The organism is Lyngbya confervoides BDU141951, assembly GCF_000817775.3.
GTDB classification, from domain to species: Bacteria; Cyanobacteriota; Cyanobacteriia; order Thermosynechococcales; family Thermosynechococcaceae; genus Lyngbya; species Lyngbya confervoides.
The window spans coordinates 170016-227686 of sequence record NZ_JTHE03000061.1 but is presented as its reverse complement, the minus strand read 5'-3'; the positions used below and the strand labels follow the sequence as shown (position 1 = coordinate 227686).

The window sequence follows — 57671 nt, the reverse complement described above, 5'->3', positions numbered from 1 at the left end:
CGGGAACAACAGGTTTTTCACCCAAGGAGTAGACCATGGCCAGAGGCATGACATCTCGAGATATTGAGGAACTAGCGGCGGATATTGGCCGCGATGTCTACATTGACGTGGCTAAGTGGCATCTTTATCTTGCCGATGCCCATTTGCACACTGTTTTGGCTGAACAATTTGCGCCCTATCTTGAGGCTGGTGAGGTCACCGAACCGCTGCTCCAGCGGATTTTAGCGGAGCATCAGGTCGCCGTGGGTGGAGGGAAACGGCAGATCCCCCTCACCGATTTGCTGCCGGTGCAATCTCAAGTGGCCCTCATGGACATCCTAGAAGAGTACCAACAGGGTTAAGTTCTCCGTCGACCTCGCCCAGGGGAGGTTAACGGGTTCCTCGTCCCCTGTTTCATAGGGCCTATTCATCCGGTGACTCGCAAGCACATCCCCCCCTACCGTCGCGAAACACGCAAGGGCAAAGTGGTCTATGTTCCGCAGCAGGATACTCGCCCCTCTTCCCCCAGTCGGACGCTGCCATCGCGTTCGCGCCGCGGGCTGGGGATGGTCCTGCAAGGTTTCCTATACCGCTGGTTGTTTTGGGCCTTCTGGTCCGGGGTCCTTACCCTCACCCTGGGGGTGATCTGGTTTAGCTGGCAAATGCTCGTTAATCCAGATGTGCTTTTCTGGTCCAGCCAGTTTGTGCCCCTGCACCCGCGCCAGTCGGTGAACCCTCTGGACCAGCCCAGAACCTTGCCCCAAATTCTCACCCGCCTGGAGCAGACCCACCAATTTCCGGGCCAGCCCATTGCCCTGGAATCTGAATTTAGCTTTCGGCCAGGATGGGGGGCCGAGCGAACGGTGGTCATTCCCGTCTATCAGCAGGGGCCTCAGAAAAGCTGTCGGACGGCCTGTGCTCCCTTGGTGCGCCTTGACTTGTATCGCACCCTCGATTTGCCGGCCCCGATTCGGCTGCTGCAACGCCAGCGTCGCTTTCGACCCCTACAGCGGATTGGGGTGGCTGGGCCGACCGAACTCGATCTAGAGCAGCTGATTCAGCAAATTTCTCGCAGCGGTGTGGCGCAGGGGGTTGACCGATCCTTGCCCCTCACCACTGTGGTGCCCATGGAGAAGAGCGGCTGGCTGCGGTTGTCGGGGTATAAGGCCAAGGGAAATGGAACCGCGGCCTACGGACAACTGCTGTACTTTGACGCCAAGGCAGCCCAACTGGAGTTGATCTTGAACTGGATCAGTCCGGAGGGGCAGTATCCAGAGTGGAAGAATGTCACTGGCGATCGCAATCCGGAGGTGGTGCTGCGGCAATCCGTTGCCCTAGAGCCTGCCTTTGCCCTATACCAGGTCAAGCAGGCTCCTCAAGGAGGGCCTCAACTCCTTGCCGTGGATTTGAACCCCCTCGCCCTCAGCTCCCTTGATTATCGACAGGGGCTGTTGCTGGCCCGAAGTGGTCTTTGGGTCCAGGCCCAGGCAAAATTAGCCGCCGCTCAGGATCGGCTTGGATCCCACTGGCCGGCTGCGGCCCAGGCGCAGCTGGATTTTATTGGACTGCACCGCGCGGAGGCCCAGGCGCAGCTTGAGCAACGCTTTTCCAGTGCCGTAGAGCACATTCAGGCCCACCTGCTCCTGGGATCTTGGGATCAGGCCCAGACTCTGCTTTTCCAGTCTCCTGAAGAGTTTGAGGCCCTCTCCGCCCTCTTGAACTCGGACCAGGGCGAAATTAAGGATCGCATTGAGGCAGCGCTTCAGGTGGATCCAACCAACTCCGGTGCCATTGCCTGGGGGGGAATCTACCACTATGGGCGAGGGGGCAAAGCGGCGGCGCAACGCTGGCTGACAGCCCAGCAGCTTCCTCCGGCTCAGCAACAGCAGATGACAGCGCTGCTCAGTAATCTAGAGAAATTGACCCGTAGCCCTTCTGCAGCAGAGGCGTCCAGTCGCCCCCAGGATCCGCCGCCGCCGACAACTGCTGCGGATCGGGTTCCGGACTCCTCTCCGTCCCCTCCTCCGTTGGACCCCTCAATCTGACCCGATTGCTTGACAGCCCTTGCTTGGGTATTAGACACTTTCTCTTTCCCACCTTTCCCGTACAGCCCTTGCCATGCTCACCCTAAAAGGTCGCGATTTTCTCAAGTTTACGGATCTCTCCCCCGCCGCAGTGCTTGAGCTCCTGCATCTGGCCCAGCAGCTTAAGACGGGACAGATTCGGCCCCAGTGCAATCAAGTCTTGGGGCTGCTGTTTCGCAAAGCCTCCACTCGCACGCGGGTTAGCTTTACCGTTGCCATGCACCGCCTCGGTGGCCAGGTCATTGATCTCAATCCCAGTGCCACCCAGGTTGCTCGCGGGGAACCCATTGAGGATACGGCCAGGGTGCTCGATCGCTATCTAGATGTGCTTGCAATTCGGACCTTTGATCAAGGGGAGGTGGAAACCTTTGCACACTATGCCAAGATTCCGGTTATCAATGCCCTCACGGATCTGGAGCATCCCTGTCAAATTTTGGCTGATTTACTCACCGTGCAGGAAACCTTTGGCACCCTCTCTAGCCTATCGATGACCTATTTGGGTGATGGCAATAATGTCGCCAATTCCCTCCTGCTCGGTTGCGCTTCCGTGGGGATGGATATTGCCGTGGCCTGTCCTCAGGCGTATCGCCCCGACCCGCAAATTGTGGCCCAGGCCGAGGCGATCGCGGCGGGGCGGTCTCGGGTAACGGTCACGGACGACCCTCAGGCTGCAGTCCAAGGTGCCCATATTCTCTACACCGACGTGTGGGCCAGCATGGGTCAGGAAAGCCAGGCCGAGTCGCGCCTGCCGATTTTTGCGCCCTATCAGATTAATCCGTCGCTGCTCAGGCAGGCCCATGACCAGGCCATTGTGCTGCACTGTTTGCCCGCTCACCGCGAAGAGGAAATCACGGCAGAGGTGATCGAGGGACCGCAGTCACGGGTTTGGGATCAAGCTGAAAATCGTCTCCACGCCCAGCAGGCGCTGCTAGCTGCGGTCCTGGGATTGGTCCCCTAACCCTCACCAGGGAGAAGAGGGCGTGCTAAATTGAGGGCAGATTGTCCAGGGGCTGGTCTGCTTGAGTCGTGTCTACCTGGCAGTCTGCCAGCATCTTCGACGTTTCATGGCTTCACCTTCCCCCCAACCGCAGCGCACCTTTTTGGGCAACGTGTCCCAACTGATTCGCAAGCAGGTGCATCGCCGGGCTAATTTTTCTAAATTAGTGCTGCGCACCAACGCCCGCGTGCCCAAGGTTTACATTCAAGAAGGTGAGGGCATTAAGCGGGACTATCCGCTGTTAGGCGATCGCTATTTACTGGGTCGCAGTTCCTCCTCCTGCGACATTGTGATTAAAAATCCAGTGGTTAGCCAGGTCCATGCCTCGATCAGGCGTAACCCCCGTTATCCTAAAGAATTCCTTCTTAAGGACGAAAAATCCACCAACGGCATTTTTTTAAAGCAGCGTCGGATTAAGGAGCTGGAACTGCGTCATCAGGATGTGGTGACCTTTGGCCCTGCGGATTTAGAAAACGCCGTCAAAATTGAGTTTCATGACCCGCCAACCCCACTGGCGCGGCTGTTGAGAACCGGATTTTATGGGGTGACCGCCGTCTCGGCGTTGATTGGGGCTGCCATTGCCTGGGAATGGCAGAATGTGCCTGTGAATCCCTTGCCGGCCTTTCAGCAGGGGCCAGTGATTATCCTGGCTCGGGATGGAACCTCCCTCACCCCTGAGCGATCCAAGGCGCACATTGAGAATAAATCCCTGAACGACTTTTCTCCCAACGTGATCAGTGCCTTGCTCGCCTCCGAAGATAGCCGCTATTATTGGCATCCTGGTGTGGACCCCATTGGGACGGCGCGGGCGCTGATCACCAACCTGCGCGGCGGAGAAATTCGGGAAGGGGGTAGCACCGTCACCCAGCAGTTGGCCCGGAGTATTTACCGTGACTATGTGGGCACGGAGGATTCCATTGGTCGCAAGATTCGCGAAGCCGTTGTGGCGCTTAAACTGGAAACCTTTTACAGTAAGGACTTTCTGTTGCTGCAATATCTCAACAATGTCTATCTTGGCATCTATGCCAACGGTTTTGAGGATGCGGCGCAATTTTACTTTGACAAGTCAGCGCAGGATCTCACCGTCTCGGAGGCGGCCACCCTGGTGGGAATTTTGCCAGCGCCCAATAGCTTTAACCCGGTTCAAGATTATGATGCCGCCATTGAGTACCGCGATCGCGTCATTACCCGCATGGCGCAGCAGGGGCGCATTTCCCGCCAGGAAGCAGCTCGGGCTCGGCGATCGCGTCTGGAAATTAGTCCGCGAGCCAGGCAACAACTGCAGAGCACCCTGGCCCCCTATTACTACAGCTATGTGTTTACGGAGCTGGAGGATCTGCTGGGGCAAGACTTGGTCAATGAGGGGAACTTTATTGTGGAGACGGGGCTAGACCCTCGGGTGCAGCAGTTGGCGGAGGAGTCCCTGCAGCGATCGATCGCCACCGATGGTGCGGCGTTGGGCTTTTCTCAAGGGGCCGTGATTACCCTCAACTTCAAGTCGGGCGAAATTTTAGCCATGGTGGGGGGCGTTGATTTTCAGCAAAGTCAGTTTAACCGAGCCACTCAGGCCCTGAGACAGCCCGGATCCACCTTCAAGCTTTTTGCCTATGCGGCGGCGGTTAACGAGGGGATTTCTCCCGGAAAGTCTTATTCCTGCGCCCCCCTGACCTGGCAGGGATTTACCTATGACGGCTGTCGCACGGGTGCTGCCAGCTTGAACATGTTCCAGGGACTGGCCTTATCTGAAAACGTGCTGGCGCTGCGGGTTGCCCAGGATGTGGGTCTGGATTCCACCGTCGCCATGGCCAAACGCCTTGGAATTGAATCAACCCTGAACCCCGTACCGGGTTTGGTGTTGGGCCAAAGCGAAGTCACGGTTTTGGAGCTGAGCCGTGCCTATGCGGTGGTCGCCAATGGAGGGCGACAAACCCCTGCCCTGGCGATCCGGAAAGTCTTTGACGCCGGGGACTGCACCGACTTCAATCAGGTGTCCACCTGTCGCGTGGTCTTTGATCAATCTCAGGAAGCCGCAAAAAGTTTGCAGGTTCTAGATGCGGGGGTGGCGGCAACGATGACCCAGATGCTGCAAGGGGTTGTGCGAGGGGGCACCGGAGGGGGGGCCGCCATTGGTCTAGATGAGGCGGGCAAAACAGGAACCACAAATGACAGTAAGGACCTGTGGTTTGTGGGCTATGTCCCCAGCCGTAACTTGCTCACCGGAGTGTGGCTGGGCAATGATGACAATGCCGTCACGGTCGGCAGCAGCGGTCAGGCTGCGGCTCTTTGGGGAGACTTGATGCGTCGGGTGGTCAATTAGGCTGCCTGGTCTCCTGGTGCAAACAGGGACTTAATGCCCTTCACCATCCAGCCGCGTGGCACAAAGCGCGAGGCGTTCACCACCACTTGATTGACCCAGCCGCCCGTGACCACGTTGGACGGATCCTGGGTGAGTGCTTTCAAACAGACCGCCACGACTTCCTCGGCGCTGGTCACTTGTTGAGCGCTGCCTTCCAGACGTTTGGGAAAGCCCGCTACCTCCATAAAGTTAGTCTCCGTGGGGCCAGGACAAAGGGCCAGGACCTGAATCCCAGCCTCTTTGTATTCCGCCCATAGGGCTTCACTAAAATTGAGCACGAAGGCCTTGGTGGCCGCATAGACCGATAGGTAAGGCATGGGCTGAAAGGCGGCAATGGAAGCCAGATTAATAATGGTCCCCTGCCCCCTGGCCTGCATCTGGGGCAAAATGCGATGGGTCAGATCCACCAGGGCCCGAATGTTGAGATCGATCATATCGAGCTGCTTCTGACGCTCCGTTTCTCCAAAGGCTCCGTAATCCCCAAAGCCAGCATTGTTAATGAGCAGGTCTATGGCCTGACCCTGGGACTGAAGGGCTTGCTCCAGTTGGTCGAGGGACTCGGGCTTGCATAGATCTAGCCCCAGCACCTGCACCGAGATGCCATCGCGCTGCTGGAAGGTCTCGGCCATAGCCTGCATCTTGTCTGCAGATCGTGCCACGAGGATTAAGTCATTGCCTTGACGGGAGAGTTCCTGGGCGAAGGCTGCGCCAATTCCCGACGAGGCTCCTGTGATGAGTGCCGTTGCCATGGTGAAAAAGATAAACTAAGGGTGGTTCTTTGCAAATCTTAACATTTCTAATGACTGTGAACTGCCCTTCTCCGGGTTCTCCCGCCGCGACCCCGCCGACTTGGTCGATTCAGCTGCTCTACGATGGCGACTGTCCGCTGTGTCTGCGCGAGGTGCGCTTTCTGAAAAGCCGCGATCGCCGGGGTGCCATTGACTTTGTGGATATTGCCTCTCCCCACTACGATCCTCTGCTGCACCAAAACATTTCCTATCACGACGCCATGGGCCGGATTCATGCCATTCTGCCCAGCGGGGAAATTTTGAGAGACGTTGCGGTCTTTCGGCATCTGTATCAGGCAGTGGGATTAGGTTGGGTCTACGCTCTGACTCGCCTTCGAGGGGTGGAGACGCTTGCCAACTGGGTCTATGGAATTTGGGCTCGTCGCCGGCTGGCTTGGACGGGTCGCCCTGACCTGGCCGAACTGGAAGCTCAGCGGCAGTGCCAGACGGGACGCTGTTCTCCCCCAAGCGCCTAATGGTGGCAGACCTAAGAGCCCCCGTTCCTTTCCGGCCCCGTTACTTTCCGCCAAAGTTGCTATAACATTAAAAAACGTAACGTCGGAATCCCGAACCAGGACCTGAGTTACGCAGCGTTCTAAATCACCCGCCGAGCTATGCCAACAATCGAGACTAGAACCGAACCCATGGTGCTCAACATGGGGCCTCATCATCCCTCTATGCATGGCGTCCTTCGCCTGATGGTGACCCTCGATGGAGAGAATGTGGTGGACTGCCAGCCCGTCATTGGTTATTTGCATCGCGGCATGGAGAAAATTGCCGAGAATCGCTCCAATATTATGTTTGTTCCCTACGTCAGTCGTTGGGACTATGCCGCTGGTATGTTTAATGAGGCGGTGACGGTCAATGCCCCGGAGCGCCTGGCGGACATTCAGGTTCCTAAGCGGGCGAGCTATATTCGCGTGGTGATGCTAGAGCTCAATCGCATTGCCAATCATTTACTGTGGCTGGGGCCTTTTTTGGCAGATGTGGGTGCCCAAACTCCCTTCTTTTATATCTTTCGAGAACGAGAGCTGATCTACGATCTGTTTGAAGCCGTAAGCGGGATGCGGTTCATCAATAATAATTATTTCCGCATGGGAGGCGTGGCCGCGGATTTAACTTATGGCTGGGTGAGCAAGTGCCTCGACTTCTGTGATTACTTCTACGACAAGGTAGAGGAGTATGAACAGCTCATTACCAATAACCCCATCTTTCGGCGGCGCCTGCAGGGCTTGGGGACCATTAGCCGGGAAGAGGCGATCAATTGGGGGCTGTCGGGGCCCATGCTGCGAGCCTGTGGCGTTGACTGGGACCTGCGCCGGGTGGATCACTATGAGTCCTACGACGACTTTGACTGGGAGGTGGCCACTGAAACCGATGGGGACTGCCTGGCGCGCTATCTGGTTCGCATCAAGGAAATGCGCGAGTCCATTAAAATTATCCGCCAGGCCCTGGAGCATCTGCCTGGGGGGCCCTACGAAAACCTGGAGGCGCAGCGGATGCTGGAGGGCAAAAAGTCTCAGTGGAATGAGTTTGACTACCAGTATTTAGGCAAAAAGCTGCCTCCTACCTTTAAGATTCCGGAAGGGGAGCTGTATGCCAGGGTGGAAACTGGGAAAGGAGAGCTGGGAATTTATCTGATTGGGGATAACAACATCTTTCCCTGGCGCTGGAAAATCCGCGCTCCAGATTTCAACAATTTGCAGGTTCTGCCGCAGCTCTTGAAGGGAAAGAAGGTGGCTGATATTGTCGCTATCCTGGGCAGCGTAGATGTGATTATGGGGTCCGTCGATCGCTAAGTGCTTTGGCTGGCTTCGGGGGGGAGCCGAGAAAAAACCGATAGGCTGTTCAGGGCCTATCGGTTCTTAATGTTCCCCATTACACTCGACAATCGGTCGAGATAGTTGAACTATGACATCTTGAGAGGACCCACCCTAGCGCCTGGGTCACCGTCTGGGCGTGATCTTCCTCCCGTCGGCCCAAGGAAATGCGGTCAAGGGCTGTGGCCCCTATTCCCAGGTCCCAAGGACCCAAGGATGGGAGTCCCTATTTGCAATTGGTTGGCAAGAATGGGGTTGGGGCATGCGCCCGGTCTCTCTCCGGGATCTGGAGGGGGAAAGGAGATGGCGGATGATTGAGCCTCAGGATTTTTCAAAGATTTAGTTACGAGGATTGATGAAGGGATTTATCGCAGCTTATTATTGAGACATAGTTTCAAAATACTGGGATCAAAACTTGGAAACGGGTGAGAGTTTTCGCCCCTTAGGGTTCCTTTGGTTCCTAGGAATGCTGACCTAGCTATGACCGACGACTTTATTCTGCAGCTGCAAACTCTCAGGAAGTCCTATGAAAAGGCCACCACCCCGGCGGTTGATGGCGTTTCTCTGGATCTGGCACCTGGTAATATCCTGGGACTCTTGGGACCTTCGGGCTGTGGCAAAACTACCCTGTTACGCCTTATTGCGGGATTTGAGAAGCCCGAGGCTGGTCAAGTGATCTTAAATGGCCAGATTGTGGCTGCCTCCCATCGATTTGTTCCCCCTGAAAAGCGGCAGATCAGTATGGTGTTTCAGGATTTTGCCCTGTTTCCCCATCTGACTGTGGCCCAGAATGTTGGGTTTGGCCTGGTTCCTGGTCAAGGGCGGTTATGGCGATCGCGCTTGAGTCCTGTTCAACGGCAGCGGGTCAAGGAAGTGCTCCAACTGGTGCGCCTTCAGGATCTAAGCGGTCGCTACCCCCACGAGCTCTCCGGAGGACAGCAGCAGCGGGTGGCCCTAGCGCGGGCCTTAGCGCCCCGACCCAGCTTGATTTTGCTCGATGAACCCTTGAGTAATTTAGATGTTCAGGTGCGGCTGCGCCTGCGGGAGGAACTGCGGCGAATCCTCAAGGACTCTGGTTCCACGGCGGTGTTTGTCACCCATGATCAAGAGGAAGCCATGGCCTTGGCCGATGAAATTGCGGTAATGCGGTGTGGTCTGATTGAACAGCGGGGCACCCCGGAATCCATCTATCTCCATCCCCACACGCCCTTTGTGGCGGAGTTCGTCTCCCAGGTTAATTTTCTGAGGGCCAACTATGGGCAGCAGGGCTGGCAGACTGAGGTGGGCCTCTTTCGGCCCCAAATGCTAGTCGCTTCCCCCCGTCAGACCCAAGATGAAACTGGTCTCTTGATGATTCGTGAGGAGGATCTGCAGTTGAGGCCCGATCCGCAAGGAGAGGTTACCATCTGCGATCGCCAGTTTTTGGGGCGAGAATATCGCTACTGTCTCAGAACTGCCTCTGGGCAAGAACTGCATGCGCGCTGCGCCGATGATCAGCCCTGGTCCATTGGCACAACAGTCTCCGTCTCTGCGCCCCTAGCCTCTCTGCAGGTCTTCCAGGCGGAGGCCGCCGGAGCGTCCTTGCGATAGAAAATGCTAGGGGCGATCTTGCTGAAGCTCCTCGGCGTAGAGATCGGCTAAGGACTGGTGCTGGCTGCGTCGTGATTCCCGGCGATACTTTTTTTGCTCCAGCCGCGGTTCGCGCTCCTGTTTGCCATGGCGGCGGACCTTCGTTTTGGTCTGAGACTCCTCACGACCGGAGTGAAGAGAGGGATCATACTGGGCTGTAATCTCCTCAAGTAACTGGACGTAGTGATCATACCGTTCCCAACCCTTGTCAAGGACGCAGCCAGGTTCCTGGAGATGCTGGCAGTCATTAAAGTGGCAGGATTGATGATTGAGCTGGCGCTGGATTTCTGGAAAGAGTTGGGCCAGATCCCCCGGATGAATGGGTAAGTCGGGCTGGTTAAATCCGGGGGTATCTGCCAGTAAGCCCCCCTGGGGCAGGTTAAACAGCTCAGTATGGCGGGTGGTGTGACGCCCCTGGTGCCATCGCTGCGAAACCAGGCCAGTGCGTAGGTTCAGGTGCGGAATTAGGTGGTTAATAAGGCTGGATTTGCCCACGCCCGAAGGCCCAGACAGAACGGTCAGTTGCCCTTGCAGCTGTTCCTGAACTTCTCCCAGGCCCTGTTCGTTAACCAGACTCAAGGCGATGGCTCGATAGCCCCATTGCTGCAGGCGATCGCACCAGTCCCGCTGCACCGCCTCAGGAACAAGGTCCGCCTTGCTCAGCCCCACCCCAATTTGCATCCTGGTTTGCTGAGCGGTCAGGAGAAATCGCGTTAGCTGCAGGGGATCAATCTCTGGCTGGGCCAGAGAAAACACCAGGAAAATTTGGGTGGCGTTGGCCACGGGAGGACGAGCCAGCATCGTCTGACGCGTCAAGACGGCGCTAATGGCGCCTCGACCACCGGTCCAGTCGGGATCTTCCACCTGGACGCGATCGCCCACCATCACGGATTGACCTAGCTTCTTCAGCAAGGCCCGTCTTGTACACAGCAGAGAATTCGTGGATTCCAGGTCCTCTGAGCCCCAATCTAGGGGATCGTCTAGACGAACCTGGTAGAAATTGGCCTGCACCGCGGTCACCGTTCCGAGGCGGGAACAGCCATTGCTCCCCTCGCGCTTAGATCCGGGCATGGTCTTTCTGGACATGGCCCTTCACAACGTTCTCCCAGGTCGCTGCACTGTCAGGATATAAAATCCTGATTGCTCCTGGATCTCTTGAATTGGGTAGCCCTCGATCTTGAGGCTATCGGGAACCTGTTCAATGGGCTCGCCGGGGTCTAAAAGAATCCGCAGAACAGACCCTGGCGGCAACTGCTGCAGCTTTAACTTGGCGCGGATAAAATTAAGCGGGCAGGGGGTTCCCCGCAGGTCTAGAGAGTCCTCCAGTCCTGAGACCGGGTCGGTATCCTTCATCGACCGAAAAAGCCTCCCAGAAACCCTTCGCCCGTGCCATTGTTGCCCACCTTATCACCCCGCAGAGCCACGATCTTCTCCAGGAGTTCCCGCTCCTCGGTGGAAATTCTCGTGGGAATATCAACCTTCACCGTAATTAAGTGATCGCCGCGACTGACGGCGTTGCCCAAGCGCGGGACGCCCATATTCTCCAAGGTTAGGACGGTGTGGGATTGAGTGCCTGCCGGAATGGTTAGCTTTTTCTCCTTCTCCACCGTGGACACCATCACCTCAGCTCCTAAAATGGCCTGAAGATAGCTGATTTTTATCTCCGAGAGGATGTTGTTGCCTTCGCGCCGGAATTCGGCATCATCCTTCACGAACAGGTAGACGTAGAGATCGCCGGGCGGCCCTCCCTTTTGGCCTGCATTTCCCTCATTGGAAACCCGCAGGCGCGTTCCTGTATCGACCCCTGCTGGAATTGTAATTTTGAGCTTTTTGCTCACCTGCACCTGACCGCGACCACCGCAGGCATCGCACTTTTCTGAGATGGTTTGGCCTTCACCATTACAGGCGGGGCAAACGGACACCTGGGTAAAGCTGCCAAAGGGAGTTCGGGTTGCCCGGCGCACTTGCCCGGCGCCCTGGCAAGTGCCACAGGTTTGGGCTCCTTTGCCGCCTGCACCTTGACAGGAGGCACAGGATTCTAGGTGATTGATGCGAATCTGCTTCTCGCCGCCAAAAATAGCCTCTCGAAATTCCAGGCGCAGGTCATAGCGCAGATCCTCGCCGCGGGTCGGCCCGGCTCGCCGTCGCCCGGATTGCGGTCCCCCGACGCCGCCAAACCCACTGAAAAAGGTTTCAAAAATATCGGCAAAGCCGCCCATGTCCCCGAAATCTTGATAGCCTGCTCCCGCTGCAGACTTGACCCCGGCTTCTCCAAAGCGATCGTAGCGAACCCGCAACTCTGGTTCCGAGAGCACCTCGTAGGCTTCGTTGACTTCCTTAAACCTTTCCTCTGCCCCTTCATCCTGATTGACATCTGGATGATACTTTCGAGCCATTCGGCGATAGGCTCGCTTTAATTCGTCTTGATCGGCATTCCGGGAAACGCCAAGGACTTCATAGTAATCTCGGGCCATAAACCGCGAATCCAGCTAGTCAATATCACAAAAGTACACCATCGGCTCGACAAACGGAGGTGCGGAGTTCCCTAATTCGCGCTCAGGATTTAGTCCACCGTTTCGTAATCTGTCACAATCGTCTCATCCGCATCCTCTAGAAAATCATCCTGGGCGTCAGCTTTGATGGTTTCAGTCGGATCCCAGGTTCGGCCGGCGGCTTCGGGGTCCCCATCTTCTTCATTAAAGGTCAAAAATTCTGGTGGGTCTTCCGGTGCGCCCACGGGTGAGCCGTAGCTGGACAGGTCCTGAGCGGGGGTGCCATTTTTTGAGGCCCCATAGATTGATGTACTCTCGGTCGGATAGGCCCTTGAGGGGGCTGGGGAAGCCGCCGCGGGCGCAGCTTGGTAGAGGCCTGCCCCCAGAGAATAGAGGATTTGCTGCAGGGTAGCTAGGTGCTGCTTAATCCTTTCAACTGGCACCTCGGGCTCGGTCAAGAGTTGCTGGAGGGCCTGGGACTGCTGCTCAATTTGAGCGGTGAGTTGGGAATCGAGCTGGGCACCACTTTCCTTTTTAAGGCTCTGATAATTGTACAGCAGCGTATCGAGCTGGTTCCGATACTGGGCTAGCTCGTACTGCTTTTTGTCATATTCCGAGTAGAGTTGAGCTTCCTGACGCATTTTTTCTACCTCCAGGCTGCTCAACCCGCCCGTATTGGAGATCCGAATACTTTGGGCGCGTCCGGTTCCTTTATCCGTGGCAGAGACGTTCAAGATGCCGTTGGCGTCAATGTCAAAGGTGACCTCAATTTGAGGAACTCCCCGCGGGGCTGGCGGAATGCCGGTGAGTTCGAACTTGCCTAGACAGCGATTATCTCTAACCATGGCTCGTTCGCCTTGGTAAACCTGAACTTCCACGGTGGTTTGTCCATCGGTGGCCGTTGAGAAGGATTGTGATCGGCTGGTGGGCAGGGTTGTATTGCGCGGAATGATTTTTGTGAACACGCCCCCAAGGGTTTCGATGCCCATGGACAGGGAGGTGACATCTAACAGCAGTAGATCCTTGACTTCCCCGCCCAGAACACCTGCTTGAATGGCTGCACCTAGCGCCACGGCTTCGTCGGGGTTGACCGATCGGTCGGGCTTGATCCCGCCAAAGAAGGTTTGGACTGCCTGCTGCACGGCCGGGATCCGGGTGGACCCCCCCACCAAAATGATTTTATCGATATCGCTGGAGTGAAGGCCGCTATCCTTGAGGGCCTGCTCCACCGGCAGTAGGGTTGCTTTGAGTAGATCCGCCACCAGTTCTTCAAACTTGGCACGGGTCAGCTCCATTTCTAAGTGCTTGGGACCGGTTTCATCCGCTGTGATAAAGGGGAGATTGATGGAGGTGGTAATGGTAGCTGAAAGCTCGATTTTTGCCTTCTCCGCTGCCTCACGCAGCCGCTGCAGCGCCATCTTGTCGCTGGCTAAGTCAATCCCCTCCTGGTTCTGGAAAAAGGCTAGCATCCAGCGCAGGATGGCTTCGTCAAAGTCATCCCCGCCCAGATGATTGTTGCCAGAGGTGGCCTTAACCTCGAAGACGCCGTCGCCCAATTGTAAGATGGAGACATCAAAGGTGCCTCCACCCAGGTCAAAAACCAGAACGATTTGATCTTGATCTTGCTTGTCCAATCCGTAGGATAGGGATGCGGCGGTGGGTTCGTTGATAATGCGCAGAACCTCTAGCCCTGCAATGGTGCCGGCGTCCTTGGTGGCCTGACGCTGGGCATCACTAAAGTAGGCGGGAACCGTAATCACCGCTTGATTCACGGTTTCTCCCAGGTAAGTTTCCGCATCTTGCTTGAGCTTTTGCAGGATCATGGCGGAGATTTCCTGCGGCGTGTAGGATTGCTGTCTGATTTTGACATCAACGGTGCCATCTCTGCCGGTGACGCATTGATAGGCCACGCGATCGCGCTCAATCTCCGTTTCTTCCCACCGCCGTCCAATAAAGCGCTTAATGCTGAAGATGGTATTCTCTGCGTTGGTGACGGCTTGGCGCTTGGCCAGTTGTCCCACCAATCGCTCCTCAGATTTACCAAAGCCAACGACGCTGGGGGTTGTGCGCCCTCCCTCAGAGTTGGTGATGACAACGGGTTGTCCACCTTCTAATACGGCAACGCAGGAGTTGGTTGTTCCGAGGTCGATTCCGATAACCTTGCCCATAGCTTTTGCTTAAATTCAGCAACAAAAAGTAGAAATAAATAGCCCCTGAAGGAGAGTGAGCACCGTTTATTGCGGGGGGCGAGAAAACTCGGGAGAATCCCTAAAGGTCCCTAGGCCTGAGCTTCTTGGGAGCTTTCAGAGACTTCTGCGGAGTCGGCCTCATGGCTGTCTGTTTCAGTGGGGGCCGCAACCCGAACCATGGCATGACGAATCACCTGATCACCTAAAATATACCCTCGCCGCAATTCCTCAATAACGGTATCTTCCGGATATTCGCTGGTGGGCTCTCGCATGACCGCCTCGTGGAGGTTGGGATCAAACAGCTCTCCTTCGGCCCGCATGGGAGAAACCCCCAGCTTCTTTAAACAGTCCACTAGCTGTTTGTAGATGCCCTGGTAGCTTTTGTGAATATTGCTTTCCCCCTCGGTTTGCGGCTTGATTTGGGATCGTGCCCGTTCAAAGTTATCAATCACGGGCAACAGTTCAATAATGGTGTTGCACTTTGCCCGCGCCTCGAACTCGGCCTTCTCCTTGGTGGTCCGCTTGCGATAATTGTCAAAGTCTGCGGCTAGGCGCATGTACTGACCAGTGCGATCCTCTAGCTGTAGCTTGACTGACGTTAGCTCCTCGGATAATGCCGAGGGCGGCTCTGGACTCGGGGGTGTATCGACTGGGTCAACGGTCATGGCGGGCTCTTCCCCCTGAGAGGCTTCGGGGGCGACCGGATGCTCCATATCCGCAGGTGAGTGCATCGTTTCCTCCGCAGATAGCTCTGTTTCGGTGGCTAAATTGTCGATAGGGGTTGATTCCTCATTCATTCGATTCATTCATCCTTGAGTGCAGTTTCAACATTAAAGACTATATATATAGTAAAGCCATCCGTTTAGGGGGGCTTCCCTCACCTGAGGAGCCTTTTTTGAGTTGAGTCCTGTCAGTTTTGCCTCGCCTCACTCATTTTGCCCATTCCCACTCAAAAGTGGACAAGTTTCCGAGACTCCTCCAAGATTGTCAGAAAAGAAGCCCAATATGGGCAATCTTTTAGGTAAGGCAAAATGGAGACAATGGGCAGGAATGTTCGTAGCCTCTCACTCCGCTCAATGTTCCGATGGAATTATCGCTCACCCATTCAATTCACCCATTTAAAAAGTCCTTGGTGCTCAACAGACTATGACCCATTCTTCTTCTTCCCGTCGTGCTCTGATCACTCGTCAGAATTTCTCTCCGTTTGGCAACAAGCTGATTGAGACGGGGTTTCTGAATCAAGATGAGATGCGGCAGGCGACTTTGGAAAGTCGGCAAACGGGGCGATCGCTGATTGAAATTATCCAGAGAATTACTGGACGCGAGCTTTCCCCGGAGCTGATTCGGCAGTATAAGCGTCAGCAGCTCTTTGAGCTGAAGATTATCTACGGCGTTGACTCCCTGGACCCAGAGCTGCGCGAGATTTCCACCGACCAAATTGAGTCTTTAATTAATCAGCTGCTCCCGCTGGAGCTGTGTCGTCGTCACCAACTGGTGCCCATTTCCCTCCATGAGGAACGCGATCCCCCCGATATTCTGGTGGCGATGGTGGATCCGGACAACCTGCGTGCCCTGGATGACTTGGGACGGATACTCAGGCCGAAGCAGCTCTCCCTGCGCCGCATGGTGATTACCGCGGATGACTACCAAAAGCTCATTCAACCCTATCTAGATCGAGAGGCGGCCAATCAGGATAAATCGGCGGCGGCTAAGGATATTGACCTCTCTAAGGACCTGGAGGGCTTTGGTGATCTCCAGGAGCTAGAGGATGAAGATGGGGATTCGAATCTAGATGAGGCTCTGCAAGATGCCGACTCAGCTCCCATCATTAGTCTGGTGAATAAAATTCTGGCCAAGGCTCTGCAGGAAAAGGTGTCCGATATTCACATCGAGCCCCAAGACGGGGAGTTGCGCATTCGCTTTCGCAAAGATGGCGTATTGCAAGAGATTTTTGACCCGCTCCCCAAAAAAATTATCCCAGCGGTCATCTCTCGCTTTAAGATTATTGCCAACCTTGACATTGCAGAGCGACGGCTGCCCCAAGACGGACGAATCCGCCGATCCTTCCAGGGCCGAAAAATTGATTTTCGGGTCAATACCATTCCTTCGCGCTACGGCGAGAAAGTGGTTTTGCGGATTTTAGACAACAGCGTCACCGAGTTGGGGCTCGATAAGCTGATCTCTGATCCAGATTGGCTCTCGATTGTTCAGGAAATGGTGAAGCGCCCCTTTGGACTGATTTTGGTCACAGGGCCGACAGGGTCGGGTAAAACCACCACGCTTTACTCCGCCTTGAGCGAGCGTAACGACCCCGGAGTTAACATTTGTACCGCAGAAGATCCCATTGAATATACGCTGCCGGGGCTCACCCAGGTGCAGGTGATTCGGGAAAAGGGGATGGATTTTGCCTCCATTTTGCGGGCCTTTCTGCGGCAAGATCCCGACGTGATTCTGGTGGGTGAGACGCGGGATAAGGAAACCGCTAAAACTGCCATCGAAGCGGCCTTGACCGGTCACCTGGTTTTGACCACGCTTCATACCAACGATGCCGCTAGCGCCATTGCGCGTCTGTCGGAGATGGATGTTGAACCCTTCATGGTGTCTGCCTCCTTGATTGGCGTGGTGGCTCAGCGTCTGGTGCGGCGAGTGTGCACGGACTGTCGCATTCCCTATCAACCGAGTTCCGATGAACTGGCTCGCTTTGGATTGACGGTTTCTGCGGGAACCGATATCACCTTGTATCGGGCCAACACCCTAACGCCTGAGGACATGAAACATTCATCCACCTCCCAGGTGTGCCCCACCTGTAAAGGGGTGGGGTATCGCGGCCGTTGCGGGGTCTATGAAATTATGCAGATCACTGAAAACCTGCAGTCGCTGATCACAGAGGGGGCCCCGACGGAACGCATTAAGGAGGTGGCGGTGGAGGAGGGCATGCAGACCCTCTTGGCCTATAGCCTCAACCTGGTGAAGCAGGGCATGACCACCTTGGAAGAGGTTGAGCGGGTCACCTTTACCGATAGCGGCCTAGAGTCCGAACTCAAGGCCAAGCGGAAAAGTTCCTTAACCTGTCGCGTGTGTGAAGCCACTCTTCAGCAGGAGTGGCTCGAGTGCCCGTTCTGCCTGACGCCGCGGTTTGAAGAATAGAGGGCTAGCCCCACTCTCAGGCCGGGATGACAATATTAGCGTTTAAGCAAATTTTGGGAGGATAACCATGGACTACATGATTGAAGACTTGATGGAGGAAGTTGTTGAGCGGGGGGGATCAGATTTGCATCTCTCGGCGGGTTTACCGCCCTACATCCGCATTAATGGCAAGTTGACGCCAACGGATTATCCCCCCTTGAGTCCTGAGCAGTGCCAGCGCCTGATTTTTAGCATGCTCAACAATACCCAGCGTAAAACCCTGGAGCAAACCTGGGAATTGGATTGCTCCTATGGAGTGCGCGGCCTGGCGCGCTTTCGGGTGAATGTTTACAAGGACCGCGGCACCTACGCGGCGGCTTTGCGTGCCCTTAGCTCGAAGATTCCCACCATTGAGGCTCTAGGGCTGCCCAATATTGTTCGCGAAATGTCTGAAAAGCCTCGAGGACTGATTCTCGTCACGGGACCCACCGGGTCTGGGAAATCCACAACCTTGGCCTCAATGATCAATAACATCAACATGACGCGGGCCGAGCATATTCTCACCGTGGAAGATCCCATTGAATTTGTCTACGAGCCGCTGAAAAGTATCATCCACCAGCGACAGGTGGGGGAAGATACTAAGAGCTTTGCCAATGCGCTGCGCGCCGCCCTGCGAGAAGATCCAGATGTGGTCCTGGTGGGGGAGCTACGGGATTTGGAAACCATTCAGCTAGCCATCACCGCTGCCGAAACGGGGCACCTGGTATTTGGCACCCTGCACACCAGTTCGGCTGCCCAAACGGTCGATAGAATGGTGGACGTTTTTCCTCCAGAACAGCAGACTCAGGTTCGCGTTCAGCTTTCTAACTCCTTAGTGGCAGTGTTCAGCCAAACCCTGGTGCCGCGGATGAACCCCAAGCCCGGAGAGTTTGGACGGGTGCTTGCTCAGGAAATTATGGTGGTTACCCCCGCGATCGCCAACCTGATTCGGGAAGGAAAGACCTCTCAGATTTATTCCGCCATCCAAACTGGGGGCAAACTCAGTATGGTCACTCTGGAGAAGGTGCTGGCTGAGTTGTACAAAGCCGGCGCCATTTCCTTTGAATCTGCCATGTCGAAAACCTCCCGAGCTGACGAACTTCAGCGTCTGATTGGGGCTGGCCCTGTTGGGGTGGCAGCGCCTGAAAAAGCCATGAACTCGACTTATCGTCGTCGTTAAAGAGAAGCAAAATGCCCACATACGTCATTAAAGCCCGAGATGCCCAAGGGCGCTCTCGCCAGCAAAAAGTTACCGCTAGCTCTGCCCGCGAGGCTCGCACGAACCTGTCGAAACGTGGACTCCAGATCCTTGAAATCAAGGAATCTCAGGGGTTTAGCGCCGGGTCGGAAATTGATTTGAGCTTTCTCAATAAGATCACGGTGAAGGATAAGGCCCTGTTTTCCCGTCAGTTTGCTGCCCTAGTGAATGCGGGGGTTGCCTTGGTCCGGGGATTGGGCGTCATGGCTGAGCAATGCCGCAACCCCAAGTTGAAAAAAATTCTGCTGCAGATTAATACCAACGTGCAGCAGGGGATGTCCCTTTCCGATGCGATGCGTCCCCATCCCCAGGCCTTTGACCAACTGTACGTGGCGATGATTCAGGCGGGCGAGACCGGTGGGGTTCTCGATGAAGTTCTCAATCGTCTCTCCAAGCTGCTAGAAGATCAAGCGCGCTTGAGCAATCAAATTCGTTCGGCCCTAGCCTATCCTGTGATTGTGACTATCATTGCGGTCACCATCTTTTTAGGAATGGTCATTTTCCTGATTCCTGTGTTTGATGGCATCTTTAAGCAGTTGGGTGGGAGTCTGCCTCCCTTTACCCAATTGATGGTTAACCTCAGCGAGTTTTTGAGAAATCCTCTCTACGGATTCATCTCGATTGCTTTTTTTGTGGGGGCTTCAATTTTACTCGCCCAATATTACAAAACCCCCTCTGGACGTTTGAATATTGACCGATTCATGCTGAAACTCCCGCTGTTTGGAGATCTTATCCAGAAAACAGCCGTTGCTCGCTTCTGCCGCACCTTTGGCTCTCTGTCTCGCTCGGGGGTTCCCATTTTGACCTCCCTGGAAATCGTGCGAGATACCGCTGGAAATCAAGTGATTTCAAATGCGGTGAATGAGGCGCGTAAGGAAGTGCAGGGGGGCGGCATGCTCAGTTTAGCGCTTCAGAAAGAGAAGGTATTTCCGCCCCTGGCGACTCAGATGATTAATGTGGGGGAAGAGACGGGGGAAATCGATAAAATGCTCATGAAGGTGGCTGATTTCTACGAAGATGAGGTGGAACAGGCTGTTAAGGCCTTAACCAGCATCATTGAACCCCTTATGATTGTGGTCCTCGGGGGCATGGTTGGCTCAATTCTGGTGGCGATGTACCTACCCATGTTCAAGATCTTCGATCTGGTGGCCTAGGGGTCAGGCGGAAGCTATGGCAGAGGATTTAGAAATTGTGCGATCGCTGCTGGGCAAGCTGCATGAGTAGCACATGGGTGGCTCTCTCTGGCTCTCCAGGCTGGGGATGCTGCTGGGTATAGGTTCCGTTGGGGGTCAGTTTCCAGGCCTGGCGATTGTCACTGAGGAAGATATCTAGCAGTTGTTTAAGATATTGGGCCAGATCGCTGCTGTAGATGGGAACCACCGCTTCAACCCGGCGATCTAGGTTTCTGGGACGCCAGTCTGCGCTGCCCATAAACACGTGGGGAGCCCCGCAGTTGTGAAAGTAAAAGATGCGATCGTGCTCTAGAAAGCGTCCAATAATGCTAATGACGCGAATATTCTCGCTAAATTCAGGGATGCCCGGAATTAGACTACAGATGCCCCTCACAATTAAATCGACCTTCACCCCAGCTTGGGAGGCCAGATAAAGGGCTGCAATCAGCTTGGAGTCGATGAGAGAATTCATTTTGGCAATGATTCTTCCCCCCCGTCCCTGCTGTTGATGCTCAATTTCTTGCTGAATGAGGGTCATCATGCGATCGCGGAGATTGTGGGGAGCCACCAGCAACCTCCGATAGGCATGCTGGCGGGAATATCCGGTGAGATAGTTAAACAAATCCGTTAGATCGGCCCCAATTTCGTCATTGCACGTAAAAAGTCCTAGATCCGTGTACAGGCGTGCGGTTTTCGGGTTGTAGTTTCCCGTACCGATATGGCAATAACGTCGAATCATCGGGCCTTCTCGCCGCACCACCAGCGCAATTTTTGTGTGGGTTTTGAGCCCCACTACCCCGTAGACTACATGGACGCCCACCTGCTCCAGTTGCCGAGCCCAGAGGATATTGTTCTCCTCATCAAAGCGGGCCTTTAGCTCCACCAGCACCACCACCTGCTTGCCATTCTCGGCCGCTGCAATCAGGGCACTGACGATGGGAGACACAATCATGGAATCTCCCGAGGTGCGGTACAGGGTCATCTTAATCGTAATCACATCAGGGTCGTAGGCTGCTTCTTCAACAAACCGCTGGACCGAAGCGCTAAAGGAATCGTAGGGATGATGGGTTAACAAATCGCGGTCCTGGATGATATCAAAAATACTCTGACCCTCCTCCCGTCCCTTGGCGACCACGCTGGTGCTGCTCAGGGGAGAATTGGAGCTGCTTCGTAACGGCTTCAGGTTTGCCAGCCGGGTCGGCACCACGGGGGACCAAGGCTCATACTTGAGATGGGGAAGATTTAAGGCCGCGAGGGAAAAGAGGTCATTGAGTCGCACCAGTCCCTCAACCTCGTAGATGTCAATATCTCCTAAATCTAGATCCTGCTTGAGGGATTGCAAGATATTGGCGGGCATTCCGGCTAAGACCTCAAGGCGAACCACTGATCCAAAGCGGCGTTTACGCAGCTCTTCTTCAATGGCGAGCAGCAGATCATCCGCTTCATCTTCCTCTAGGGCAATATCCGAATTTCGGGTAATGCGAAATAGGTAGCTGCCCTCAATATTCATCCCTGGAAACAGGTCTTGCAGATGTTGGGAGATTACCTGCTCGATGGATATCCCACACCAGTGAATTGCACCCTCCGTGCTGGCTAGATCTGAGGTTGGAAGCTGAACAAACCTTGGCAGCTTATCGGGAACTTTAATGCGGGCGAAGTGAGGCTCACCAGATTGAGAATCGGTCACGACCACCGCCAGATTAAGGCTGAGGTTGGAAATATAGGGAAACGGATGGCTTGGGTCAACGGCAAGGGGGGTCAGAACCGGAAAAATTTGAGTTCTAAAGTACTGCAATAGATAGTAGGTCTGCTCGGGACCTAAATCTTGATAGTCTCGAATTAAGATTCCCTCCTGTTCTAGGGCCAAACGAAGATCCTGGGTGAAGTACTGGTGCTGACGAACTACCTGGGGCAGCAACTCGTGGCGGATGGCTTCCAGTTGCTGCTCGGGTGTGAGTCCGTCCCGAGACCGCTGGGTGACTTGAGCCTCCACCTGTTGTTTAAGTCCGGCCACTCTCACCATGAAATATTCGTCTAGATTGGTGCTAAAAATAGCCAGGAACTTAAGCTTCTCCAGCAAGGGGGTGCGATCGTCAAAGGCTTCATGCAGTACGCGCTCATTGAACCAAAGCCAGCTCAATTCACGATTTAAAAACAAATTGGGCTGATCCAGGATATTTTGAATCGCTGCCGGGGAAAGGCTGCTGGAATCCTCTGCGGGCTCTGACTCTAGCAAGGGAGAACCATTGCGATGTAGATCCGGAGTTGCTTGGGCTCGGACCTGCTCCGCCTCAGTCTGGGAGATGGAGCTACTGGCCGTGGTCACCGGAATCTTCAGCCTTCGACAGGTCTCAAGGACCTGGGCCGAGGAAACCTGTAGCTCTTGAGCCAGTTGATAGATGCGAACGGTAGCAGAACCCATGGTAGATCTCCTTGAGGTAGTGATGACGAAACAACTCAGGCCCTCCGCCCAAAAGACGGACCGGGGGGAGTTTACGGGGACACTTTACCTGGGTTAAGTGATTGAGGATGTAGTCCATAGATGACTTGCGTCTCCAAGGGATAGCTGCCCAGGTCCGCCAGCGCCTCTGCTGTTAACTGAGTCCGGTCGAGCTGGACCTGCAGCATTTTCAACGCGTCCATGCCGGGAGTGACCAAAAATTCTAGGGTTTGAATGGTAGACCATTGGCTCAGAGCCTTGATGATATGGGCGATCGCCTGGCGGTAGGGATGCTGTGGTTGCTTAAACCAGGTGGGATCTGCCACATTAGGTTGATCAAAGCCAATGTGCACGATCAGATCAGGATTTTCAAACAGGGCCGTGGCCACCGGGCGAGTTTCCTCTTGGACGAGGAGGTGACTATTGCGGGCAATTTGACGAATCTTTTCCAGCCGATGGTAGCGCTGCTGAATCTCTAGGTTCTCCTCCACCCATTGGAGGGCCACCGTGACCAGATAGGTTTGCAGCAGCAGGTGGCCTAGCTTCTCTGCCTTGGTGGTGAGATAAGTCATATTATAGGGCGTGGCTTCGATGAGCAGCGGCACGCGATCGACCACCTCCAGGCCATACCCTTTCAGCCCGGCAATCTTGCGCGGATTATTGGTGATCAGACGAATTTTATGAATGCCTAGATCATTGAGGATCTGGGCGCCAACGCCGTAATTGCGTAAATCAGCAGGAAATCCAAGTCGTTCGTTGGCTTCAACGGTGTCCAGGCCCATATCCTGCAATGAATAGGCCTTGAGCTTGTTAATAAGGCCAATGCCGCGACCCTCCTGGCGCAGATAGACCACTACGCCCTCTCCTGCCGATTCGATCATTTTGAGTGCCGCCTGAAGCTGCATGCGGCAGTCACAGCGCAGCGATCCAATCGCATCTCCCGTCAGGCATTCCGAATGGACCCGCACCATCACTGCCTGGTCCGCAAAGTTTTCCGGATTTCCCTTCACAATCGCCACATGGTCTGAGTTGTCCAGGGCATTGCGGTAAGCATAAATTTGAAACTGACCAAACTCAGTGGGCATGTCTGCAACGGTTTCCCGATGGACAAACCGTTCATGCTGAAGACGATAGCTAATGAGATCGGCAATGCTGATGATCTTGAGCTGGTGATCTTTGGCGTAGGCCATCAGCTCGGCCAGCCGCGCCATGGAACCATCGGGGTTTTGAATTTCACAGATAATCCCCGCCGGGTATAGGCCGGCCAGCTGGTTGAGATCAATGGCAGATTCGGTATGACCCGCCCGCTCAAGTACACCGCCCGCCTTCGCTCGAATCGGAAAAATATGGCCAGGCCGACGGAGATCCTCGGGTTTGGTTGCCGCGTTAATGGCCACCTGAATGGTTCTGGCCCGATCCTCTGCTGAAATTCCGGTGGTGACCCCCATTTGCGGTCCGGCGTCAATGCTGAGGGTGAAGGCCGTTTGGTTGCTATCGGTGTTGTTGCTGACCATGAGGGGCAGATCAAGCTCATCCAATCGCTCCCCGGTCATCGCCAGGCAGATCAAGCCCCTGGCGTTCACCGCCATGAAGTTGATCATCTCCGGCGTAACAAACTGAGCCGCGCAGACCAAATCACCTTCATTCTCGCGATTTTCATCATCAACCACGATGATGGCATGACCCGCCTTGAGTTCTGCTAGGGCTGCTTCGATCGAGTCAAAGCGAATTTCATCGCGAATTTCATCAGTGGAACTGTAGTCGTTAGTCAAGTGAACAATACCGTTAACTTTTATAAATGTCTCCTATCCCAATCTTATTCGTTTTTGCAGAGGGTTTTCAGCCCCTTGGGACAACTCAAGGGATACCGGTCCTTGATGGGCTAACGCCCCGGCGCAGCAAAGGTGCGATTCGACCGATGCGATCTAGGGTCTAGATTTCTTTGGCAATGAACTCAAGCATCCCGGCCAGAGCCTTAGTATAATTTTGGCTTAACCGTCTAGGATAGTCGGGTAACACAAACCGGTTGCACAAATTAAGGTGGGTTGAATGGGGACTGAGTCAAAACTGTCGGTGGCAATTGTGGGGGCCTCGGGATACGGCGGTGTGCAACTGGTGCGGCTTCTGCACGCCCATCCGCGCATTGCCCTGACCTACTTAGGGGGCAACAGTAGTGCGGGCCGATCCTTTACGGATCTGTATCCCCAACTGGCCCCATTTGTGGATCAAGTGATTGAACCCATTGATCTCGATGTTATTGCGGAGCGTGCCAAAGTGGTCTTTTTAGCGCTCCCCAATGGCCTGGCTCAGGGCATGGCCCCGACGCTGTTGGAAAAAGGCTGCATCGTGTTTGATCTGTCCGCAGATTATCGGTTTCGAAATTTGCAGACCTACGAAACCTGGTACAAATCTGCCCGTTCAGACCATAGTGTGGCCCAGGAAGCCGTGTATGGCCTGCCTGAGCTGTTTCGCGATCGCATTGCCACGGCTAATTTAATTGGCTGCCCTGGCTGCTACCCCACCGCTAGCTTGTTAGCCCTGGCTCCCCTCCTGAAACAGGGATTGATTCAGTTAGAGAGCGTGGTCATTGATGCCAAGTCTGGCACCTCGGGCGGTGGACGTCAGGAAAAGCTGCATTTGCTTCATTCCGAATGTGACAATACCCTATCAGCCTATGGGATTGCCCATCATCGCCATACCCCGGAAATTGAGGAGGTTGCCTCCACCTTAGCGGGCCAGAACGTTATCTTGCAGTTTACGCCCCACCTGATTCCGATGACGCGCGGTATTTTGGCCACCGTTTACTGTACGATGCGCGATCCGGGTCTGGTGCGGGAGGACATCTTAACGATTTACCGGGCCTTTTACCGTCAATCCCCCTGGGTGCGGCTGTTGCCGAGCGGAATTTATCCATCGACCAAGTGGGCCTGGGGAACCAACGCCTGCTACCTTGGAATTGAGCTGGATGAGCGCACCGGACGGGTGATTGTTTTGTCTGCCATTGACAACCTCATGAAAGGTCAGGCTGGCCAAGCCCTTCAGGCACTCAACCTCAGAATGGGCTGGGACGAAACGGAGGGGTTGCCTGACCTGTCATTTTATCCATAGCTCACCATGACCCTGCCTCCATCCAACCCGATTGTTCAACTGGGAAACCCGATCCTGCGGGCGATCGCGGCACCGGTTTCCCTGCCCCTATCGCCCGCGCTTCAAGCCACGGTTCGCCAGATGCAGGCGCTCATGGAGTCCCACGCTGGCGTTGGCATTGCGGCCCCGCAGGTGGGTGTTTCACTGCAGATTATTATTGTGGCCTCCCGTCCCACCCTGCGCTATCCCACCGCTCCTTCCATGCCGCCTCTGCCCATGATTAACCCCTGCATTGTGGAACGCTCACCGAATCAGGTGACCGGATGGGAAGGCTGCTTGAGTGTGCCGGGTTTACGGGGCTCCGTGCCGCGATTCCAGGCGGTGACGGTGGAGTACTGCGATCTTGCCGGAAGGTTTCATTGTCAGTCCTTTGATGGCTTTGTGGCGCGTATTATTCAACACGAGTGTGATCATCTCCTGGGAAAAGTGTTCCTAGATCACATTAATTCGGAGCAGGTTATGAGCGAGTCGGACTATTTCAAACAGGAGGAATGGGGGCCTGTTGCGGGTTAGGGTTGGCGATGACGGGTCAGTTCAATGGCCACCGAGCCGCCAAAGTTGGGAATGGGGGGAGCCTCCTTAATTAAGGTCAGGGTAACTCCTTGGACCCTAGGTGATTCCAAGAAGATCTGATCTAGGATGGCCAGGGCCAGGCTCTCAATAAGATTGCTCCGGTGAGACGTGATCAGGTGCTGCGTCCTTTGGATGATGTCTCGGTAGTCCATCGTATCCTGGATCTGGTCGCTGTGGGCAGCAAGGCTGAGATCTGTCTCCAGGGTTAGGTGAACTCGAAACCACTGCCCCAGAATTTTTTCGGCTTCAAAATAGCCCACATAGCCATAGCCCCGGATATCGCGGATGTGAATTTTGTCCATAGAATTATTCCATAGAATTATAGAGGAGCCCTGAAGGGGTTGATGACCCTGGCGATCGCCAGATCCCTCGGGATTCCTGCTAGAATCAGCGGGACACCGGAGGAGCGTGCAAGCACTACAAAAACTGGCCCCGGGGGCGCGGACCCGATTCATGGCTATGGATTTAGAACCGCTTAAGCCAGATCCCAAGCAAACGTAGCGAATAACGTTCAGCAAATCACGTTCTAGGTGTTTTCTTGGACTTCCCCCTAGGGAATAATAAGGGCGCAGCCTGCGCTTCCCTGCTCAGCTAAGTTCCCCACCCCGCGCCGATTTTAACCTACTGTTCTAACGATTGTTCCTATGCCTGGTTCGCAGCTCACTTCGGAGAAACCTCCCCCAAAACCTGGGAGAAGGGTGGTGATTGGCGATGTTCACGGGCACTATGACGGCTTAATGCGACTGATTGACCTGATTCAGCCGACCTCAGCCGATGAGCTATATTTCCTGGGCGATCTCGTTGACCGAGGACCTAAAAGCTACCAAGTTGTTGAATTCGTTAAGAGCAGCGGCTACCAGTCTCTGCGGGGGAACCACGAGGAGCTGATGATTGCAGCTTGCAACCCGGCTGATCATGATTTCATGGCCTTTCAGCTTTGGGTTACCTGCGGGGGGCGGCAAACCCTGGAGAGCTATTCGTCCTCGGCTCAGATCCAGGGACATATCGCCTGGCTAGAAACCCTTCCCCTATATCTGGACCTGGGAGACTACTGGCTGGTTCACGCGGGGGTTCACCCCCACAAAAAGCTAGATCAGCAAACCTCAGAGGAGTTTTGCTGGATTCGTCACGAGTTCCATCGCATGTCTCGCCCCTATTTTGAACATAAAACCATTATCACCGGGCATACTATTACCTTCACCCTTCCCAATGTGGGACCGGGGCAAGTGGCCCAGGGAACGGGCTGGCTGGGAATCGACACGGGTGTGTATCACCCTAAGAGTGGTTGGCTCACGGCCTTAGATGTCTTGGACCAACAGGTTTACCAGGTGAATGTGTTTAGCCACCAAACCCAGGTCTTAGCCCTGGAAGCCGCCCTGGCATCGATCTATCCCCAATCCCTGCACACTAGTTTTTGAACGTATGGGCAGGGATTAGGCACTAGATTCTCTGGGGCTTGAATTAATGGGCCACGGCGGCTTGAGAAACGAGCCGATCATAGGTCGCCCTCATTTTTAGACCCGTAAGCACTTGAAATAAACCTGATCCGTTGTTGGATCCTGGGTAGTCTTTGTGCTTGAGCAGGAGCTCTGTCATCTCACCGTAATGTTTGGTGCTGGTGTTACTCAGGTGACTTTCAATGTAGATGACTTCATCGAGCTTTTCAAACTGCCCATCCACCTCCAAGACCGAAACGCTGTTGCCATAGTATTCATCCGGTCCATAGGCCAGTTTGATACCGGGATAGGAGCAGGTTAACTTCCGGCCACAGGGAATCCAGTTAATGGTGGATCCTTCATCGAAAAGATAGACCGGTTCGAAGCCGCTGACCCCATCCTTTTGAATGAGACGAACGCGCAAAATGCCACCCACCTTTTCCTCTTTCACGAGCTGGGTCGGTAGGATCTGGATAACGACGTCGGCGTATTTTTTCTGAGGATCAATATAGGCTTCGAAGTCTGGTCGTCTGGCATTAATTGAGGCTAAGACATCATCGTAGGAATGGCCGCGTTCAGCCATATCGCGCTGGATTTTCCAGGCAATTTTGACCTCATCGCTGATGTCTAAATAGACGCTGAAGTCAAGGAGTCCGCGAACCCGCTCATCGTGCAGGGGATGGAGACCTTCAATGACAACGACATGATTGGGTTCAATCCTTTCCGGGGGGTCAATGCGCCCGGTTTCATGGTTGTAAATGGGTTTGTCAATGGCCTGGCCTGACTTGAGGGCCTTGATCTGCTCATACATCAAATCAAAGTTGTTGGCCCGGGGGTCTAGGGCCGTAATGCCAGTTTCCTTGCGCTGATATCGATCAAGGCTGTGATAGTCATCGAGACAAATCACCGTCATGAACTGCTCCCCGAATAGATCTTCTAATCGACGCAAAAAAGTTGATTTGCCACATCCAGAATCTCCGGCAACCCCGATTAGAATCACTCGCTCAGGTTTACTGATCATAACTCCGTTTCCCTCTTAACTCTAACTTCATGCAGTAGATGACCTTGACGCTATTCCCTGTAGGAAAACGTTGCTAGGCTCCCTAATCCCTTATAGATATTACCGAAAAATGGTAGTTTCTACGTAATCTTGCTGGGGGGATCTGGTGGGGACGGATCGGTCCTGATCGGTCCTGATCGGACAGAATTTTAGGTTTGCGCATCGCCGAGGACCCATATCCTAGGATTGCTGCTTGGAGTTGCCCAGGTGTTGCAGGAAAATCTGAATAGTCAACGCCAGCAGGCCTAAAGCTGCTAGGCTGAACAGCCCCGTTGCCATGGCACTCACTCCAACCACCAGGGTGCGCACGGCTGCGGAAATATTTTGGGAAAATTGACTGCTGGAGAGACTGGGATGGGTGGCAAAGGAGAGGGCAATGGATTGGGTGAGCCGATAGAGCAAAACCCCTAAGAACCCGGCAATCAATGCGCCCCCAAGGGGACGTAGGGGAGAAAGCGGGGCGTCTGCCGCTGGATTAGGCGGATCCAGGTCGCGGTTAGGCGGCTGTGGGCTGGGGGGCTGGGGGGCTGGCTCGGTCATCGACGATAAATTTATCCTTACGACAGGTCGGGAGCCAGAGACGTCGCCCATGGGCGCTCCACGGTTGGGCTCCATAGTGGGGTGCACTAGATAGTGGGTTGCATTAGACAGTTGTACTATACCAGTCCAAAGGAGGCTCCTGGGGCTGCGGGGGCAGTTCGCCCTCGCGGCATCTCCCTCCCCCCGCCGCACCGGAATAAAAAGCCCCCAGAGCTTAAGTTCTGGGGGCTGGCAGTGATTAACCGGGGTCCCGCATCCAGGGGAAGGTCCCCCTTGTGGGCGGTTTAGTTACTTACTTTCTGAAAATTCGGCATCAATGACATCGTCATCGGCACCGCTGGAGCTAGCGGGTTCTCCGCCCATATCAGGGGCGGCCCCGGTGCCCATATCGGGGGCGGCTCCGCCCTGCTGATACATTTCAGCTCCGATCTTGTAGATGGCTTGCTGCAGTTCCTCCGTGATGGACTTGATCTTATCGGTGTCTTCTGCTGCGATCGCATCCTTCAGCTCCTGGATCAGGCGCTCTGCATTGGATCGGTCCGCATCGGAAACCTTATCGCCAAAGTCACTGAGCTGCTTCTCTGCTTGATAGACCAAGGCATCGGCCTGGTTCTTGGCATCAATTTTTTCCCGACGCTCCTTGTCCACAGAAGCATTCTGCTCGGCATCTTGAACCATGCGGCTCACCTCGTCATCGGAGAGGGTAGAAGCACCGGTGATGCTGATGGACTGTTCTTTTCCAGATCCCTTATCCTTTGCCGTAACGTTCAAAATCCCGTTGGCATCAATGTCGAAGGTGACCTCAATTTGGGGCACGCCGCGAGGAGCCGGCGGAATCCCATCGAGCCGGAAGGTTCCTAAGCTCTTGTTGTCCTTAGACATCTCACGCTCCCCTTGCAGAACGTGAATTTCAACGTTGGTTTGCCCATCCACGGCGGTGGAGAAGACCTCAGATTTTTTGGTGGGAATGGTGGTGTTCCGGGGAATGAGCTTTGTCATGACGCCGCCCAGGGTTTCAACGCCCAAGGAAAGCGGTGTCACATCCAACAGCAGGATATCCTTCACCTCACCGGCGAGGACCCCGGCTTGAATGGCCGCTCCCACCGCCACAACTTCATCAGGGTTGACGGTTTGGTTAGGCGCTTTCCCCAGCACCTTCTTGACCACTTCTTGCACCGCTGGGATACGAGTGGATCCTCCCACGAGGACCACTTCGTCGATATTTCCCTTGTTGAGCTTGGCATCCTTGAGAGCATTCTCCACGGGGATGGCGCAGCGATCGATGAGATCGGAGCACAGTTCCTCAAATTTGCCGCGGGTGAGGGTCATATCCAGGTGCTTCGGTCCATCCTGGGTTGCGGTGATAAAGGGCAGATTGATCTCGGCTTGGGAGACGCTAGAGAGCTCAATCTTGGCCTTTTCCGCCGCTTCGGTCAGCCGTTGCAGGGCCTGTTTGTCCTTGCGCAGGTCAATTCCTTCCGATCTTTGGAACTCCTCGGCCAGATAGTCCACAATTTTTTTGTCGAAGTCGTCTCCACCCAAGTGGGTATCCCCAGAGGTTGAGAGAACCTCAAAAACGCCGTCGCCCACTTCCAGGATGGAAACGTCGAAGGTTCCGCCCCCAAGGTCAAAGACCAGAATGGTTTCGTTGCTCTTCCTGTCCAGTCCGTAGGCCAGGGAGGCTGCGGTGGGTTCGTTGATGATCCGCTTCACTTCCAGGCCCGCAATTTTTCCGGCATCTTTGGTGGCCTGCCGCTGAGAGTCATTGAAGTAGGCCGGAACCGTGATCACAGCTTCGGTGATCGTCTCGCCGAGGTACTTGCTGGCATCGTCCACCAGCTTGCGCAGCACCTGGGCAGAAATTTCCTCCGGGGCAAACTGCTTGTCCGCTGCCGGGCATTCCAGCTTCACGTTCCCGCTTACATTGGAAACGCCATAGGACACTTCCGTCGTTTCGTGGGTCACCTCGTCGAAGCGTCGCCCAATGAATCGCTTCACCGAATAGAAGGTGTTTTCGGGGTTCATGACCGCCTGGCGCTTGGCAATTTGCCCCACAAGGCGATCGCCATTCTTCGCGAAGGCCACCACCGATGGCGTGGTGCGAAATCCTTCTGCATTTGCGATGACCGTTGGCTTCCCCCCCTCCATTACCGCAACGCAGGAGTTGGTGGTTCCCAAGTCAATTCCAACTACTTTAGCCATAGGATGCTACAGGCTCCTTAACGAATTACTTACTGATTTCAAAACGTCTCTGCTGAGTCTCCCAGTTGCTGGGGATTTGCCCAGACCTACTGTAATAGCCGCAGCTGTCACCCTGGGCCAAACGTTTGCGGCGGACGCCTAGTATCACTGGAAACAGTGAAAGCCTCTGTCTATAGTGAGGTTCCTGCTCCTCGTCCTTGAAGGTGTATTTACCGAACCAAGGGTGAGGATAGTACCCATAGAGGCGATCAAGGCGGTCCTGAGCTCGTGTCCCAGCCCCAGACGGATGGTGTTTACTTTCTGAGTGTTTTTTCGGAAGGCGGATGCCACCGGTTTCTGAGGGGGATGAGCTAGACTTCTACCAATGTAAAGGGGCATCTATGGGCTTGACCTTGAGGACACCCGAAGCAATAGGGGGCACTAACCGATCCTCTCTGGTCCAAACGCTGGGGGATCCTTTGTCAAGGTTCAGTGCACAAACGAAAGTTTTTCCAAATAATTCTGATGATCTCAGGTTGCACCTCAGATAATGGGGGGCAATCAATGGTGAAAGCGGAGATTGGGGCTCCGCTCGTGAGGGTGAGGAGACGGGCAATGCTCTTCGAGCTTCGGGCAGCAAGTGCAGGTGAGCCATGGAAAATTTGATTAAAACCGTTCTTCAAGGTGAAGATTGCGCCACGCTGGCGGCCTTTATTCAGCTTTTGCGATCGCGGGCAAAGCATTATTTCCTGCGCAACGAGATTCTGCAGGAGTTTGCCTGGATTTGTAAACAGCATCGTAAACCGGCCTACTTTTTTTATTCCTCTCCCCTGGGGGAGCTGATGGGGTTTACCCACGAAATTTTGCTTGATCCCGATTCCTTTTGGCTGATTTTACGTCCTCGCGTTGCGAACCAGTCAATTTATAGGATTTCAGCGGATTTAGAGACTGTGGCGCGCATGGGGCCTCGGGAACTGCTTGATCGGCGCGATCGCCACGTTCACTCCAGTGCTCCCCCTATCTTTGAGATTGACTTCGAGCCCTTTTTTGACCCCGATCTCACCATTGAAGATGAGCGCAATATTGGTCATGGATTGGAATTTTTAAAGCGGCGCCTGTTAGACTGGCGCCGCCAGGATCCGGCCCTGTGGCTCACTAAACTGTTTGATCTGCTGCAAAACAGCGCCTATGGAGATCTGCCCCTGCTGATCAACGACCAGATCACCTCCCTGGATCAGGTGCGTCAGGCCCTGCAAGCGGCCTATCCGGGTCTGGACTCCCAACCGCCCCAGACGCCCTACCTCGCCGTTGCTGAGGATCTGCGCGGCCTTGGTCTTGAGGCCGGTTGGGGGAATTCCGTGCAGCGCATTAAGGAAACCTTTGATCTGCTGGAGCGGGTCATTGAGTTTCCTGATCCAGCGGTATTTGAGGCCTTGTTGCAGCGTATCCCGCTCATTTTTCGAGTGGTTTCGGTTTCGGTCCATGGCTGGGTGGCCCAGGAGGACGTGCTGGGGAAAGCAGAAACGGGGGGGCAGGTGGCCTATGTTTTTGATCAGGCCCTCTATCTGGAACAACAGCTGCGGGAGTGCTTCGATCTGGCGGGGCTGTCCAGTTTGCAGATTAAGCCTGAGGTGGTCATTGTGACCCGCCTGATTCCCGAGTGCGAAGGCACCCACTGCAACTACAAAATCGAACCCATCCAAGGGACGCAGTTTGCCAAGATTTTGCGAGTTCCCTTTCGCGATGACCAGCTTAAGCCCGTGGAAAGCTGGGTGTCTAAGTTTGAGGTGTGGCCCTACCTGGATCGCTTTGTCGAGGAGGTCACCCAGGAGCTGGAGCCGTTGTTTCATCACCAGCCCCCCGATTTATTCCTCGGCCACAATTCCGATGGCAATCTGGTGGCCGCTCGCTTGGCGAGGCGGTTTAAGGCCCTGCATGGAGGGATTGCCCACGCCCTAGAAAAGTCAAAGCATTTATTTAGCGATTTGTATTGGCAAGATCTAGAGGCGAAATATCACTTTTCCATCCAGTTCTCGGCTGACTTGATTTCCATGAATGCGGCCCACTTTATCCTCACCTCTTCCCATCAGGAAATTACTGGCAGCTACGACAACCTGGGCCAGTATGAGTCCTATCAGTGCTTTACCATGCCTCAGCTCTACCATGTGGTCAATGGAATTAATCTGCGCAGTGCCAGGTTTAATGTGGTGCCGCCTGGGATCAATGAAGCGATTTTCTTCCCCCACAGCCAAAAGCAGCGGCGGTCTGTGGACCTGACCCATGCCGTGGAGACCCTTCTGTTTGATGCCCACCATCCCGACACCCTGGGGCAATTACGATTGCCTGAAAAGCGTCCTATCTTAGCATTTGCACCGGTGTTGGCCATTAAAAACCTGACCGGACTTCTGGAGGCCTTTGGACGCAACCGTCCCCTGCGGGAGCATTGTAATTTGATCCTGCTGACCGGAATGATTCACCCCGAAGCGGCGGTTACGGCAGACCAGCGTCAGCTTCTAAAGAATTTGCACCGCATCCTGGATCAGTACCAGCTGATCTCGGATGTGCGCTGGATTGGTCAACGCCTGCCGGGAGATCACCTCGCCGAAGCCTACCGAATTATTGCAGATCGTCAGGGCGTTCTGTTCCACGGCGGTCGCTTTGAGGCCTTTGGACTCACCCTGCTAGAGGCGATGGTGACCGGCATTCCTGTGTTTGCGACCCAGTTTGGCGGTCCGGCTGAAATCATTGAGCCAGACCGCAGCGGATTTTTAATTAATCCCACTCAGCTAGATGAAGCCATGGATCAAGTGCTGGAATTTGTCCTGCGCTGTGAACGAGAACCCGACCTGTGGCATACCTTTTCTCAACAGGCCATTGAGCGAGTTCAGAAGCATTATCGCTGGGATCAGCATGTTAAATCGCTGTTGACCATCGCCAGTTTACATCGCTTCACTCAACGGTTTAATCGTCAGAGTCAGCGGGCCCTGGCCTGCTATCTCAACGCGCTTTATGCGCTGCTGTTTCAGTCGCGGCTTTCGGCTCCTCTGCCCCTGGAGAACTGGCGACCCTTTGGATCCGGGACAAGGGCGGCGGAGTGCGATCTTCAGCTACCGGCTGCTCCCTGATACAGAGGGGAATCATGGCTGTAAATCCTAAAAATAAGCTTTAATTTGCTCTTAATCTGATTTTCGCTATTTTTTAAGCGATTGGTTCATGATAGTACTGGTTTCGATTCTTCTCTGCCGTCTGCAATCTTGGTTAAGGACTTGACGCCATGACGTTTGCCCCCCCCCATAAGCCCTTGGTCTATCACGAATGGTCCCTGGTCGAGTTGGCGTTCGATCCACCGCAACAGCGGTGGCGCGAAACCCTATTCACCATTGGCAATGGCTATTTAGGCACCCGTGGCACCTTTGAGGAGGGGTTTCCCGACTCTTCCCCCACCACCTTGATCCATGGAATGTTTGATGATGTCCCCATTCTCTATACCGAGCTGGCTAACTGTCCGGATTGGCTCTCGTTGGGGATTATTCTAGAGGGCGATCGCTTCCGTCTGGACCAGGGGCATCTGCTGTTTTATCAGCGGATTCTGGATCTAAAAACGGGAACCCTGCGGCGGTCAGTCCATTGGCGCAGTCCCAAAGGACACACCCTTTCGCTGACCTTTGAGCGGTTTGCCAGTTTGGCCGATCCCCACCTGCTGGCAGTACAGCTTACCGTGCAATCGTTAGACTTTGCAGGAGAAATTGAGATTGAGGCTAGCCTGAGCGGCTATCCCGATAACCAGGGCTATAACCATTGGGATATTAAATCTCAAGCTTGTGATGCAGACTTTATGGGACTGCTGGTTGAAACCCGAGGGACAAAGCTGAAACTGGCCCTCGGAGCCCGGCTCTCTTCCTGGGGCTCGGAGAAAACCTGCTCCAATATTCCGGGCTATCCCACGGTGGTTCGCCGTGCACAGATTGCGCCGGGAGAATCCTGGACTGTGCAGAAAGTTGTTTCCCTGTTTACCAGTCGCGAGGCGGCTAACCCCTGGGAGTCCATGACCGAGTCCCTGGCCACGGTTCCGGACTATTCCCAGCTGAAGCAGGCCCATGATGCGGCCTGGCACGCGTTGTGGGACAAAAGCGATGTCCGGATTGAGGGGGATGAGCAAGCACAGCTAGCGGTTCGGTTTAACTTATTTCAGCTGTTAATTTGTGGCTCCCCCACTGACCCAACGGTCAGCATTCCAGCAAAGACCCTTTCTGGGTTTGGCTATCGCGGGCATGTCTTCTGGGATACCGAGATTTTTATACTGCCGTTTTTTAACTTTACCCAGCCCAGGATGGTTAAAAATTTGCTGAGCTACCGCTATCACACCTTGGAGGGGGCTCGCCGCAAGGCCCAGCACTATGGCTACAAAGGAGCCATGTTTGCCTGGGAAAGCGCGGCCACGGGGGATGAGGTCACGCCCCGCTGGGCTGCCTCGATTCAACCCTATGCGGAGGATATTCGCATCTGGTGTCGAGATCTGGAAATTCATATCAGCGCTGATGTGGCCTACGCCATTTGGACCTATTGGCAAACTTCGGGAGATGATGACTGGATTCGTGACTTCGGCGCTGAAATTATCTTGGATACGGCGATTTTCTGGATGAGTCGGGTGGAGCTCAATCCTAAAACTGGATTCTATGAGATTAGAAACGTCATTGGGGCTGATGAATTTCATGAGCATGTCCACAACAACGGCTTTACCAATCGCATTGCCCAATGGCATCTGGAAAAGGCCTTGCTGATCTATCACTGGCTGTGGGATCACTACCCGGCCCGAGCCACGGATCTGTGCGATCGCTTGCAGATTCATCCGCAGGTGATAGAGCGCTGGCAAGACATCGTCAAAAAGATGCTTTTCCTTTGGGATGAGCAAACCGGTTTAATTGAGCAATTTGAAGGATTTTTCGCCCTGGAGGACATTGACCTGGCCAGCTACGAGCCGCGGCATCAATCGATGCAATCGCTGCTGGGCATTGACGGGGCCAATGGACGCCAGGTGTTAAAACAGCCCGATGTCCTGATGCTGCTTTATCTGATGCGAGAGTCTCGGGATTTTCCCTACGACCTGAGAACCCTCCAGGTCAACTGGGACTACTACGTTCCCCGCACGGATTTAACCTATGGATCTTCCTTGAGTCCGGCTATTCACGCGATTTTGGCCTGTGATTTATGTAAGACCGAAGCGGCCTATCATCACTTTTGCCAGGCGGCCTTTGTGGATCTGGAGGATTTGCGGGGCAATGCCCAGGAAGGCATCCATGGTGCCTCCGCTGGAGGCGTTTGGCAGGCCGTCGTGTTTGGGTTTGGGGGAATTCATCTGACTCCCTCTGGGCCACAGGCCTCCCCCTACCTTCCCCAGTCTTGGACGCGGCTGCAGTTTAAGCTCTATTGGCGAGGGCAGTGGCATCGATATACCTTCACCCGCAATGCGGCGGGGGATGCCGAGGGAGATGATGTAGACCGGGTGACTGTAGATCACCAGATTGAGCCCTCCCCCCGGTCCAGTTCCCCGCCGCTGCATCGATCAGGGCTGGATCTGCAGGGCGCTATCTTTGACCTGGATGGTGTGATCACCGATACGGCAGAGTTTCACTACCAGGCTTGGTGCCAGCTTGCCCAGGAAGAGGGCTTGCCCTTTGATCGGGCCATGAATGAGTCTCTGCGGGGCGTTCCGCGTCGCGACTCGCTGCTGAAAATCCTAGGCGATCGCTCGGCGTCGGAGGATCAGCTGCAGGCCATGATGGCTCGTAAAAATGAATACTACATCCGCCTGCTCCAACAGATCACCCCGACTGATCTCCTTCCAGGCACGCTGGCGCTGCTGCAGGAAATCCGGCAGGCTAAGGTGAAAGTGGCCCTGGGGTCAGCTAGCAAAAATGCCCGGACAGTGCTCAACAAACTGGGGATTACCCATTATTTTGATGTCATTGCCGATGGCTACAGCGTTGAGCGATCCAAGCCCGCCCCGGATTTATTTTTATTTGCTGCCCAGCATCTGGGGATTGCTCCTCACCAGACCGTGGTGTTTGAAGATGCAAAGGCTGGCATCCAGGCTGCCCTGGCTGCTCAAATGTGGACCGTGGGACTGGGGCCGCAGGAACGGGTGGGGGCGGCCCATGTGGTTCTGCCGAGCCTGGCGCGGGCAACCTGGGGGCAAATCTTCAGGGCTCTGGGACAAAAGGCTACCCCTGCCTCGGAGGTGGGAGATTCCCTGACGGCTCGAACGGCACAGCAGATGATTGCCTGAACAGTTTGGCCCTTTGGATGTGTACTAAAATAGTAGCTCCTTCGCGCAAAGGTATTGTTTGTGAGTTCTGAAACCACCTTGTCTCACCCCCCAATTGAGCCGCCTCAATCGTCGGAAGTCCCTTTGACTGAAACCTTTGATGCCCATGTTTTTGATGCCCATGTTATGGAAACCTATGGGCGCTTTCCCCTGGTACTGGATCGAGGCGAAGGCGTTTGGGTTTGGGACGATCAGGGCCATCGCTACCTGGACTGCGTTGCGGGCATTGCCACCTGTACCCTCGGTCATGCCCACCCCCACTTGGTGGCCGCCGTTACCCAGCAGATGCAAAGGCTCCATCACGTTTCTAACCTCTACTACATTCCCCAGCAGGGGCGGCTGGCCCAATGGCTCACGCAGCACTCCTGCGCAGATAAGGTGTTTTTCTGCAACTCTGGCGCTGAGGCTAACGAGGCGGCCATCAAGCTGGCACGCAAGTACGGTCACCACGTGCTGAAGGTGGATCAGCCTGTGATTCTCACTGCCCACAGCAGCTTTCATGGTCGAACCCTGGCCACCATTACCGCAACGGGCCAGCCCAAATATCAACGGGGCTTTTCGCCCCTGGTTCCTGGGTTTGCCTATATTCCCTACAACGATTTCCAGGCCCTTGAGCAGGCGGTTGCCGATCTCAACCAGGGACCGCAGCGGGTCGTGGCCATCCTCCTTGAGCCACTCCAGGGAGAAGGGGGCGTGAATCCTGGCGATCGCGACTATTTTCAGGCACTGAGAAAGCTGTGCGATCAAAATCAGATGCTGTTAATCCTCGATGAAGTTCAAACTGGCATGGGCCGAACCGGACAATATTGGGGCTATGAAAACCTGGGGATTGAACCGGATATATTCACCTTGGCTAAGGGGTTGGCTGGCGGCATTCCCATTGGTGCCATGCTCTGTCGATCCACCTGCGATGTCTTTGAGCCGGGGGATCATGCCAGTACCTTTGGCGGCAATCCCCTGGCCTGTGCTAGCGCCCTTGCGGTGTGTGAATACCTCGAAGCAGAGCATATTCCCTACCATGCGGAGCAGATGGGGGCCCTGCTGCACCAAGAACTGGCGGCGTTGACGAGTCAGTACCCCGAACATTTTCAGAGGGTGCGGGGCTGGGGTCTGATGAAGGGGCTGGTGATTTCTCCTGAGTCCCGCCTCACCGCCATTGAGGTGGTCAAGGCAGCCCTGCAAGAGGGGTTGCTAATTGTGCCAGCTGGCCCGAAGGTTCTTCGCTTCGTCCCGCCCCTGATTATTCAAGCCCATGAAATTCATGAAGCGATTGCTCGACTCAAGCGGGCGATCGCCTCGCTGTAGCTGGTGTTGTCAAGATTGTGACTCAACGCTGTGATGTTTTAATTTTAGGGGGTGGCGCCATAGGGCTGGCCACTGCCGTGGAACTGGCCCTGGCGGGGACGGCGGTGACGGTGCTGACGCGATCCACCTCGGAGGCTGCACTCTATGCCGCTGCGGGGATGCTTGCTCCCCAGGCCGAGGGAATCACCCAGGGTGCGATGCTGAAGCTGTGTTTACAGAGCCGAGATTTGTATCCGAGCTGGATCCATGGCCTAGAGCAACTCACGGGAGAGAGCGGTGGCTACTGGCCCTGCGGCATTCTTTGCCCCACCTTCAACGATCCCTCGCAGTTATGGGAGGACTTAGAAGAGAAGTCTGAATCCGCCCCCACCCAACCCAGGCAATGGTATGACCAGAGCGCAGTTCGCGCGCTGCAGCCGGGTATTAGCCCTGAAGTTCAGGGGGGCTGGTATTTTCCTAAGGATGCTCAGGTGGACAATCGTCGCCTTGGTCACCTGTTAACCACCGCTGCGGAGCAGTTGGGTGTGCAGGTGAAAACCGGTGTGACCGTAACCCAGCTTGAGGTTCAGCGCGATCGCGTCCTCTCGGTGCAGACTTCCCAGGGCCTCTGGCGTGCAGATCAGTATTTACTGGCCACCGGGGCCTGGTCCCATCAGATCCTGAGCCTGCCGGTTTATCCGCGCAAGGGACAGATGATGTCTGTGCTACCTGGAGAGACCGCCTCGACCCTAGCCCTGGAGCAAGTGCTGTTTGGGCCACAGGTGTATCTGGTGCCGCGTCGGTCTGGAGAAATCGTGATTGGGGCCACCAGCGAGGCCGTTGGGTTTGCCCCCCACAACACTTTGGAAGGACTGCAACAGCTGATTCAGGGGGCAACCCGAATGCTGCCGTCCCTGGCTACCTATCGTCCCCAAGCCCAGTGGTGGGGATACCGACCCCTCACCCCCGATGAGCTGCCGATTTTAGGCCCCAGTCCCTATGGCAATCTGGCGATCGCCACGGGGCACTATCGCAATGGTGTTCTGCTCGCACCCGTCACTGCCAAGTTAATGACCGAATGGATGCTTCACCGACGATTAGATCCAATGCTATCGGACTTTCGTTGGGATCGATGGGGTCAGGTCTGCGGATCGAGCGCGAAAATTGACCGCCAAGACTGTCACTCAAGGGTGATAGCTAGAGATTGACAAAGATGGATCCGTCCTCCACCTTTGTGGCGTAGGTGGGGAGTGCTTTAGGCTGGGAGGCCATGGCCATCAGATTCCCGACGACGGGAGGCCAGGGCGTCCAATGGGCCACCTGACCTGTGGATAGTTCAAAGGCGCTGCGGTGAAACGGACAAATGATTGCCCCTTCTGCAGTCACCTTGCCATTTTTGAGGGGGAGCTTCATGTGGGGACAGCGGTTGTCCACGGCATAAATTTCGCCCTGCTGATGCAGCAACAGAATTTTGTTGCCCTTCAGGGTAACTACTTTCCTGCTGTTCTCTGGCAGTTCACTGACCGCCACGGCTTTTTCCCAACCCATTGTTTTCCTCTCTAAGAAATCACTGGCCGCCATCCCTGACGACGGACGCCCCACTCTCTGTGGCGTCGCCCTTAGGATGTTTGGTAGGACCGGTCCCTTGGACCTCGCCTGCTTTACTACTCTAGAGGAACAATGGGGATTTGCAGAAGCTTTATGTCTCTGAACCTGGGTCAGTCTGATTTCCGTTTTTGAAACGAGACTGGGGTGACTGGGCTGGCAGACCTAAGATAATGCCAGCCAGAAGCTTGAGGGCTTCGATGGCACAGTCTGTTCACCTACGCCCTGGACCTGATGATGAAACTCTCGCTGTCTCTTGTTGGACTGGTGCTCTCGGGACTGGCCAGCCCGATCTGGATCGATCCACCGGCTCAGGCCCAGGCCCCGACTCGGGTGCAAGCTTGCGATCGCCAGCCGCTGTTGTTGCCCTCCCATTCGGATGTTCGCCAGCTTCAGTCTCTCTATAACCAGTACTTGGAGCAAACCCTGCCCCACCAGGACCTGGGGTTCAGTCCAGAGGAACTGGCCGAGGCCATCGCCCTCCTGGCTCGGCAAATGGCGGCTCAATCGGTTCCCCGCTTGAGGGCTGGAGATCAGCAAATCCTGAGCGATCTCCAGCGTCGATATCCCGAGCCGCAAGGGGACTTGAATTTGAGAGATCGAGACGGAGATGTCTTGTTCTCCGGAGGCATGAACCGGGCTGCCCCCGCCGTTAAACAGCAGGTTCTCTCCCCGCCAGGAGGCTCCCTGCCCGCGGCCTCGCCGCCCCCAGCAATCTCCCCAGCCCCACAATCCGCAGACTTTAGGTCCCGTGACTTTACTGCCAATGAATTGAATTCCAATGAATTGAGTACCAATGAATTGAATACGGAGGACTATGCCGTCATTGACGAGAACCCCTTTTTGAGGCCGACTCAGGCACCCCTGTCCACCTTCTCGGTTGATGTGGATACGGCCTCCTATAGCAATGTACGCCGGTTTATTAACCAGGGAACGCTGCCCCCCAGGGATGCTGTGCGACTTGAGGAGCTGCTGAACTACTTTAGCTACGACTATGCGCCGGCAAAACCTGGGGAACCGTTCTCGATCCATACCGAGGTGACCCAAGCCCCCTGGAATCCCCAGCACCGACTGGTGCAAATTGGCTTGAAAGGACGCGAAATTCAGCAGACTCCCCCCAGTAATCTAGTGTTTTTAGTTGATGTTTCGGGATCGATGCGATCGCCCCATAAGCTGCCGTTGGTGAAGCGATCGCTCTGCCTGCTAGTGCGGCAACTGTCTGCGCAAGATCGCATCAGTCTGGTGGTCTACGCTGGCAGTGCTGGGGTGGTTTTACCACCCACCTCCGGCGCTCAGAAAACCAAAATCTTGGAGGCGATTAACCGTTTGGAAGCGGGAGGATCCACGGCCGGTGTGGCCGGAATCCAATTGGCCTACGATCTGGCTGAGGATCATTTTCAGCCCCAGGGAAATAACCGCGTCATTTTAGCGACTGACGGAGATTTTAACGTGGGCCTCTCCAGCCACAGCGACTTAGAGCAACTCATTGAGCGCAAGCGCAATGCGGGGGTCTATCTCACGGTTCTTGGATTTGGAACCGGAAACTATAAAGATTCCAAGATGGAGCTGCTGGCTGATCGGGGAAACGGCAACTATGCCTACGTAGATACCCTACTAGAGTCTCAAAAAGTACTGGTCCACGATCTCCGCAGTACCCTCTTTACCATTGCCCAGGACGTGAAGCTTCAGGTGGAATTTAATCCATCTCAGGTGCAGGCCTATCGCCTGATTGGGTATGAAAACCGTCAGCTCAGGGCTCAAGACTTTAACGACGATCGTAAGGATGCGGGTGAAATCGGCTCCGGCCACACGGTGACCGCCCTCTACGAAATTATTCCCCCTGGCGTCGAGACCAGCCTGGATCTGCCCCAGGTCGATGATCTGAAATATCAAACTCCGCCCCAGCCCCAGTCGGGATCCGATGATCTGCTCCAGGTGAAGTTACGCTACAAAGAACCCGGTCAGTCCACCAGCCAGCTGATCACGCGATCGCTCCGCGATCGCCAGCAGACCTTTGCCGCCGCCTCGGGCGACCTGAAGTTTGCCGCCGCCGTGGCCCTGTACGGGATGCTGCTGCGTGATTCCCCCTATCGAGGATCCGCGCAGTTCCAGGATGTTCTCCAGATTCTGGGCGATGCAAACGGAGGCGATCGCTTTGGCTATCGCGCCGAGTTTCAGCGGTTGGTGGAACAAACCCAGAATCTTTCTCTTCAAACCCTGAAAGAATAGAGTCGGGTTTAGGGCACTCTAGGGGTATCACTCGTAATAGCTCCCTTGAAAGGCACCCATTCAGGGCTGTCGCGCCTTGGTGGCCTTTGATGGGGCCAGACGGGTACCCCCCATTGAGACAGACCATGCAACTCCATAGAGGCTATGCTAGAGTGAGCTTACGTTAATGGCTATTAAAGGTACTTCCATGGTAATTTCAACGCGTGGATTGGTTCTTGGAACAACCGCACTTTTGGGAACGGGCGTTGTGGTGACAGGGGCTGGTCTGAGCCAATTACCAAGTAGCTGGGCGCTTTTTAAGGAAAGTCCGAAGGAAACCATTGATGAGGTCTGGCAGGTTATTGAGCACGATTTTGTCGATGCCAGCTTTAATGGAGTCGATTGGCATGCGGTTCGCAGCGACTATTTAAATCGTAAGTATCAGTCCAAAGAGGAAGCCTACGACGCTATCCGTGAGATGGTCGACCAGCTTGGCGACCCCTATACTCGCTTCATGGATCCTGAGCAGTTTAAGAGTATGCAAATTGATACCTCGGGGGAACTCACCGGGGTGGGTATTCAAATTTCCCAGGAAGAAGATACCAAGAATATTGTTGTCATCTCTCCCATTGAAGATAGCCCGGCTGCTGCTGCCGGAATTCTGGCACAGGACGTCATTTTGCAGGTGGATGGGCAATCCACTGAAGGCATGGACATCAATGAGGTGGTTAGCCTCATCCGTGGTCCGGTTAACTCGGAGGTTACCCTCTCCATTGCCCGTGGCGATGAGCGCTTGAACTTTACGATCAAGCGGGCGCGCATTGAAATTCATCCGGTACGCTTTAGCTTCCGTCAAAATGGCGCCAGTGGTGGAATCGGCTACATCCGGCTCAATCAGTTTAGCGGGAATGCCGCCTCAGAAATGAAGGACGCCATTCAAAAGCTGAACAATCAGAACGTGTCTGGGTTCATTCTAGACTTAAGACTTAATCCGGGCGGACTGCTTTATTCCAGCGCTGAGATTGCCCGCATGTGGATGGATAAGGGCACCATCGTCACCACCATTAATCGTCAGGGAGAGGTCGATCGCCTCACGGCGGGTCGGGGGCAGTTAACCAACAAGCCGCTGGTGGTGCTCGTGGATCAAGGTTCTGCCAGCGCCAGCGAAATTCTGGCCGGTGCCCTCCAGGATAATCATCGGGCCACCATTGTGGGGGCAACAACCTTTGGCAAGGGCTTAGTGCAGTCGGTTCATCCGCTGCAAGATGGATCCGGTCTAGCGGTCACCGTAGCGAAGTACCATACTCCCAGCGGGCGAGATATTCACAAATCTGGGATTGTCCCAGATATTCAGATTGAGCTTACCGAGGAGCAGTTGGAAACTCTGCGTCGTGACCAAATTGGGACTCCGGCTGATCCCCAGTATGCGAAAGCTCTCCAGGTGCTCACTGAGCAAATCTCTAAGGGTAAGGCGGGCGAAACCCTGGGAGCCTCTAACCGCAGTAAATCTGGGGTTTAATAAAAATCTGGGGGTTCAGGCCTGGCTGCCCCTGTTAAGGGGGCTAACGAGCTTTGATCAGTTCAGTCCTGTAAGCAGGACTGAACCCTGGCCCGGTTGTTCAGGGATGTAATCTCGAGGCGGCAAGCGGGCCAGGGGTTTAAGGTCTGTCCTGTTTAGGTGATCACCGTGGGCTGCTCCATGCCGGTCAGGGTCCGAATCTGCGCAATCTGGTCTGCGATTTCAATCAATTCGGCCAGGGAAGTCTGGGGATCGCTGCCATGCTGATGGGGGTCAGGTTCGTAGGACTCCAGGTAGAGGCGAAGGGTTGCCCCCTGGGTCCCGGTGCCCGACAGTCGGAAGATAATTCGCGACCCGTCGGTAAAGCCAACTCTGACCCCCTGGCGTTCGCTGACGCTGCCGTCAATGGGGTCGGTGTAGCTAAAATCATCGGCATAGTCTACGGTCATGGATCCCAGGGTTTGCCCGGGAAGCTGGGGGAGCTTGGCCCGCAGCTGCGTAATTAGCTGGTGGGCGCGATCGCTCTCAACGCCTTCATAGTCGTGACGAGAGTAGTAGTTACGGCCATAGGTTGCCCAGTGATCTTGCAGAATGGCCTCCACCGACTGTCCCTTGACTGCCAAGATGTTCAGCCAAAATAAAACGGCCCACAGACCATCCTTTTCGCGGATATGGTTAGACCCGGTTCCAAAGCTCTCCTCGCCACACAGGGTGGCCTTTCCGGCGTCCAGAAGATTGCCAAAAAACTTCCAGCCCGTGGGGGTTTCATAACAATCGATTCCCAGCTTGGCCGCCACGCGGTCAGCTGCGCCGCTGGTGGGCATAGATCGGGCAATCCCGGCCAGTCCTGACCGATAGCCTGGGACTAAGGTGGCGTTGGCGGCCAGAACGGCCAAACTGTCGCTGGGCGTCACAAAAAAGTTGCCGCCCAAAATCATATTGCGATCGCCATCGCCATCCGAGGCCGCCCCAAAATCAGGAGGCGTCAGGCTAAACATGCGCTCCACAAGATCATGGGCATAAACCAGATTGGGGTCCGGATGACCGCCGCCAAAATCCTCTAGGGGAATCCCGTTGCGTACGGTGCCCGCCGGTGCCCCGAGGGTCCCTTCCAAAATCTGGCGGGCGTAGGGTCCGGTGACGGCATGGAGCGCGTCCATACACATTTTGAAATCGGGTCGCGTCAACAGCGCTCTAATCCGATCAAAGTCAAAGATCGATTCCATGAGCGCCTGATAGTCAGCCACTGCGTCAATGACCTCGACGCGCATGGATCCCAGTTGAGTTTCGCCTAATTTGTCCAGGTTAATGTCCCCGGCCTCTAAAATCTTGTAGCGATCTAGGCGCTGCGATCGCGCGTAAATGGCCTCAGTTACCTTTTCGGGGGCTGGCCCACCGTTACTAACGTTGTATTTAATCCCAAAGTCTCCCTGGGGACCGCCGGGGTTGTGGCTGGCCGATAGAATGATGCCCCCTAGGGCCTGAAATTTGCGAATGACGCAGGAGGTTGCCGGAGTTGATAGAATGCCCCCTTGTCCCACCTTCACCTGTCCGACCCCATTGGCAGCAGCCATTTTTAAGATGGTTTGAATGGCCTGACGATTGTAGTAGCGACCATCGCCGCCGAGCACCAGCAGCGCACCGTCAAGCTGGTCCAGACTATCAAAAATAGACTGCACAAAATTTTCAAGGTAGTGGGGTTGCTGAAACACCGATACCTGCTTCCTCAGACCTGAGGTGCCAGGCTTTTGATCGGGGTAGGGGGTAGTTGTGACCGTCTGAATCGTCATGGGAATCTCTCCGTTGCAAAGCCCAGCATGGAATGGTGTCTCCCATACTATAGGCTTAGGGGCCGTGGGAAAATGCTCTCAAGGGCGCTGTCTATGCTGTAGGGGGATGATATATAATTTCCTCAGAAAATAAAAATCGCGGCGGTCTAAACCGATCCTCTCCACCGCAAAGCCTTGCTTGAGGATTTTACGTCTGGAAAAACGGTGAAGGCCTGGGGCGCTCACGCGGGCAGAGCCATCAGCAATACATCCGGGAGAGGTGCCCTCTGCGCGCCTTCGCCTGATGATTTGTATCCATCATGGCTGAATTGCTTCCGACTGTTTCATATCAGGACTTCCAATCATGACCACCCGGCTGCGTCGTATCTTGAGAATGGGGGCCGTGCTGAGCGCCACCGCCATGGGTCTGGCCCAACCAGGACTGGCTCAGTATTTCCCTAGTTTAGGAGCGCCCAATCATTCTGAACCCCAAGCGGATATTGTGTTAATTGGCGAGACCCCCGATCAGTGGACCTACTATGCCGACTACTGGCAACAGCTCGTGAATGTAGGCCAACCCCTGGGCCGCCCCCTGCCTGTTCGGGGCAACGGTGATGCCCTGGATCCCGTTTTGAGGAGCGCCTCTGCTCAGCCGCCTAGGGAATGGATTCAAAATTTAGTGGTACGCAATTTGGAGCTGCGCCCCATTATTAAGCTGAACGGATCGTCTCAGGTGTTTGGCTTACTCACGAACCGAAACAGCCAAACGGTAACCGTCACGGGTGTCAATTTTGAAATTCGAGACCGTCAGGGCAATCTCATTCAAACGGGATCAGCCACGCCCACCCCCAGTCAGATTGCGCCGGGCCAGACCGTCTCCTTTAGCCAAACCCTGTTCACGGTCCCGAGAGATGATCGCTTCAGTCTCCGGCTGGCCCAACCAGCCTTTCTCCTAAATGGCTCAGCTCCCTCGGAGCGCGCTAATTCCTTATTTTAGCGACCCCTTTTAGTGATCCCTTTAGAATTTCGGGCCTCTGCCAGGAGGAAGTGAATTGAGGCTCACAAGAACCTTCTCGCACCTGATAGTCGCGAGTTTGGGCATTGTACTGCACCAGCTTGTCGGCTTGCCGGGTACCCCGCAGACATATCCAGACCTGGGGAGATTCAAATTGAATTTGAACATTGCGGCGGGAGAGACGGGCTCCGTCATTGGCAATGTCTGTGCGCATCAGTAGTAATCGTTCATTGCGCTGGGTGATGAAAATCTGGACGGGGTGCGGCCCAAAGGAGGAGGGGGGAATGCCCTGAAGTACTTCAATGGACAGCTGCTGATCCTCTGATTGGGCTTGCAGGACGGGGGTCTCGAGGGTTGGCCTGCAGGCTCCGAGCAAAAACGTCAGAGAAAGTCCAACCGCGCCGGTTAACTTTAAGCTCAATCCAACATTCATCCTGGTCATTCTACCCTTGGGGTCTGGAAACATCTAGCCTCAACGTTACTGAAATCCTACGGGATTGAGGGACAAGGTGATCCCTGTCTCAAACTGCTATGGTCCTGGTTCATCTCTTTCATTTCCCAAAAACAACGGGGGGCCGCCCCCAATTAGCGGTATATTCGAGTCAGCAGAATGGCTAGACAAGTCTATAATTCTCAACTTGGGTTGATCGGAGCACTCCATTGGCAGTCTCATCCTCAAAAAAGCTTCTGGTGGTCCTCAATGGTAAGGGAGGAGTGGGCAAAACCACCACTGCGGTTAATCTGGCGGCGGTCCTGTCAGAAAAGCATCGCGTTCTCCTGGTGGATGCCGATCCTCAGGGGTCTGCCCTTTGGTGGACCCAGCGGAACGAAGCGGGAATGGCCTTTGAAGTTCAGCCCGAAACCCGCGCCAGTCAGCTGCAACAGCTGGGATCTCGTCAGGACTTTGATGTGGTGGTGGTGGATACGCCACCAGCCCTGAATTCCAAAGCCCTGCAGGAGATTGTTCCCATTGCCGACTATTTAGTGTTACCGACGCCGCCCGCGCCTATGGACTTAACCACCCTGATTGAGACGGTGAATACCATGGTCAAACCCACGCGAGTCAGTCATCGAGTGTTGTTGACCCGCGTCGATCCGCGCAGCTTGCGGGAGGCCCTTGAGGCTCAGGATACGCTGATGGAGCTGGGAATTCCAGCTTTCCACGCCTTTGTGAGGGCCTATAAAGCCCACGAGCGAGCGGCTCTAGAAGGTAAGCCGATCACCCAGTGGAAAGGAAAACAAAGTAAGGAAGCGCAGGCCGATTACTATCGGGTTGTGGATGAAATTAAACGGGATTGGGAGAGCTAAATGGCTACTAAAAAAGGGTTATCTGATCTAGTCCGTGAGGAGGTAAAAAAGCAAGCCAACGCCGATCCGGCCCCGACATCGCCCTCAGGAGATCAATCCGCTGCTAAAAAGGCTACGGGGCGCCGGGCCCCTCGTAAAGACAGTTCTAAATCCAAGGCGGCCGCCAGCATTCCAGACCCGGTCAAGCCGCAATCGCCTGGTGACGGGGAACAGACTCAGAGGATTCAAGACCTCAAGGCCCAAATTAGGCAGCTTGAGCAGAAGAATCAAGGCTTAGTCAAAACCAATGCTCAGCTTTCCGCCCAGATTTCATCCTTAGAATCCCAGGGCCTAGAGCTGAAAGAGGTTCAACAGCAGATCAAAACGGTTCTGGCTCAGCAGCAAAAACTAACCCAAGATCTCGATGCGGCGAAACAAGATGCGCTGAAGCTGGCTCAGGAAAATCAGCGCCTTCTGGAAAAAATGCAGGAACTAGAAGCGGTGCCCTCCCAACGTCTTCCTGCAGAACAGCGGCAAGTCCTTCCCTCTGCCCCGCCACGATCGCCGGTGACTTATAAACCCCCGGCTAAAAAGCCTTTCGCTCGCCCGATCGCGCCTTCTCGGCTGCCGAAGCCGCGGGTGGTGCAAAATTCCGATGACTTTGAGCCCTGGTGCTACGATTAACCCCCAAAGGACACCTGAGGGGGTGTCCCGCCTCTGGAAACTGGTTTGGCTTCCCTGCCAGTTCGGAAGAGAGATCAGGCCCTGCTCCCAGCGATAACCGCCGCCTGAGTTTGGCATAAGTTTTCCTGGCGGATTAGAGGAACTGGGAGGATCCGTCTTCGCGTATAATATATAGCGGCCTTTTGAAGAAATTTTGCATGCCTCAAGCGGTTGGTGTGATTCAAACATCGGGGTTTCCTTCGGTTCTGGCAGCAGCCGATGCCATGGTCAAGGCCAGTGAAGTAGTCTTGGTTCATTTTGACCTAGCGGAACGTGCTCAATTCTTTGTCGCCATCCGAGGAAAGGTATCCGATGTTGAGGTTGCCATGGAAGCGGGCAAGACCGCAGCGGTAGAAGCCGCTGGGGGATCGGTGACCAATCACTATATTGTGCGCAATCCCCCTGAGAATGTTGAATCTGTCCTGCCCATTCACTTCACAGACTTGGTGGAGGATTTTCGAATCTTCTAGCGCCCTGAAAACTGGCGCCCTGAGGGCGGGTTCCCTGAGGTTTGGTGCCCTTGAACAATGCTTTTTTAGTCTCTAAAGCGTAGGAGCTTATTTCAATGACGAACGGGTTGGCCTCTCAACAGGCTGTAGGCTCAATTCAAACGAAGGGGTTTCCCACGATCTTAGCGGCGGCAGATGCCATGCTCAAGGCTGGACGTGTTACCCTTGTCGGCTATATTCGGGCAGGAAGCGCCCAGTTTACGGTGAATGTGCGGGGCGATGTTTCAGAGGTGAAGCGAGCTGTGGAGGCTGGAGTTGACGCGGTGAGTAAGGTGGAGGGCGGAACCCTGGAAAACTGGGTGATTATTCCGCGTCCTCATCCTAACGTAGACCGCGTATTACCCATTAACTACACCGAAGAGGTGGAAGATTTTAGGCTACAGGCCCAGCGTTAATACCAGCATTGAGAGAGGTTTATTCCAGGCTGGTCTCGGGGGAGATAAGGGGCGTTGGCTCGGGGGCCGGTTTTCAGCGCCATGTTGAATGCTCCAGACCTAGCCTTGCAAATAGGTCGTGAGTAAGCGCTCTATCTCCTCGATCTTAAATTCTTGAGCGAGCTGGTGAAGCGTTTCGGAGAATGGCCTGTACTGGGTCTCAGCCTGGGCCATCTCCTGAACTGATTCCACCAATTTTTTCAGTCGTCCTTCCTGGGCTAGCTGCAGCAGCGTTTCGAGTTGATGGACAGGGGGAAGTATCATCGCCTGCCGCGTGGGATCTGGCACTGGGTCGGCTGCCGTCGAGACGGGGCCAGGATCTCGGCGGACTGTGGACACTGCAGGTAAGGTCAACACAAAGGAAAAATGACTGCCCTGACCGGGTTCACTGGTGACCTCAATGGTGCTCCCCATGGCCTGGATAATGCGTTGACTGATGCTTAAGCCTAAGCCGGTTCCTTCCCCATGGTGCTGGGGGTTGCCGAGTTGTTCGAAGGGCTGAAAAAGTCGGCTGAAATCGGCTGGGTCAATTCCGATGCCCGTGTCTTCCACGGTAAAGCGGATCGGTTGGGGGGGGCTTTCTCCTGAATCCGAAGGCAAGGCCTTTAGGGGGTAAGTCTGCTCGCAACTCACCCGCAAAACAACCCTGCCCACGTCGGTGAACTTGATGGCGTTACTGATTAAATTTAGCAGTGTCTGTCGCAGTCGTTTTGCGTCTGCCCGCACTCTTTGAGGGACATCGGGTGCAATTGCCAAACTCAACTCAAGCTGTTTGGCCTTAGCCTGGTTCTGACACATGTCAAAGACCTCATGCAGAAACTTTGGCACCTGAATCTCGTCTGTTGAAAGTTCAAACTTTTCGGCTTCAATCTTGGTGAGATCCAGGATGTCGTTAATTAAGGACAGCAGGTGAGTGGCGCATTGGTGAATGGTGGTGAGACCTCGTTTTTCGCGGTGATCGAGGTGCGTTGATCGCTCTAGGATCTGAATATAGCCGAGGATGCCATTGAGCGGTGTGCGCAGCTCGTGGCTCATATTGGCCAGGAATGTATCCTTAGCCCGGTTCGCGCGGTCCGCCTGGACTTTGGCCTGTTTCAACTTTCGGGTTTGTTTGCGAAGGGCTAGATTGGCTCGCTTGAGGTGCTGTTCTGCCTTATATCGGGCCACGGCTCCCCCAAAACTATGGCCCGTTGCCTGGAGTGCGGCCACTTCATTGTCGGACCAATCATGGCCACGGCAGCAGTCATCAAATCCAATAAAGCCCCAGAACTCCGTTTGAATGAGAATTGGCACCACCACAATTGAAATGATATTTTGCGGTTTTAGAATTTCCTGTTCTGTTTCTGGAAAGCTATCCACTAACCCCGAAATTGCTCTTCCCTGGCTGAGTTCCCAGTACCAGCGAGGCGCAAATTCCTCAAACTGTAGGTTTTGAAGGTCTGGATTGTCTATTTCCGGACTCACGCCTGGGGCGACCCATTCCCAGCGCTGACTCATCAGGTTTTGTTGGTTGTGTGGGTCTACATGACGTTGAAAGATGTAAGCTCGATCCACCTGGGTGGCGTTGCCTAAAATGGTCAGGGCAGATTGAATAGATTCTTCGTAGTTGCGAACGGTTAATAGTGCGCTAGTGGCAGAGGCCACGCCCCGGAGTAACCGCTCAGCAAAGCTTAACTGATTCTGGACGGCTAGTTCTTGAGCAGAAGAATGAGTCTGAGCAGATTCCATCTCTAAATTGAACGGGGCGTTCTCATCGCTTAGTTTTTTGACGAGGTTTAAGAAAGATCAGAGACCTGAGCTGGATCCGGATGCCAGAGAGACTTGAAGCCAGGTGTGGCGGCAATTCTCTTGGCCGGAGTCCATGGGGGGAGGGCTGGACATGGTTCCAAAAAACGTCGAACTAGAGTTTGGATCGCAGTGATCCGTCCGGCTGGGTGGTCCTCCCCCAGTTGACTGCGGCTTGTGTAGGGAGGAGACTACTCAGCGTCCGATGGGTTTAGGTGACCGACAATGCGACCTTTGATTTGCTCATACTCACCCTTGAGTTCCTGCCTGGAATCGGCGTAGAGCAGGTAGCGGAAAATAAACCAGCCCGAAAATCCCAGCCCGATTAGCTCAAAGATGGGGGCAAAGAGTGGAATGGTATTGAGTCGATCTAGGACGCCGTCAGCTACGGCAATTGTCAGTCCAGCAACCAACACCAGACCTGCGGTGGTCATTGGCTTGCGGTAGTCACCAAAGGCCTCTGTCAAGTAGTCGGGGAACAGGACCAAAAACTTCAGCAGCTTATCGGCGGTTTCCTTCACCTCTGGGGGCAGCAGTTCGCGTTCCGTGGAAGGGGCTTGAAACAGCGCTCCAGGCTGCTCTGTGGAAAAATCAACCGGCTTGGTATCTTCTCGCTCTTGCACCTCAGTCGAAGGCGTGGCTTGTGCTTCACCGTTATGACTCATGACAGTTTCTAAACCCATTGCTAAAATCAGACCCTCATCATAGGCAAGTGAATAGCACAACGCAATTGGCCCTTAGCATGAAACAATGACAAGTCCTCGCGCCTTGGAAGCCAGGGAGTCGGGGGTTAAATAGGTTCCGGCTGGCTGGCAGCGGCCTGACGGAGGTATTCATCTAAGGGGATTGGCTGGCTCATTTTGGCTAAAACGCCCTTGATTTCTCCCAGGAGGTTGGGTTGGAACTGCTGTTGATCCAGGCGCGACTGGGTGGTGAGGATTCGCCGCAGTGCATCGACGATAATTTTTTCACAGGCGTCCGGTGTCATGGACTGCTGAGTTTGGTGGGCCATCATCAGCTGCTGAAGAAAATAGGCATAGCTTCCGGCCATCAGTCCCAAAAGGAGTCCCGTTTCAGCATGTAAATCTTCAACCTCCGCATACAGATCCTCAATTTCCTGATTGAGGGCGGTAAGCTGATCCGCTGGATGGGAAAAGAATGCATCGGTCATGGTGCGCCTGCTTAAAAAAAAATTTTTTGGTCGCCATAGCGCTCTAGCTGCGGCGATCGCCTCCAGCCTCTGGGTCCAGGTCGCTGCATCATGACGTCACGGCTTTTGCCATTTTCATCCTACAGTGGTCTGAAATCAAAACGGTTCAAAAATCTGACAAAAGATAGATTCATCGCGGAATTTAACTGAGTCCGGAAGGCACTTCGATATAATCAGGTTGACTTCACTGGCAGTTCGTTCATGAGATTGATTTCAATTGAGATCTCTAGCTAGAAGTGAGTCCGGAAGGGCCACCCCCTTGGGTTAACGACCCCCGCAACCGACTACAAGAGGATTCTATGACTACAGCGCAACGTTCATCTCTGGTCATTCTGTACCATCGAGAGCCCTTCGATGAGGTGGTTGAAAACGGCAAGGTCATCTATCGGGAAAAGAAAAGCCCCAACGGGATTCTTCCCACCTTGAAGCGCTTTTTTGCCAATGCGGAGCAGAGTACCTGGATTGCCTGGAAGCAGGTGACCGCCAAGCAACAAGAATCCTTCCAATCGGTGATGACCTTCGGGGGATTAGGCGATCGCTGCATCGTGAAGCGAATTCCCCTGAAGGCTAACCAGGTCAAGGACTTCTACCACATCACCTCCAAAGAGGCTTTTTGGCCGATATTGCACTCGTTTCCCTGGCAATTTTCCTACGGATCCTCCAACTGGGATAACTTTCGGGAAATCAACCGTCTGTTTGCCGAAGCCGCCATTGAATCCGCCGCCGAGGATGCGCTGATCTGGATTCACGATTACAATCTTTGGCTCGCACCTTATTTCATTCGCCAGCAGCTTCCCAGCGCCAAGATTGTCTTTTTTCACCATACCCCCTTTCCCAGTGCTGATATCTTTAATGTGTTGCCCTGGCGAGAAGAAATTGTCGACAGTCTTCTCTGCTGCGATGTGTGTGGGTTCCACATTCCTCGCTATGTGGAAAACTTTGTGGGCGTGGCCCGAAGTTCGCGTGCTGTCAAAATCTTGAAGCAAGCTCCCGTGCCAGACTACTTTGTGCCCACGGGACTGGCCCTGGCGGAACCCAGTATGACCACCCAGTTGGAATACAATGGCCGCATCGTTCACCTGAGCGCTTCTCCGGTGGGCACCGACCCCGATCACCTGCGCCAAATGGCCTCCCAGCCTGAAGTAACTCAAAAAATGGCGGATATTCGCGCCCAGGTGCGGGATGGAAAGTTAATTCTTTCAGCTGGACGTGTGGACTATGTGAAGGGAACCAAAGAACTGCTTCACTGCTACGAGCGTCTTCTGGAGCGCCGTCCGGAACTGCAGGGCAAAGTGAATCTGGTGGTGGCTGCAGCTGCCCCGGCTACGGGTATGCGGGTTTACAAGACGGCAAAGAGTGACATCGAGCAGCTGGTGGGTAAGATCAACGGTCGCTTCGCTCAGCTCAACTGGACGCCCATTGTGCTGTTTACCTCCAGCATTCCCCAAAGTGAACTGCTGGCTCTTTTTAAGGCGGCCGATATTGCCTGGGTGACGCCTCTCCGAGATGGACTCAATCTGGTGGCCAAGGAATATGTGGCGGTCCACGGAACCGACAGCGGCGTTTTAATTCTCTCAGAGTTTGTCGGTGCGGCGGTGGAGCTGCCGGACGCGCTGTTGACCAATCCCTACTCTTCCCAGGAAATGGATCAAGCCATTGATAAGGCCCTGGCGATGGACCTTGATGAGCAGCAAAAGCGAATGCAGCGCATGAGCCAAAGCGTTGACCGCTTTAATGTTCAGTGGTGGGCCGACCATTTGCTAGGGGCCGATGCTCGCTAGTCGGCTTGACCATGTTCTCTGATTCGCTCCCCGCCCGCGTCACCATTCTGGGGGCGGGTGCTTGGGGCTGCTGCCTGGAAACTCTATTGCGGGAGCAGCAGCATCAGGTTACGGTGTGGTCCCGTCGCTATCACCGGCCACTGGCCGCGGCGATTCAGAATGCCGATGTGGTGATCTCGGCCCTGTCCATGCAAGGGGTGCCCATCGTGGCTGCCCAGTTGAAAGCCCTGGGGATTCCTCCCCAAACCCTGGTTGTCAGCGCCACCAAGGGCTTGAACCCAGGATCCTACGAAACTCCCTCTCAGCTGTGGCATCAGGCCCTGCCGAACAATCCGATTGTGGTGCTATCTGGCCCAAATCTTGCCGCCGAAATTGAGGCCGGCTTACCCGCTGCCACTGTGGTGGCTAGTGAGGACTTGGCCGCAGCTCAGCGGATTCAGACATTGCTGAATTCGGAGCGATTCCGAGTTTATACCAACGGTGATCCCCTGGGGACTGAGTTGGGGGGAACGCTTAAAAATATTATTGCCATCGCCGTGGGGGTATGCGATGGCCTTAACTTGGGCACCAATGCCAAGTCGGCTCTGATGACGCGGGCCTTGGTTGAAATGACGCGCATTGGGGTTCAGCTTGGGGCGCAGCCCCAGACCTTCTGGGGGCTTTCAGGATTGGGAGATATGATTGCTACCTGCAGCAGTGCTTTGAGCCGTAATTATCGGGTGGGTTATGGTCTAGCCCAAGGGCAAGCCCTGGGGGCGGTGCTGGCAGAAATTGGCAGTACGGCTGAAGGGGTAAACACGGCACAGGTGCTGGTAGATCTGGCAGGGCGCGATGGCATTGATGCCCCCATTGCCACTGCGGTTGCTCAGATTTTAGCGGGCCACATGGCTCCCGCCCAAGCCATTGAAACCCTGATGAGTCGATTGCCACGGGCGGAAGTTTTGGAAATTCAGCGCCCCTGTTGAGGGGGACCGGAAGCGGGCCGCCTAGCCTAGATCAGCCAGGGAGGGTCGGCTTCTGAGAAAGGGGAGGCCCCTGTAAAAAAACAGTCACTTACGTTAGGCTGCAGACGTGGGTTCCCTTTCTGCCCTCCCATGCTCTACTTTGCAACTGTTTCTGTACAAGCCTATGCAATCCTCCAGTCACCTTGAACCGCTTGCCTACGATGTTGTGATTATTGGTGCCGGTATTAACGGAGCAGGAATTGCCCGAGATGCTGCCAGGCGAGGGCTGCGAACATTGCTAGTGGATAAGGGAGATTTTTGCAGCGGTGCCACCAGCTGGTCGACGCGGTTGGTCCATGGGGGGCTGCGCTACCTGGAATATTTCGAGTTTTCCCTGGTGCGTGAATCTTTAAAAGAGCGCGAGATTTTGCTGAATATTGCCCCCCATCTGGTGGATCCACTGCTGCTGACGATTCCCATTTACCGGGATCGCTCCCGGCCCTACTGGAAGGTTCAGGCGGGCATGCGGCTGTACGACCTGCTCAGCTACGATAAAACCCTGCCGAACCACCGCATGCTCCCCCGTTCGGTGTTTCATCAGCTCTACCGTTCCGTCGATACCGAGAAACTCGCTGGTGGAGCGCAATATTACGATGCCCAAGTGGCCTATGCCGAGCGTCTTGCTCTGGAGAATATCTTAGATGCTGAGGCTGCTGGAGCGATCGTCATGAACTATACCGAGGTGACCGCTCTCCACCGTGAGGGCGATCGCATTTCTGGACTCACCTGCCGGGATTTGCGGCAGCAGTCCACCTTCAGGGTGGAAATAACGCCCCAGGGCACGGTCTTAAACATTGCTGGAGCCTGGGTCGATGAGGTCCTCCACCGTGGCCAGCGGCAGGGAGAGGAGGAAATGATCGGCAAAGAGCCCATGATTGGCCCCACGAAGGGCAGTCACATTGTGGTGCCCCCGTTTCCAGGGGCGCCGGAGGACTGTGCCTTTTACGTGGAAGCCAAATCCGATGGACGGCCCTTCTTTATTGTCCCTTGGCTGGGGTTGATCCTGATTGGCACCACGGACATTAAATTTAGCGGAAATTTAGACGAGATTAAGGCTGCTGATTCCGAAATTGATTACTTAATCGAAGAGACAAACCAGATTTTTCCCCTGGCTCAGCTCAGCCGCGACCAAATTTGCTTTACCTATTCGGGGGTGCGTCCTTTGCCCTACGCCGAGGGTAAAAAGCCCAGCAGCATTACCCGCAGCCATGTCTTGCATCGCCATGTTTCAGATCAAGCCAGGAATTTAATCTCTTTGATAGGTGGGAAGATTACCACCTATCGTCAGGTGGGGGAAGAAGCGGTGAATGCAGTTTTCAAGCAGATGGGGCGTCAGGCTCCCCCCTGCACCACTGATAAGACGCCGCTCCCTGGCACGATGCCGCCAGAGGACCGTCGCCTGCCGTCCTGGCTTCAAGCCTACCGCGATCGCCTAGATCCAGGGATCATCAACGCCCTGGCGCAAATCTATGGGGCGAGGACCGGAGACCTGCTCTCTCTGGTCGATGCCTCCCCGGATCTGGCTGCCCCGCTGTTGGAGGGACATCCCTTTATTGCGGCTCAAGTGGTCTTTGCCGTGCAAACCGAATATGCCTATTCCCTGGTGGATATTTTGCTGCGTCGCACCCTGATCGCCATTTACGGAGACTATGGCATTCCCCTCTTGCCCAGAGTTTTACAGATTCTGCAGATCCACTGTGGATGGAGTCGGGAACAGGGCGACCGCCAAATCAGGGATTATTGCCACTATATGTTCACCCACTGCATTCCAGAGTATGAACGGGCTCGGTATGAAGGCGAAATAAAGGAAATCCAGAAGACCTTAGCAGAATCCTCCCCCAGGGAGTGCGTGCAATCCTAGAGGGATTGCTTGCTCAGGTCAGCAACCAGGCGAATCGGCTGGATCC

At 54.8% G+C, this 57671-nt stretch carries 45 protein-coding genes; 27 read left to right on the top strand and 18 right to left on the bottom strand.

Annotated elements, in window-relative coordinates; all coding sequences use genetic code 11:
* The first annotated feature begins 47 nt into the window (after window positions 1–47).
* The 4 genes from QQ91_RS11685 to QQ91_RS11670 all read left to right on the top strand — a co-directional run bounded on the left by QQ91_RS11685 (window position 48) and on the right by QQ91_RS11670 (window position 5377).
* Window positions 48–341 (top strand): DUF3181 family protein, encoded by a 294-nt coding sequence (locus QQ91_RS11685; RefSeq protein ID WP_236095875.1) that lies wholly within the window; start codon window positions 48–50, stop codon window positions 339–341.
* Between the two features lie 72 nt (window positions 342–413).
* Entirely contained in the window at window positions 414–2024 is a 1611-nt protein-coding gene (locus QQ91_RS11680; RefSeq protein WP_166275276.1) for a hypothetical protein, read from the top strand.
* Window positions 2025–2097: 73 nt separating this feature from the next.
* Window positions 2098–3021: an ornithine carbamoyltransferase gene (argF, locus tag QQ91_RS11675; protein WP_166275274.1), complete on the top strand. Its 924-nt coding sequence runs from the start codon at window positions 2098–2100 to the stop codon at window positions 3019–3021.
* 106 nt (window positions 3022–3127) lie between these two features.
* Window positions 3128–5377 carry a transglycosylase domain-containing protein gene (locus QQ91_RS11670; RefSeq protein WP_166275272.1) on the top strand — a complete coding sequence of 750 codons (2250 nt, stop codon included), beginning with the start codon at window positions 3128–3130 and terminating at the stop codon, window positions 5375–5377.
* Here the strand turns inward: QQ91_RS11670 and QQ91_RS11665 are convergent.
* On the bottom strand, window positions 5374–6165 hold the full coding sequence (locus QQ91_RS11665; RefSeq protein ID WP_166275270.1) for an SDR family NAD(P)-dependent oxidoreductase: 792 nt from the start codon (window positions 6163–6165) through the stop codon (window positions 5374–5376). The genes QQ91_RS11670 and QQ91_RS11665 overlap by 4 nt on opposite strands.
* Before the next feature lie 50 nt (window positions 6166–6215).
* On the opposite strand from QQ91_RS11665, the gene QQ91_RS11660 reads away from it, so the two are divergent.
* From QQ91_RS11660 to QQ91_RS11650, 3 genes are all read left to right on the top strand, one after another.
* A complete protein-coding gene (locus QQ91_RS11660) occupies window positions 6216–6680 on the top strand; it encodes a thiol-disulfide oxidoreductase DCC family protein (RefSeq protein WP_166275268.1) in 465 nt (154 codons plus the stop codon).
* Window positions 6681–6818: 138 nt separating this feature from the next.
* Window positions 6819–8003 carry an NAD(P)H-quinone oxidoreductase subunit H gene (locus QQ91_RS11655; RefSeq protein WP_166275266.1) on the top strand — a complete coding sequence of 395 codons (1185 nt, stop codon included), beginning with the start codon at window positions 6819–6821 and terminating at the stop codon, window positions 8001–8003.
* A gap of 501 nt (window positions 8004–8504) precedes the next feature.
* Entirely contained in the window at window positions 8505–9614 is a 1110-nt protein-coding gene (locus QQ91_RS11650) for an ABC transporter ATP-binding protein (protein WP_166275264.1), read from the top strand.
* Between the two features lie 6 nt (window positions 9615–9620).
* Here the strand turns inward: QQ91_RS11650 and rsgA are convergent, their stop codons facing one another.
* The 5 genes from rsgA to grpE all read right to left on the bottom strand — a co-directional run bounded on the left by rsgA (window position 9621) and on the right by grpE (window position 15131).
* Window positions 9621–10739: a small ribosomal subunit biogenesis GTPase RsgA gene (gene rsgA, locus QQ91_RS11645; protein WP_236095874.1), complete on the bottom strand. Its 1119-nt coding sequence runs from the start codon at window positions 10737–10739 to the stop codon at window positions 9621–9623.
* Window positions 10740–10745: 6 nt separating this feature from the next.
* Window positions 10746–11006, bottom strand: coding sequence for a sulfurtransferase TusA family protein (locus tag QQ91_RS11640; protein ID WP_166275262.1), 261 nt, complete (start codon window positions 11004–11006; stop codon window positions 10746–10748).
* Window positions 11003–12127: a molecular chaperone DnaJ gene (gene dnaJ, locus QQ91_RS11635; RefSeq protein WP_166275260.1), complete on the bottom strand. Its 1125-nt coding sequence runs from the start codon at window positions 12125–12127 to the stop codon at window positions 11003–11005. Before dnaJ ends, QQ91_RS11640 begins: the two co-directional genes overlap by 4 nt.
* Window positions 12128–12216: 89 nt before the next feature.
* Entirely contained in the window at window positions 12217–14313 is a 2097-nt protein-coding gene (gene dnaK / locus QQ91_RS11630) for a molecular chaperone DnaK (protein WP_166275258.1), read from the bottom strand.
* Window positions 14314–14423: 110 nt separating this feature from the next.
* Window positions 14424–15131, bottom strand: coding sequence for a nucleotide exchange factor GrpE (grpE, locus tag QQ91_RS11625; protein ID WP_201277093.1), 708 nt, complete (start codon window positions 15129–15131; stop codon window positions 14424–14426).
* Window positions 15132–15480: 349 nt separating this feature from the next.
* On the opposite strand from grpE, the gene QQ91_RS11620 reads away from it, so the two are divergent.
* The 3 genes from QQ91_RS11620 (at window position 15481) to QQ91_RS11610 (ending at window position 19911) form a co-directional block, all read left to right on the top strand.
* Window positions 15481–17481 (top strand): GspE/PulE family protein, encoded by a 2001-nt coding sequence (locus QQ91_RS11620; RefSeq protein WP_166275254.1) that lies wholly within the window; start codon window positions 15481–15483, stop codon window positions 17479–17481.
* A gap of 67 nt (window positions 17482–17548) precedes the next feature.
* The gene (locus tag QQ91_RS11615; protein ID WP_166275252.1) at window positions 17549–18679 is read left to right on the top strand and encodes a type IV pilus twitching motility protein PilT; all 1131 of its coding nucleotides are present in this window, start codon (window positions 17549–17551) and stop codon (window positions 18677–18679) included.
* Window positions 18680–18690: 11 nt separating this feature from the next.
* The gene (locus QQ91_RS11610; protein WP_166275250.1) at window positions 18691–19911 is read left to right on the top strand and encodes a type II secretion system F family protein; all 1221 of its coding nucleotides are present in this window, start codon (window positions 18691–18693) and stop codon (window positions 19909–19911) included.
* Between the two features lie 28 nt (window positions 19912–19939).
* Here QQ91_RS11610 and ppk1 read toward each other — a convergent pair whose 3' ends face one another.
* A complete protein-coding gene (gene ppk1, locus QQ91_RS11605; protein ID WP_166275248.1) occupies window positions 19940–22351 on the bottom strand; it encodes a polyphosphate kinase 1 in 2412 nt (803 codons plus the stop codon).
* A gap of 71 nt (window positions 22352–22422) precedes the next feature.
* Complete coding sequence (gene ribBA, locus QQ91_RS11600; protein WP_201277092.1) at window positions 22423–24141, bottom strand: bifunctional 3,4-dihydroxy-2-butanone-4-phosphate synthase/GTP cyclohydrolase II; 1719 nt, start codon at window positions 24139–24141, stop codon at window positions 22423–22425.
* Between the two features lie 277 nt (window positions 24142–24418).
* On the opposite strand from ribBA, the gene argC reads away from it, so the two are divergent.
* Window positions 24419–25477 carry an N-acetyl-gamma-glutamyl-phosphate reductase gene (argC, locus tag QQ91_RS11595; RefSeq protein WP_166275246.1) on the top strand — a complete coding sequence of 353 codons (1059 nt, stop codon included), beginning with the start codon at window positions 24419–24421 and terminating at the stop codon, window positions 25475–25477.
* Window positions 25478–25483: 6 nt separating this feature from the next.
* Window positions 25484–26029 carry a peptide deformylase gene (gene def, locus QQ91_RS11590; protein WP_166275244.1) on the top strand — a complete coding sequence of 182 codons (546 nt, stop codon included), beginning with the start codon at window positions 25484–25486 and terminating at the stop codon, window positions 26027–26029.
* On the opposite strand, the gene folB is transcribed toward def, so the two are convergent.
* Complete coding sequence (folB, locus tag QQ91_RS11585; RefSeq protein ID WP_166275242.1) at window positions 26026–26391, bottom strand: dihydroneopterin aldolase; 366 nt, start codon at window positions 26389–26391, stop codon at window positions 26026–26028. The two genes, def and folB, sit on opposite strands and share 4 nt — an antisense overlap.
* 342 nt (window positions 26392–26733) lie before the next feature.
* Here folB and QQ91_RS11580 point away from each other — a divergent pair, with 342 nt between their 5' ends.
* The gene (locus QQ91_RS11580) at window positions 26734–27507 is read left to right on the top strand and encodes a metallophosphoesterase family protein (protein ID WP_166275240.1); all 774 of its coding nucleotides are present in this window, start codon (window positions 26734–26736) and stop codon (window positions 27505–27507) included.
* A gap of 43 nt (window positions 27508–27550) precedes the next feature.
* Here the strand turns inward: QQ91_RS11580 and QQ91_RS11575 are convergent, their stop codons facing one another.
* The 3 genes from QQ91_RS11575 to dnaK (QQ91_RS11565) form a co-directional block, all read right to left on the bottom strand.
* Complete coding sequence (locus tag QQ91_RS11575; RefSeq protein WP_166275238.1) at window positions 27551–28546, bottom strand: phosphoribulokinase; 996 nt, start codon at window positions 28544–28546, stop codon at window positions 27551–27553.
* Between the two features lie 219 nt (window positions 28547–28765).
* A complete protein-coding gene (locus QQ91_RS11570) occupies window positions 28766–29125 on the bottom strand; it encodes a DUF3082 domain-containing protein (protein WP_166275236.1) in 360 nt (119 codons plus the stop codon).
* 288 nt (window positions 29126–29413) lie between these two features.
* On the bottom strand, window positions 29414–31327 hold the full coding sequence (gene dnaK / locus QQ91_RS11565) for a molecular chaperone DnaK (protein WP_166275234.1): 1914 nt from the start codon (window positions 31325–31327) through the stop codon (window positions 29414–29416).
* 632 nt (window positions 31328–31959) lie between these two features.
* Here dnaK (QQ91_RS11565) and QQ91_RS11560 point away from each other — a divergent pair.
* The 4 genes from QQ91_RS11560 (at window position 31960) to thiO (ending at window position 40123) form a co-directional block, all read left to right on the top strand.
* The gene (locus tag QQ91_RS11560) at window positions 31960–34431 is read left to right on the top strand and encodes a sucrose synthase (protein ID WP_166275232.1); all 2472 of its coding nucleotides are present in this window, start codon (window positions 31960–31962) and stop codon (window positions 34429–34431) included.
* Between the two features lie 149 nt (window positions 34432–34580).
* A complete protein-coding gene (gene pgmB / locus QQ91_RS11555; protein ID WP_166275230.1) occupies window positions 34581–37592 on the top strand; it encodes a beta-phosphoglucomutase in 3012 nt (1003 codons plus the stop codon).
* Between the two features lie 60 nt (window positions 37593–37652).
* Complete coding sequence (locus QQ91_RS11550; RefSeq protein ID WP_375340946.1) at window positions 37653–38936, top strand: aspartate aminotransferase family protein; 1284 nt, start codon at window positions 37653–37655, stop codon at window positions 38934–38936.
* Between the two features lie 17 nt (window positions 38937–38953).
* A complete protein-coding gene (thiO, locus tag QQ91_RS11545; RefSeq protein WP_166275228.1) occupies window positions 38954–40123 on the top strand; it encodes a glycine oxidase ThiO in 1170 nt (389 codons plus the stop codon).
* Here thiO and QQ91_RS11540 read toward each other — a convergent pair.
* Window positions 40113–40463 carry a Rieske (2Fe-2S) protein gene (locus QQ91_RS11540; RefSeq protein WP_166275226.1) on the bottom strand — a complete coding sequence of 117 codons (351 nt, stop codon included), beginning with the start codon at window positions 40461–40463 and terminating at the stop codon, window positions 40113–40115. The genes thiO and QQ91_RS11540 overlap by 11 nt on opposite strands.
* A gap of 291 nt (window positions 40464–40754) precedes the next feature.
* Between QQ91_RS11540 and QQ91_RS11535 the strand changes: the two genes are divergently transcribed.
* Complete coding sequence (locus QQ91_RS11535; RefSeq protein WP_236095873.1) at window positions 40755–42749, top strand: vWA domain-containing protein; 1995 nt, start codon at window positions 40755–40757, stop codon at window positions 42747–42749.
* 187 nt (window positions 42750–42936) lie between these two features.
* Window positions 42937–44247, top strand: coding sequence for a carboxyl-terminal processing protease CtpC (gene ctpC / locus QQ91_RS11530; protein WP_166275224.1), 1311 nt, complete (start codon window positions 42937–42939; stop codon window positions 44245–44247).
* A gap of 155 nt (window positions 44248–44402) precedes the next feature.
* On the opposite strand, the gene QQ91_RS11525 is transcribed toward ctpC, so the two are convergent.
* A complete protein-coding gene (locus tag QQ91_RS11525) occupies window positions 44403–46037 on the bottom strand; it encodes an alpha-D-glucose phosphate-specific phosphoglucomutase (protein WP_166275222.1) in 1635 nt (544 codons plus the stop codon).
* Window positions 46038–46380: 343 nt separating this feature from the next.
* On the opposite strand from QQ91_RS11525, the gene QQ91_RS11520 reads away from it, so the two are divergent.
* The gene (locus QQ91_RS11520) at window positions 46381–47013 is read left to right on the top strand and encodes an FxLYD domain-containing protein (protein WP_166275220.1); all 633 of its coding nucleotides are present in this window, start codon (window positions 46381–46383) and stop codon (window positions 47011–47013) included.
* Here QQ91_RS11520 and QQ91_RS11515 read toward each other — a convergent pair.
* A complete protein-coding gene (locus tag QQ91_RS11515; RefSeq protein WP_166275218.1) occupies window positions 46997–47464 on the bottom strand; it encodes a hypothetical protein in 468 nt (155 codons plus the stop codon). The two genes, QQ91_RS11520 and QQ91_RS11515, sit on opposite strands and share 17 nt — an antisense overlap.
* Window positions 47465–47691: 227 nt before the next feature.
* Here QQ91_RS11515 and QQ91_RS11510 point away from each other — a divergent pair, with 227 nt between their 5' ends.
* From QQ91_RS11510 to QQ91_RS11495, 4 genes are all read left to right on the top strand, one after another.
* Window positions 47692–48339 (top strand): nucleotide-binding protein, encoded by a 648-nt coding sequence (locus QQ91_RS11510; RefSeq protein ID WP_166275216.1) that lies wholly within the window; start codon window positions 47692–47694, stop codon window positions 48337–48339.
* Window positions 48340–49002 carry a hypothetical protein gene (locus QQ91_RS11505; protein ID WP_166275214.1) on the top strand — a complete coding sequence of 221 codons (663 nt, stop codon included), beginning with the start codon at window positions 48340–48342 and terminating at the stop codon, window positions 49000–49002.
* Between the two features lie 197 nt (window positions 49003–49199).
* Window positions 49200–49511, top strand: a complete 312-nt coding sequence (locus tag QQ91_RS11500) for a BMC domain-containing protein (protein WP_166275212.1) — start codon at window positions 49200–49202, stop codon at window positions 49509–49511.
* A 95-nt stretch (window positions 49512–49606) separates the two neighbouring features.
* A complete protein-coding gene (locus QQ91_RS11495) occupies window positions 49607–49945 on the top strand; it encodes a carbon dioxide-concentrating mechanism protein CcmK (protein WP_166275210.1) in 339 nt (112 codons plus the stop codon).
* 99 nt (window positions 49946–50044) lie between these two features.
* Here QQ91_RS11495 and QQ91_RS11490 read toward each other — a convergent pair whose 3' ends face one another.
* The 3 genes from QQ91_RS11490 to QQ91_RS11480 all read right to left on the bottom strand — a co-directional run bounded on the left by QQ91_RS11490 (window position 50045) and on the right by QQ91_RS11480 (window position 52940).
* On the bottom strand, window positions 50045–51712 hold the full coding sequence (locus QQ91_RS11490; RefSeq protein ID WP_166275208.1) for a sensor histidine kinase: 1668 nt from the start codon (window positions 51710–51712) through the stop codon (window positions 50045–50047).
* A 248-nt stretch (window positions 51713–51960) separates the two neighbouring features.
* Window positions 51961–52434, bottom strand: a complete 474-nt coding sequence (locus QQ91_RS11485) for a CAAD domain-containing protein (RefSeq protein ID WP_166275206.1) — start codon at window positions 52432–52434, stop codon at window positions 51961–51963.
* 125 nt (window positions 52435–52559) lie between these two features.
* Entirely contained in the window at window positions 52560–52940 is a 381-nt protein-coding gene (locus QQ91_RS11480; protein ID WP_166275204.1) for a hypothetical protein, read from the bottom strand.
* Window positions 52941–53278: 338 nt separating this feature from the next.
* Here QQ91_RS11480 and ggpS point away from each other — a divergent pair, with 338 nt between their 5' ends.
* From ggpS to glpD, 3 genes are all read left to right on the top strand, one after another.
* Window positions 53279–54760 carry a glucosylglycerol-phosphate synthase gene (ggpS, locus tag QQ91_RS11475; protein ID WP_166275202.1) on the top strand — a complete coding sequence of 494 codons (1482 nt, stop codon included), beginning with the start codon at window positions 53279–53281 and terminating at the stop codon, window positions 54758–54760.
* Between the two features lie 11 nt (window positions 54761–54771).
* A complete protein-coding gene (locus QQ91_RS11470) occupies window positions 54772–55725 on the top strand; it encodes an NAD(P)H-dependent glycerol-3-phosphate dehydrogenase (RefSeq protein ID WP_166275200.1) in 954 nt (317 codons plus the stop codon).
* 163 nt (window positions 55726–55888) lie between these two features.
* Entirely contained in the window at window positions 55889–57625 is a 1737-nt protein-coding gene (glpD, locus tag QQ91_RS11465) for a glycerol-3-phosphate dehydrogenase (RefSeq protein ID WP_166275198.1), read from the top strand.
* Window positions 57626–57671: the final 46 nt, after the last annotated feature.

Bases quoted from the DNA above. Each gene is read 5' to 3' on its own strand.
- glpD (WP_166275198.1), top strand. From the start codon at position 55,889: ATGCAATCCTCCAGTCACCTTGAACCGCTTGCCTACGATGTTGTGATT.
- QQ91_RS11485 (WP_166275206.1), bottom strand. From the start codon at position 52,434: ATGAGTCATAACGGTGAAGCACAAGCCACGCCTTCGACTGAGGTGCAA.
- QQ91_RS11570 (WP_166275236.1), bottom strand. From the start codon at position 29,125: ATGACCGAGCCAGCCCCCCAGCCCCCCAGCCCACAGCCGCCTAACCGC.
- QQ91_RS11490 (WP_166275208.1), bottom strand. From the start codon at position 51,712: ATGGAATCTGCTCAGACTCATTCTTCTGCTCAAGAACTAGCCGTCCAG.
- ggpS (WP_166275202.1), top strand. From the start codon at position 53,279: ATGACTACAGCGCAACGTTCATCTCTGGTCATTCTGTACCATCGAGAG.
- QQ91_RS11580 (WP_166275240.1), top strand. From the start codon at position 26,734: ATGCCTGGTTCGCAGCTCACTTCGGAGAAACCTCCCCCAAAACCTGGG.
- QQ91_RS11660 (WP_166275268.1), top strand. From the start codon at position 6,216: ATGACTGTGAACTGCCCTTCTCCGGGTTCTCCCGCCGCGACCCCGCCG.
- def (WP_166275244.1), top strand. From the start codon at position 25,484: ATGACCCTGCCTCCATCCAACCCGATTGTTCAACTGGGAAACCCGATC.
- QQ91_RS11535 (WP_236095873.1), top strand. From the start codon at position 40,755: ATGATGAAACTCTCGCTGTCTCTTGTTGGACTGGTGCTCTCGGGACTG.
- QQ91_RS11560 (WP_166275232.1), top strand. From the start codon at position 31,960: ATGGAAAATTTGATTAAAACCGTTCTTCAAGGTGAAGATTGCGCCACG.
- QQ91_RS11610 (WP_166275250.1), top strand. From the start codon at position 18,691: ATGCCCACATACGTCATTAAAGCCCGAGATGCCCAAGGGCGCTCTCGC.
- QQ91_RS11520 (WP_166275220.1), top strand. From the start codon at position 46,381: ATGACCACCCGGCTGCGTCGTATCTTGAGAATGGGGGCCGTGCTGAGC.
- QQ91_RS11640 (WP_166275262.1), bottom strand. From the start codon at position 11,006: ATGAAGGATACCGACCCGGTCTCAGGACTGGAGGACTCTCTAGACCTG.
- argF (WP_166275274.1), top strand. From the start codon at position 2,098: ATGCTCACCCTAAAAGGTCGCGATTTTCTCAAGTTTACGGATCTCTCC.
- dnaK (WP_166275234.1), bottom strand. From the start codon at position 31,327: ATGGCTAAAGTAGTTGGAATTGACTTGGGAACCACCAACTCCTGCGTT.
- QQ91_RS11665 (WP_166275270.1), bottom strand. From the start codon at position 6,165: ATGGCAACGGCACTCATCACAGGAGCCTCGTCGGGAATTGGCGCAGCC.
- pgmB (WP_166275230.1), top strand. From the start codon at position 34,581: ATGACGTTTGCCCCCCCCCATAAGCCCTTGGTCTATCACGAATGGTCC.
- QQ91_RS11655 (WP_166275266.1), top strand. From the start codon at position 6,819: ATGCCAACAATCGAGACTAGAACCGAACCCATGGTGCTCAACATGGGG.
- QQ91_RS11480 (WP_166275204.1), bottom strand. From the start codon at position 52,940: ATGACCGATGCATTCTTTTCCCATCCAGCGGATCAGCTTACCGCCCTC.
- argC (WP_166275246.1), top strand. From the start codon at position 24,419: ATGGGGACTGAGTCAAAACTGTCGGTGGCAATTGTGGGGGCCTCGGGA.
- folB (WP_166275242.1), bottom strand. From the start codon at position 26,391: ATGGACAAAATTCACATCCGCGATATCCGGGGCTATGGCTATGTGGGC.
- dnaK (WP_166275258.1), bottom strand. From the start codon at position 14,313: ATGGGCAAGGTTATCGGAATCGACCTCGGAACAACCAACTCCTGCGTT.
- grpE (WP_201277093.1), bottom strand. From the start codon at position 15,131: ATGAATGAGGAATCAACCCCTATCGACAATTTAGCCACCGAAACAGAG.
- QQ91_RS11515 (WP_166275218.1), bottom strand. From the start codon at position 47,464: ATGAATGTTGGATTGAGCTTAAAGTTAACCGGCGCGGTTGGACTTTCT.
- ctpC (WP_166275224.1), top strand. From the start codon at position 42,937: ATGGTAATTTCAACGCGTGGATTGGTTCTTGGAACAACCGCACTTTTG.
- QQ91_RS11620 (WP_166275254.1), top strand. From the start codon at position 15,481: ATGACCCATTCTTCTTCTTCCCGTCGTGCTCTGATCACTCGTCAGAAT.
- QQ91_RS11525 (WP_166275222.1), bottom strand. From the start codon at position 46,037: ATGACGATTCAGACGGTCACAACTACCCCCTACCCCGATCAAAAGCCT.
- QQ91_RS11685 (WP_236095875.1), top strand. From the start codon at position 48: ATGACATCTCGAGATATTGAGGAACTAGCGGCGGATATTGGCCGCGAT.
- QQ91_RS11495 (WP_166275210.1), top strand. From the start codon at position 49,607: ATGACGAACGGGTTGGCCTCTCAACAGGCTGTAGGCTCAATTCAAACG.
- QQ91_RS11670 (WP_166275272.1), top strand. From the start codon at position 3,128: ATGGCTTCACCTTCCCCCCAACCGCAGCGCACCTTTTTGGGCAACGTG.
- QQ91_RS11650 (WP_166275264.1), top strand. From the start codon at position 8,505: ATGACCGACGACTTTATTCTGCAGCTGCAAACTCTCAGGAAGTCCTAT.
- QQ91_RS11575 (WP_166275238.1), bottom strand. From the start codon at position 28,546: ATGATCAGTAAACCTGAGCGAGTGATTCTAATCGGGGTTGCCGGAGAT.
- QQ91_RS11540 (WP_166275226.1), bottom strand. From the start codon at position 40,463: ATGGGTTGGGAAAAAGCCGTGGCGGTCAGTGAACTGCCAGAGAACAGC.
- QQ91_RS11615 (WP_166275252.1), top strand. From the start codon at position 17,549: ATGGACTACATGATTGAAGACTTGATGGAGGAAGTTGTTGAGCGGGGG.
- rsgA (WP_236095874.1), bottom strand. From the start codon at position 10,739: ATGTCCAGAAAGACCATGCCCGGATCTAAGCGCGAGGGGAGCAATGGC.
- QQ91_RS11470 (WP_166275200.1), top strand. From the start codon at position 54,772: ATGTTCTCTGATTCGCTCCCCGCCCGCGTCACCATTCTGGGGGCGGGT.
- QQ91_RS11505 (WP_166275214.1), top strand. From the start codon at position 48,340: ATGGCTACTAAAAAAGGGTTATCTGATCTAGTCCGTGAGGAGGTAAAA.
- dnaJ (WP_166275260.1), bottom strand. From the start codon at position 12,127: ATGGCCCGAGATTACTATGAAGTCCTTGGCGTTTCCCGGAATGCCGAT.
- QQ91_RS11500 (WP_166275212.1), top strand. From the start codon at position 49,200: ATGCCTCAAGCGGTTGGTGTGATTCAAACATCGGGGTTTCCTTCGGTT.
- ppk1 (WP_166275248.1), bottom strand. From the start codon at position 22,351: ATGGGTTCTGCTACCGTTCGCATCTATCAACTGGCTCAAGAGCTACAG.